The sequence below is a fragment of the Pseudoscardovia radai genome (assembly GCF_002259605.1).
Classification (GTDB): domain Bacteria; phylum Actinomycetota; class Actinomycetes; order Actinomycetales; family Bifidobacteriaceae; genus Pseudoscardovia; species Pseudoscardovia radai.
The window spans coordinates 1-57671 of the sequence record NZ_MWWR01000013.1; the positions used below are offsets into that span (position 1 = coordinate 1).

General features: G+C 63.2%; 36 protein-coding genes, 2 tRNA genes, 1 rRNA gene and 2 pseudogenes. 11 read left to right on the forward strand and 30 right to left on the reverse strand.

Annotated elements, in window-relative coordinates; all coding sequences use genetic code 11:
* The 4 genes from PSRA_RS06855 to PSRA_RS06870 all read right to left on the reverse strand — a co-directional run.
* Positions 1-521 (reverse strand): 16S ribosomal RNA (locus PSRA_RS06855); the annotation flags it as partial.
* A gap of 611 nt (positions 522-1132) precedes the next feature.
* Positions 1133-2755 carry an Ig-like domain-containing protein gene (locus PSRA_RS06860; protein WP_094661167.1) on the reverse strand — a complete coding sequence of 541 codons (1623 nt, stop codon included), beginning with the start codon at positions 2753-2755 and terminating at the stop codon, positions 1133-1135.
* Positions 2756-2847: 92 nt separating this feature from the next.
* Positions 2848-6366, reverse strand: a complete 3519-nt coding sequence (locus PSRA_RS06865) for an alpha/beta fold hydrolase (protein ID WP_094661168.1) — start codon at positions 6364-6366, stop codon at positions 2848-2850.
* A 938-nt stretch (positions 6367-7304) separates the two neighbouring features.
* Positions 7305-7898 (reverse strand): helix-turn-helix domain-containing protein, encoded by a 594-nt coding sequence (locus PSRA_RS06870; RefSeq protein WP_094661169.1) that lies wholly within the window; start codon positions 7896-7898, stop codon positions 7305-7307.
* Positions 7899-8153: 255 nt separating this feature from the next.
* Here PSRA_RS06870 and PSRA_RS09815 point away from each other — a divergent pair, with 255 nt between their 5' ends.
* From PSRA_RS09815 to PSRA_RS06880, 3 genes are read left to right on the forward strand one after another with little or no spacing between them, the layout of a single operon-like run.
* Positions 8154-8888 carry a DUF4417 domain-containing protein gene (locus tag PSRA_RS09815; protein WP_094661170.1) on the forward strand — a complete coding sequence of 245 codons (735 nt, stop codon included), beginning with the start codon at positions 8154-8156 and terminating at the stop codon, positions 8886-8888.
* The gene (locus PSRA_RS09225; RefSeq protein ID WP_143516388.1) at positions 8848-9402 is read left to right on the forward strand and encodes a hypothetical protein; all 555 of its coding nucleotides are present in this window, start codon (positions 8848-8850) and stop codon (positions 9400-9402) included. The genes PSRA_RS09815 and PSRA_RS09225 overlap by 41 nt, the downstream gene beginning before the upstream one ends.
* Positions 9399-9929 (forward strand): hypothetical protein, encoded by a 531-nt coding sequence (locus tag PSRA_RS06880; protein ID WP_094661171.1) that lies wholly within the window; start codon positions 9399-9401, stop codon positions 9927-9929. The genes PSRA_RS09225 and PSRA_RS06880 overlap by 4 nt, the downstream gene beginning before the upstream one ends.
* A gap of 914 nt (positions 9930-10843) precedes the next feature.
* On the opposite strand, the gene PSRA_RS06885 is transcribed toward PSRA_RS06880, so the two are convergent.
* Together PSRA_RS06885 and PSRA_RS06890 are read right to left on the reverse strand one after the other, a co-directional pair.
* A tRNA-Ala gene (locus PSRA_RS06885) sits at positions 10844-10916 on the reverse strand.
* Positions 10917-10938: 22 nt separating this feature from the next.
* Positions 10939-11012: transfer RNA gene (locus PSRA_RS06890), tRNA-Ile, on the reverse strand.
* 203 nt (positions 11013-11215) lie between these two features.
* On the opposite strand from PSRA_RS06890, the gene PSRA_RS06895 reads away from it, so the two are divergent.
* A complete protein-coding gene (locus PSRA_RS06895) occupies positions 11216-11923 on the forward strand; it encodes a M48 family metallopeptidase (protein ID WP_094661172.1) in 708 nt (235 codons plus the stop codon).
* Positions 11924-12097: 174 nt separating this feature from the next.
* Here PSRA_RS06895 and PSRA_RS06900 read toward each other — a convergent pair whose 3' ends face one another.
* The 4 genes from PSRA_RS06900 to PSRA_RS06915 form a co-directional block, all read right to left on the reverse strand.
* Positions 12098-13048 (reverse strand): SPFH domain-containing protein, encoded by a 951-nt coding sequence (locus tag PSRA_RS06900; protein WP_094661173.1) that lies wholly within the window; start codon positions 13046-13048, stop codon positions 12098-12100.
* Positions 13049-13302: 254 nt separating this feature from the next.
* Positions 13303-14706 carry a hemolysin family protein gene (locus tag PSRA_RS06905; protein WP_094661174.1) on the reverse strand — a complete coding sequence of 468 codons (1404 nt, stop codon included), beginning with the start codon at positions 14704-14706 and terminating at the stop codon, positions 13303-13305.
* 65 nt (positions 14707-14771) lie between these two features.
* Entirely contained in the window at positions 14772-15377 is a 606-nt protein-coding gene (locus tag PSRA_RS06910; protein ID WP_169712487.1) for a carbonic anhydrase, read from the reverse strand.
* A gap of 115 nt (positions 15378-15492) precedes the next feature.
* On the reverse strand, positions 15493-18276 hold the full coding sequence (locus PSRA_RS06915) for a phosphoenolpyruvate carboxylase (RefSeq protein ID WP_094661175.1): 2784 nt from the start codon (positions 18274-18276) through the stop codon (positions 15493-15495).
* Positions 18277-19150: 874 nt separating this feature from the next.
* Here PSRA_RS06915 and PSRA_RS06920 point away from each other — a divergent pair.
* Entirely contained in the window at positions 19151-20965 is a 1815-nt protein-coding gene (locus PSRA_RS06920) for a threonine/serine exporter family protein (protein ID WP_169712488.1), read from the forward strand.
* A gap of 174 nt (positions 20966-21139) precedes the next feature.
* Here the strand turns inward: PSRA_RS06920 and PSRA_RS09230 are convergent, their stop codons facing one another.
* The 8 genes and pseudogenes from PSRA_RS09230 to PSRA_RS06955 form a co-directional block, all read right to left on the reverse strand.
* Positions 21140-22498, reverse strand: a complete 1359-nt coding sequence (locus tag PSRA_RS09230; RefSeq protein ID WP_143516389.1) for a hypothetical protein — start codon at positions 22496-22498, stop codon at positions 21140-21142.
* Complete coding sequence (locus PSRA_RS06925; protein ID WP_143516391.1) at positions 22488-24065, reverse strand: hypothetical protein; 1578 nt, start codon at positions 24063-24065, stop codon at positions 22488-22490. The genes PSRA_RS09230 and PSRA_RS06925 overlap by 11 nt, the downstream gene beginning before the upstream one ends.
* A gap of 434 nt (positions 24066-24499) precedes the next feature.
* A complete protein-coding gene (locus PSRA_RS06930; protein ID WP_094661177.1) occupies positions 24500-29176 on the reverse strand; it encodes a VWA domain-containing protein in 4677 nt (1558 codons plus the stop codon).
* Positions 29173-29886, reverse strand: a complete 714-nt coding sequence (locus PSRA_RS06935) for a hypothetical protein (RefSeq protein ID WP_094661178.1) — start codon at positions 29884-29886, stop codon at positions 29173-29175. Before PSRA_RS06935 ends, PSRA_RS06930 begins: the two co-directional genes overlap by 4 nt.
* A 245-nt stretch (positions 29887-30131) precedes the next feature.
* Positions 30132-31535 (reverse strand): hypothetical protein, encoded by a 1404-nt coding sequence (locus PSRA_RS09235; RefSeq protein WP_143516393.1) that lies wholly within the window; start codon positions 31533-31535, stop codon positions 30132-30134.
* Positions 31536-31705: 170 nt separating this feature from the next.
* Positions 31706-32731 (reverse strand): hypothetical protein, encoded by a 1026-nt coding sequence (locus PSRA_RS06945; protein ID WP_094661180.1) that lies wholly within the window; start codon positions 32729-32731, stop codon positions 31706-31708.
* 16 nt (positions 32732-32747) lie between these two features.
* The gene (locus PSRA_RS06950) at positions 32748-33152 is read right to left on the reverse strand and encodes a hypothetical protein (RefSeq protein WP_094661181.1); all 405 of its coding nucleotides are present in this window, start codon (positions 33150-33152) and stop codon (positions 32748-32750) included.
* 334 nt (positions 33153-33486) lie between these two features.
* Positions 33487-33822, reverse strand: a pseudogene (locus PSRA_RS06955) (DUF3073 domain-containing protein); the annotation flags it as partial.
* Positions 33823-34159: 337 nt separating this feature from the next.
* Here PSRA_RS06955 and trpS point away from each other — a divergent pair.
* Complete coding sequence (gene trpS, locus PSRA_RS06960) at positions 34160-35251, forward strand: tryptophan--tRNA ligase (RefSeq protein WP_094661183.1); 1092 nt, start codon at positions 34160-34162, stop codon at positions 35249-35251.
* 48 nt (positions 35252-35299) lie between these two features.
* Here the strand turns inward: trpS and PSRA_RS06965 are convergent, their stop codons facing one another.
* Positions 35300-35734 (reverse strand): sterol carrier family protein, encoded by a 435-nt coding sequence (locus tag PSRA_RS06965; RefSeq protein ID WP_094661184.1) that lies wholly within the window; start codon positions 35732-35734, stop codon positions 35300-35302.
* A gap of 283 nt (positions 35735-36017) precedes the next feature.
* Between PSRA_RS06965 and PSRA_RS06970 the strand changes: the two genes are divergently transcribed.
* Positions 36018-38483, forward strand: a complete 2466-nt coding sequence (locus tag PSRA_RS06970) for a glycogen/starch/alpha-glucan phosphorylase (protein ID WP_094661185.1) — start codon at positions 36018-36020, stop codon at positions 38481-38483.
* A gap of 1257 nt (positions 38484-39740) precedes the next feature.
* Here PSRA_RS06970 and PSRA_RS06975 read toward each other — a convergent pair.
* Both PSRA_RS06975 and PSRA_RS06980 read right to left on the reverse strand, forming a co-directional pair.
* Positions 39741-41678 (reverse strand): hypothetical protein, encoded by a 1938-nt coding sequence (locus PSRA_RS06975; protein WP_143516395.1) that lies wholly within the window; start codon positions 41676-41678, stop codon positions 39741-39743.
* Between the two features lie 148 nt (positions 41679-41826).
* Positions 41827-42606: a rhomboid family intramembrane serine protease gene (locus PSRA_RS06980; RefSeq protein WP_094661187.1), complete on the reverse strand. Its 780-nt coding sequence runs from the start codon at positions 42604-42606 to the stop codon at positions 41827-41829.
* 188 nt (positions 42607-42794) lie between these two features.
* Between PSRA_RS06980 and PSRA_RS06985 the strand changes: the two genes are divergently transcribed.
* On the forward strand, positions 42795-43016 hold the full coding sequence (locus tag PSRA_RS06985) for a hypothetical protein (protein ID WP_094661188.1): 222 nt from the start codon (positions 42795-42797) through the stop codon (positions 43014-43016).
* Between the two features lie 202 nt (positions 43017-43218).
* On the opposite strand, the gene crgA is transcribed toward PSRA_RS06985, so the two are convergent.
* Positions 43219-43725 carry a cell division protein CrgA gene (crgA, locus tag PSRA_RS06990; protein WP_094661189.1) on the reverse strand — a complete coding sequence of 169 codons (507 nt, stop codon included), beginning with the start codon at positions 43723-43725 and terminating at the stop codon, positions 43219-43221.
* Between the two features lie 157 nt (positions 43726-43882).
* Here crgA and PSRA_RS06995 point away from each other — a divergent pair, with 157 nt between their 5' ends.
* From PSRA_RS06995 to PSRA_RS07005, 3 genes are all read left to right on the forward strand, one after another.
* Positions 43883-44824 carry a DUF881 domain-containing protein gene (locus tag PSRA_RS06995; protein ID WP_158216362.1) on the forward strand — a complete coding sequence of 314 codons (942 nt, stop codon included), beginning with the start codon at positions 43883-43885 and terminating at the stop codon, positions 44822-44824.
* Between the two features lie 2 nt (positions 44825-44826).
* Positions 44827-46116, forward strand: coding sequence for a class E sortase (locus tag PSRA_RS07000; RefSeq protein WP_094661191.1), 1290 nt, complete (start codon positions 44827-44829; stop codon positions 46114-46116).
* Positions 46117-46181: 65 nt separating this feature from the next.
* Entirely contained in the window at positions 46182-46832 is a 651-nt protein-coding gene (locus tag PSRA_RS07005; protein ID WP_094661192.1) for an anthranilate synthase component II, read from the forward strand.
* Positions 46833-46925: 93 nt separating this feature from the next.
* Here the strand turns inward: PSRA_RS07005 and pknB are convergent, their stop codons facing one another.
* The 8 genes and pseudogenes from pknB to PSRA_RS07045 all read right to left on the reverse strand — a co-directional run bounded on the left by pknB (position 46926) and on the right by PSRA_RS07045 (position 57559).
* Complete coding sequence (gene pknB, locus PSRA_RS07010; protein WP_094661193.1) at positions 46926-49037, reverse strand: Stk1 family PASTA domain-containing Ser/Thr kinase; 2112 nt, start codon at positions 49035-49037, stop codon at positions 46926-46928.
* Between the two features lie 599 nt (positions 49038-49636).
* Positions 49637-50542 (reverse strand): annotated as a pseudogene (locus PSRA_RS07015) (serine/threonine-protein kinase); the annotation flags it as partial.
* On the reverse strand, positions 50539-51996 hold the full coding sequence (locus PSRA_RS07020; protein WP_094661194.1) for a peptidoglycan D,D-transpeptidase FtsI family protein: 1458 nt from the start codon (positions 51994-51996) through the stop codon (positions 50539-50541). The pseudogene PSRA_RS07015 and the gene PSRA_RS07020, both read right to left, overlap by 4 nt.
* Complete coding sequence (locus PSRA_RS07025) at positions 51993-53735, reverse strand: FtsW/RodA/SpoVE family cell cycle protein (protein ID WP_245834940.1); 1743 nt, start codon at positions 53733-53735, stop codon at positions 51993-51995. Before PSRA_RS07025 ends, PSRA_RS07020 begins: the two co-directional genes overlap by 4 nt.
* The gene (locus PSRA_RS07030) at positions 53732-55516 is read right to left on the reverse strand and encodes a PP2C family protein-serine/threonine phosphatase (RefSeq protein ID WP_094661195.1); all 1785 of its coding nucleotides are present in this window, start codon (positions 55514-55516) and stop codon (positions 53732-53734) included. The genes PSRA_RS07025 and PSRA_RS07030 overlap by 4 nt, the downstream gene beginning before the upstream one ends.
* Positions 55517-55525: 9 nt before the next feature.
* Complete coding sequence (locus PSRA_RS07035) at positions 55526-56059, reverse strand: FHA domain-containing protein FhaB/FipA (RefSeq protein ID WP_094661196.1); 534 nt, start codon at positions 56057-56059, stop codon at positions 55526-55528.
* Positions 56060-56097: 38 nt separating this feature from the next.
* Entirely contained in the window at positions 56098-56817 is a 720-nt protein-coding gene (locus PSRA_RS07040; protein ID WP_094661197.1) for an FhaA domain-containing protein, read from the reverse strand.
* Positions 56818-56977: 160 nt separating this feature from the next.
* The gene (locus tag PSRA_RS07045) at positions 56978-57559 is read right to left on the reverse strand and encodes an NUDIX hydrolase (protein ID WP_094661198.1); all 582 of its coding nucleotides are present in this window, start codon (positions 57557-57559) and stop codon (positions 56978-56980) included.
* Positions 57560-57671 lie beyond the last annotated feature (112 nt).

The following is a 57671-nucleotide window of genomic DNA, read 5'->3' on the forward strand; positions in this document are numbered from 1 at the left end:
CCTACGTATTACCGCGGCTGCTGGCACGTAGTTAGCCGGTGCTTATTCGAAAGGTACACTCACCCGAAGGCTTGCTCCCAAACAAAAGCGGTTCACGACCCGAAGGCCTCCATCCCGCACGCGGCGTCGCTGCATCAGGGTTCCCCCCNTTGTGCAATATTCCCCACTGCTGCCTCCCGTAGGAGTCTGGGCCGTATCTCAGTCCCAATGTGGCCGGTCGCCCTCTCAGGCCGGCTACCCGTCGAAGCCTTGGTGGGCCGCTGCCCCGCCAACAAGCTGATAGGACGCGACCCCATCCCATCCCGCGAAAGCTTTCCCACGACCCCATGCGGGGACGCGGAGCATCCGGCATTACCACCCGTTTCCAGGAGCTATACCGGGGGACAGGGCAGGTTGGTCACGCATTACTCACCCGTTCGCCACTCTCACCCGCAAGCAAAGCCCGCGGGATCCCGTTCGACTTGCATGTGTTAAGCACGCCGCCAGCGTTCGTCCTGAGCCAGAATCGAACCCTCCACGAAAAAAAAACGCGAAAGGAAACCAAACGGCTCCCAAAATCAAACAAAAGAAAGAAATGACAGGCAACACGGACGCCCCGAAGGACACCCATGCCGCACTACCACATCACAGGGCGACCTCACGGCCTCCCGGCACCCACGCGCCCAACGCGCAAGGGCGTCGCCCCGCTGGCAATCAAATGACTTGTAAAGTAGCACAAAACACGCTCTTGAGTTCTCAAACCACCACCACACCCGCGAGAAAACCCGCCGGAACCCTCCGGCCGGCCGCCCCGCGAGGCAGCAAGGAAGAAACATACACGAACCCAGCCAACAACGCAAACCCACCCCCAACCAACACCCCCAAACCCCTACAAAACACTAACCACCACCGGCGTGTCGCAAACCACCCAAAACACCAACCAAAACCAACCCAAAACCCAAAAACACCACCCAGACACCCAAAAACAACCCAACACCCGGCGTGTCACAACACCCAAACCGTCAAAGAACTCCGTCATCCGCTACCCAGATCCTCCATCCTCGGGGGAAATCGTTCATCGTGGAAAAGGGGCCTAGCCGCGCACCGGCACGGTCGGCACCGCAACATACAGCCGCCGACCTCAGCCTCCACCTCAGCTGGCGACGACGGTGACGGAGGCTGTGACGAGGAGTCCGGCGACGGCGCCGCTCACCGTGAAGGTACCGGGCTGCGCGTAGGTGGAGTCCGCGAGCGCCGATCCGCTGTTCCATGTCACGCGCTCAACGGTGCGGTCTCCGTTGCTCCAGGAGATGGTCGCCGTCGCGGGCAGCTCCGGTGCGGTGCCGGCGACGGTCGTCAGGTCCACCGCATTCACCATGCCCGTTCCCGAACCGATCGCGCCCGCACCGATCGCGCCCGCGCCCGCACCACTCGCACCCGCACCGTCACCACTCGCAGCCCCATCAAACGACGCCGATACCGCCACGGCCTGCCGCACAATCACCGTCACGGCGAACGACCGCCCGCTCTCACGCCCCGTGCCGCGCATCACGAATGACGTATCGCGGTCGAGCAGGCCGTGGTAGTCGCGCGGATCGACGGCATCCCAGTCCACCGTGTCGGTTTCCCAGTCGCCGGAATCGCTCCACAGCACCTGGCCGCCGACCGGCAGCGTGGGAGCCACGCCCGCGTCGGTGCTGACCGACGTCGGATTACTTGCCACGATCACGTACCGGCTCGTCATGCGCACGGAGGCCGACACAGCGAATCCGAGCACGGTGCCGTCAGCGGTGAAGGAGCCGGCGATGCCGGTCAGGGAGCGGCTGAAAGGGAGCCCGCCGTTCCATGTGATGCGCTCGGCGCTCGTATCTCCGTTGCTCCAGGTCACGATGGCCGTGGCGGGCAGGTATTCGAAGGGGTTGCCGTCGACGGGCACGCTGACCGAGGCGGCATCGAGACGCGCGCCGACGGGGGTGGCGCCGGTGACGGTGACGTAGCACACGGCGCGCAGGTCGTATGTCTGCCCGTACACCACGAAGGTGCTCGAGCCGCCGTGCGCCCCGTGGTACTGCGCCTCATTGATGGAGGAGACATCCCAAATCACCGGTTCGTCGGTTGTGTCGCCGTTGCTCCAGATGACGGGGACGGTGGCCGGCAGGGTCGGGGCGGTGCCGGCGGCGGTGGTGCTGCGCGTCAGCGCTGCGGAGACGGGGGTGGCGGACGGGGCGGCGGATGACGCGCCGGAGGCTTCAGGCGTGTCGCCTTCCGCGAGCGCGGACGCGGCTACGGCATCCGTGCCGGCGGCTGCGGCTGCCGTGCGAGTTTCCACGATTTCCATGCCGCGTGATTCCGCGGCGGAATCGCCAGACGATGGCGCCTGCGCCTCGTCCGACGCCGCCCCGTCCACCAGCGCCCCGTCCGACGCCGCCTCGTCCGACGCCGGCGCCGACATCGCTGCCCCGGACGCATCCGCCCTGGCGGATATGCCCGTTCCCACGGCGAGGCCAGCGCAGACGAGCATCATGGCTGCGCACAGCACGCCGATGCCACGACGGGCGCAAAACGCCGCTGTCCGACGCTTTGCGGCGGCACGCGGGTATCCGAGGCGTGTCGCGCCGACGGGCGCATACGGGGCGGTTTCCGGCCCCATAGCGCCCCATTCCGCGTCGTGCGCCGCCCCGTCATGCGCCACCGCTCCATCATGACGCGCCACCGCATCAGCATGCACCGTCATATCGCGCATCGCCCTATCGTGCATCATTGCATCGTCCGCCATTGCCAAGCCTCCTTCGCGCATCTTGTCTTGCCGCCGCGCCGAAGCGCCGCATCGTCGCGCCGTCGCCACGCCGCGCCGCCTTACCGCCCGCATCATGACGCGAGCGCGTACCAGGCCACGCCTTCGTCGTTCCACCCGATCCGTATCAGCTCGGAGCGCTCGGCGGCGTCGGTGGTGTAGTGGTGCGCGCCGCCATTCGGGTTGTAGACGCGCCACACGGCCGTTCCGGTGCTTGCCGGCGCCGAATACCAGCCGACGCCCTCCTTGCGCCATCCCTGGGATACGAGCGTGTCGGCCTCATGGCGCGACATGGTGTAGTGGTGCCCGCCCGCAACGGGGTTGTAGAGGCGGTACACGGCGTCGCCCGAAACCGGCGCGACCCACGCGCGCCCCTCGTCGCGCCAGCCGACGGCTGCCAGGTTCGCGCGCTCCGTGAGGTCGGCGGTGTAGAAATGCTCGCCCGTGTTCGGGTTGTACAGGCGGTACATGGTTTTCCCTGCGTCCGCGTCGCCGCCCGTCGTGGCGTCCACGATGGTGATCGCCTGCCAGCCGTAGAGCCAGTCGTTCTCGCGATACACCGCGATTTTCGCGGCGCCGAGGGCTGCGTCGGCGGGAATCGTCAGGTCGAGGTAATACCCGCCGCCGCCCGATGTCGCGGCGACCGCCTCGCCCAACTGCACCGCCGCGCCCGCGCCAGCGCCACCCGCCGCGCCCGCACCGTCACTCGCGCCAGACGCGCCGCCAGACGCCGAATACAGATACGCCCGATACGTGCACCCGGCGTTCGCCGCCGTGCAATCGACGTCGATATCGTTGAGGAAAACGCGCACGGCACTGCCGCCCGTCACGCGGTCGGTTTCCGCGGAATCCGCCGTCGCGTCGGGGCGCTTCACCGTGATGTACGTGCCCTCCGCGGTGGCGTCGGTTTTCCCGTCCGCCGACGTGCCGCCGAGCTCCACATTGCGCTTGTTGCCGCTTGTTCCGTCGGTCAGGGAATCGTATGACGTCGCGACGCTTTCCGTGTGGCGGAACGACACGAGCTGGCATTCGCTGCCCGTGATGACGTTCGAAAACACGTCCTTCGTGGTTACGTTCGAGGACCCCGCGTACACGGTGCCGCTGCCGAAGGTGCCGGCGTCCACCTTGGACTGGAAGGCGTCGGGGCCGGCGAGGTATTCGTTCGCAATGCCCGTGGCCGCGCGGTTGTAGCCGTATTCGCAATGCCGCGCGGCCGCCACGATGAGCAGCGTGCCGCGCAGGGCGCGCGCGTTGACCACGCCGTTGACGTACGGCGTGGCGGGGTCGTAGGTGGTGGAGATGACGAGCACGTTCGGCAGCGTCGACATCTCGTAGCCGGGGTTCGACAGCAGGTTGCCGCCGCTGGTGAAGAAGAACTGCATGCCGATGCCGGTGCTCAGGCCGCGCGCCACGCCCGATTCGTCGGCGCCGGGATCGGCGAACGGGGCGGCCGCGTAGTACGCCTTCATGCGCCTGGCGCGCTGCGCGCTTGTGTACGCCGACGACGATTCGCCCTGCGAGACCTGCTTGCCGTCCTGAGTCTGGATCACGTACAGCGCGGCGTTGCGGTTGGCGTAGCCGGAGCGCGTGCCCCATGCACCCGTGGCGGGGTCGTAATGCGCGATGCCCGAACTGCGCTCGTTATAGGTGTCGGCGAGGTACATCATCCAGGAACCGTTGCCGTTCTTGGCATTGCGCAGGCCGATGTTGAAGGCCTTCCATCGCGTGCTCGAGTACATGGCCTCGCAGGTGGCGGTGGTGAAGTCCTGGAAGGAGAGCGCGCGCCCGTCCGAAAGCCCCGCATCTTTGCCGCCCCAGTACTGCCGCGCGATCTGCTGGTACGCGGCCTCGGCGGCGTCGATCTGCGCGTCGGCGGGCGTGCCGTCCACGTGGTCGCCGACGGCGCAGGCGCTGCCTCCGGTCAGGTTCGACGACGTCAGGCACCAGGAGAGGAATTGGCGGAAGGTGGCCTCGAAGCTCGCCATCTGCGCATTTTCGGCGCCGGCATACGATGGCGCCGTCAGTTGGAGCTCGGGCCCGGAGGTGGCGACGGCGTCCGTTCCTGCGGCGGACGCATCGTCTGCCCCTGCCGCGGCCGGCGAACTCGCCGCGCCCGCCGCTGCATCGGAAGCGCCTTCCGCGCTCGCCGCGCTCGTCGACGTCACCGAACGCAGGTTCGTGTAATACCCGCTGTAGCGCCCCTTGTCGAGCGAGCTATTCCAGGCGCTTTCGAATTCGAAAACGTTCATGTTGCCGTCGAGCACCATCGCGTGGACGGAGCGCGGGAACTGCATGGCGTAGTAGTAACCGATGCGCGTGCCGTAGCTGTAGCCGAGGTACGACGCCTTCTCGCAGCCGAGGGCCGAACGCAGCACATCCATGTCGCGCGCCACCGTGTCGGTGCTCACCGTCGGGATGAAATCGTCGCCGGTGATGCCCTCGTAGGAGGTGGCCGTGTTGGCGTAGCACTGCTGCGCGTTGTACTGGTCGATGGCATCGTATTGCTCGTTCGTTAGGCCGTCGCCGCCCTCGCGCTGCGCGTCCTGCGCGGCGTCGGACTGGCAGCGGATCTGCGGCAGCGAATTGCCCACGCCGCGCGGGTCGAAGCCGACGATGTCATAGTGACTCCACGCCGTGGCGTTGCCCACCGCGTTCGAGAGCATGCCCGGCAGGTGGGTGGCGATGGACATGCCGCTGCTGCCGGGGCCGCCGGGGTTGACGAAGAGCACGCCGTAGCATTCCACGGAGGGGTCGTGCGGGTACATGTAGACGCCGATCTGCACGCTGCGGCCGTCGAGGTCGCTGTAGTCGAGCGGGACGGAGACGTAGGCGCAGCGGGATGCGCGGGTGGCGGTGTCATAGGGAGTGGTCAGGCCGAAGGCCGCGCATGTGGTCAGGTTCCAGTCGATGCCCTGCGAGTAGTACGATTCGAGGCCCGCGGGCACGGAGCCGGTGGCTGTGCCGCCGGGGCGGGGGCCGGTCAGGGTGACCGTTCCGTTCGAGACGAACGAGTAGTCGTAGGCGGCCTGGGGTAGGTCGCGCAGGGGGTCGTCGGCGGCGAGGGAGGCGAAATCGGTGGGGTCGGGGGTGGTCGACGATTCTCCCGCCGTCTCGTTCTGCGCGGCCTGGGATGCCACCTGTTCCACCGCGGCATCGGCCTGGTCGGATTCGGCCAGCGCCGGATCCGAGGACGGAGCGTCGATCTGCAGGGCGTCGTCCGATGAATCGTTGTGCGCGTCTTGTGCGGAGGCCGCAAGCATCATGCTCGCGTGGCTCGCATTCGCCGCCGCCAGGCCCTCGGCCACGTCATCCGTCGCCGACGGGGAATCGGATGACGCGAGCGCCGCCGCATCCTGGTCGGTCGACGCATCGGATGCGGAAGTCGTTGCGCCGCCCGACGCCACCGCGGAGATCGTTGAAGTCGTCGGAATCGTGGACGCCGCGGATGTCGCCGCCAACAGCTGGGCGGACACCTCCTCAAGCTGTGACTGCGCCGCCGCATCCTCGGCATATGCGGTCGCCGTCAGGGGCAGCGACATCGCCATCGTCGCGACCACGCAGGTCGCAATGCTCAGGATCCGCCTCATCGTCATCGTGTCCAGGCTCCAATCACGCTGTTCCTGTCAGTCCCGCCGGCTTCTTCGCGCGCGTTCCGTGCACATTCTATCGAGAAAACACGATTCTCCCGGCCGTCATCCCGCCCGCCGGAGCGTTCTGGCGAGAGGCGGGGCCCGGGCGAGGCGAGGCGGGACGTTCAGTGCACACGATCGCTCACACCGAACGGCCTTGACCCCCGAAAAAGCGCCCCAAACCGGACTCAAGCACCTTCAGTGCACACAATCGCTCACACCGAACGCCCCCGACCCCCACCGAGACCACCCAAACGAGGGGTCGACGCCCTTCACCGCACACGACCGCTCACACCGAACATCGATTTCCCTACTTGCCGTCGGCCATCATTCTCCAAACCGCTCCTCATGGCGAACTTTCCTCACCGCGAGCACCCAATCCGACGGCCGACGCAGGAAAAATCGTCGAAACCGCTCCTCATGGCGAACATCCTTCGCCACGAGCACCAAAACCGGCGGCCGGACCGCCACCAGGCAAGGAAAACCGCCTTCATGGCGAAGAATCCTCGCCACGAGCACCCAATCCGGCGCCCAGACCACCACCAGGCAAGGAAAACCGCCTTCATGGCGAAGAATCCTCGCCACGAGCACCCAATCCACCGGCCGACACAGGAAAAATCGTCAAAACCACCCCTCATGGCGAACTTTCCTCACCACGAACCACGATTTCCCCGGCCGGGCACAGCAAACGCCACCGAAACACCCTTCGCAGCGAACTTCCTTCGCCACGAACACCCAATCCGGCGCCCAGACCACCGCCAGGCAGGGAAAACCGCCTTCGTGGCGAAGAATCCTCGCCATGAGCGCCCGATCCGGCGGCCGACACTGGGAAAATCGTCAAAACCACCCCTCATGGCGAACTTTCCTCTGAGCCAATTCCGGACGCGCACATTTCTCTCCCCTCACTCTTCCTCACGATCTTCGATGAATTCGTCCCAATGCTGATTGATAATTGACGCGGTGGATTGCAACGTATCTCGGAGATATCGGTTCGGATCAGGGTATGTGTCACGTCGCTTGGGGAATTCGTTCAGAAAATCCAGCAATGCGATGAGATCCTTCTGAAAACCATTAAGCGCGACAACGTACACAGATTGCCCGCCGTAGTACTGCTCCTGAAACGCTTCTCTTGCTGCGGCTGGATCCAACAATCCAGCCATATCAATTATTTCGGTTCGCCAAAGGGTAAGCACAGCATTCGCAATATCCTTACCGGGATATGGACCAACCACATCGCCGGGAATATCGATAGCCTCACCTTCGCATAGAGAATCAAGCGTAGTTCCGAGAGCTCGGGCAATGCTGGCAAGAGACTCCAGACTGGGGAGCTTCTTCCCGTTTTCGTATTGACTGATAACCGATTGAGCAACATGAGCAGCATCCGACAACTCTATTTGTGTCATCTGTTTCGCAATACGGGCCTTCTTGATGTTATTGCCGATCACAGATTTATCCATATTGTCAGCTTCCAGACTTTCATCATCGCTTATTATCATTCGCGATTTTTCGAATATTGCTAAATAGACTATCACTGCGATGATTTCTATTTTTGATTAACTTTGGACATATTGCCTATACCTTACAGGTATTTTTCCGAGACGAGATAGGAATGAGATAGCATCGTCAATTTCTGAATATGCATTGCGACGACTCATTTTTGCAAGATTCGACATGCATATGCGCCCGATCTGAACTTATGCCAGCATCTATGTAATTCGTTGACTGCTTACTCAAAGAACCACGAGGCTAGAATGACCAGCAGATATCCAGACCGTTTAGATCCCGAGCACAATGACAAGTATTTGCTTCGAGGCGCGACCTTATGCGGCTGTCTTGACATACCGAAGATTGAACCGCCGGCTTGGCTCCCGCCCAATCCGGTTTTCGTGCCTTTTTCCCAACGCGAGCGTCGCGTGGAAAAAGATACTGTGGTTTGCTTCAATGAGGCCGACTTCATCTTTCGAGACGTAATAGAGCATCCAGACGGGTACATCGATGATTTGGCGCGCTTTGGAGCCATCGTCTCTCCGGATTGCTCCATGTACCGCGATGCTCCCCTAGCTAGACAGGTCGCGAATCTATACCTGAATCGTCGCACAGGAAGCTTCTTACAAAGACACGGACTCACCGTCATTCCCCAAATTCGATGGGGATCTCGGTCTACGTTTACGCTAGATGTTTTCCCTCAACGCATCGCATCTTTAGGCGTCGAGCCAAGAACGGACGTTGCGATTGGAAGCTACGGCTGCTTCCAATCGCACGAAGATAAACAAGTATTTCTTGAAGGTTTCGACGCAATGATTGAAAATCTATCTCCTCGTCGCGTATTTGTGTACGGAGGCGGAGCTTCCTTCTTCGAAACTCTCTCCGTCGCAGAACGGGGAACGTCGATTGTCAATTGCCCTGATTGGATAACGCGTCTGCACAGAAAGGATAACGACAAAAATGGGAAGCGGAGCTCTAGGCTATTCACCCGGTTCCAGTGAATCTCAACCCTATGCAAAAAGCTATGCGGCGTGTCCCGACATGTTGGCAGAAGACAAAAAAGACCCCGAAATATATGCCCCAGAATCAGGTTACTTCCTAAATCCATCGGCATTCGAGGTCTCAGCTGAATCTGCTGTGGAACAGCGCTTTTATTGCGAAAACGCTAAAGGACGCCGTGTGATACTCAATGGAAAAATCCCATATGTACTTGACATCTCCGGGAAATTGATTGCTGGAATTCGGAATAATCCGAACAATCCCAGCAAGCGCTCTCCACACCCAACTTTGGTTGGCGGTCTAGCGCCTCGGGTCCAATGCGCAGGAATGCTTACTTTCCGCGAAGGTAAAATCGTCAGCGCCAATCTTGACAGCGGGCACTTCCGACCGGCAAGAAAGTCATTGGCTAAGGTTGAATCCTACTTGGCCAAGCTGTACGAAACGCACCCCGGACTCTTCGACGAACGATCACAGTGGGCGAAGAGCAATGGGGCGAGTGGAGGAAACGAACGATGAGAGAGAACTTTCACAAAGAACAACAGAATGGCACGACCGATAACAGCAACGGACTCAAAGAAATCGCGCAGTTCCTTTTCGGCTTCCGCTACACGGGTGAAATTGGCACACCCGAACCAGGCGAGGATCGCAAGAACACCGCGGCGAAGGAAATCGAAACACATCCCTGGAAGGACGTATTCGACTCCTGGTATCGATTCCTCCGTGAGGATTGTCCGACCCCTGATGATGTATGGAGCTGGGAACGACTGTTCTGGATCTACGGTGGACAGGATTTTCCCCTTCGGAATCCTTATCCATTTCTTGGCTATTTGCTTTACCGCACCGCCCTTCCGGGCAGGCCAATAGAGGATCCAACAGATCAGGGGCTTTTCGACAGCATCGCCATGGAATTTCTCACTCGCATCGGAGATGTGACGCTGGATACCATGGACGACTTTGGGGCGGACACAGACCCAAGAATCATCGCTCAAGCCGATGTCTGGCGCAATCGGCTTGGCCCCGCACACGGAATAGAGCGCGAATAAATGGCGAAGAATCCTCGCCACGAACCACGATTCCCCCGGCCGGGCACGGCAAACGACGCCGAAACGGCCTTCGCGGCGAACTTCCTTCGCCACGAACACCCAATCCGGCGCCCAGACCACCACCAGGCAGGGAAAACCGCCTTCATGGCGAAGAATCCTCGCCATGAGTGCCCAATCCGGCGGCCAACACAGGAAAAATCGTCAAAACCACCCCTCATGGCGAACTTTCCTCGCCACGAACCACGATTTCACCAGCCAAGCACGGCAAACGCCGCCGAAACGGCTTTCGTGGCGAACTTCCTTCGCCACGAAAGCCGTGGGACGTGCGATAGGGGCTGCGAAGGTCGGACGGGCGGGCGCAATATGGCTCCGCACCGGAAAGCATTCGCATAGGGGCGGATCAGAGTCCAACATGGTCAGCATCCGGCGCAACAACACAGCATCGCGAAGCAATCAATCGTTCACAAGAGCACACATATCACAATCGTTGTTCGTTCACAAACAAACACATTCCGCTCAATATCGCTCATTACGTCAAATACGAACAGAAATCGTGCTCTAACGAACGTTTAACAAACGTCAGCCGAACAAATCAGCTCATACAACGTACGCGAAACGCAAACCAACGCACCCAGAACGCCGTGAACCCGACAAAATCCGAACACATGTCAATCGTATTTCACACAGAAACAAACGCCGCACGCACAAAACACCCCGCACAACACTCACAACAGCACAAAACCTGTTCGATTATCGCCCACAACGCACAGCACCAACCAGCGCACGGCACCAACCGCGCATTATCTCAAGGGTTTCGCGTTGCGAACACGCCGGACGCATCGGTCAGAGCGCATTGAATCGGAACGCATTGGGAATCCAGGCAAAAAGAAAACCCCGAAAAATCGGGGCGCTTGTGGAGCTAGCCGGGTTCGAACCGGCGACCCTCTGCTTGCAAAGCAGATGCGCTACCAGCTGCGCCATAGCCCCGAGTGCATTGAGATATGCAAAGTGGGCCCGGGAGGACTTGAACCTCCGACCTCATCCTTATCAGGGATGCGCTCTAACCACCTGAGCTACGGGCCCTTGTGCTTTCACACAAGTGGATATCTTACACCCAATCGCCTATCCGTCAATTCGAGAGAGGCGCCATCGGCGTGTCGCGCGCCACGGCGCGGTTTTCCACGATTACCCCATCCCATTCACGCGCCCCGACCGCCACGCACATGCGCCTCCGCCCCGCGCAACCACTCCCACGCCCGACGCCGCATCCGTGATTGAATGGAGACATGACACGCAGCGAATCCCAATCCCCGCAACCCCACCGCGCATCACCTCCCACCTCGATCCCCGCCTCGACCCCCGCCTCGACCCCGGCCACCACCACGCTGGTCGTCGGCTCCGAAACGGTGCTGGTCACGCGTAAAAGCATCAAGAACATGTACCTGCGCATCCGTCCGGACGACGGCACCATCACCGTCTCCGCGCCGCGCCGCACAACGAATGCCGCGATCCGCGACTTCGTGTGCGCGCACGAGTCGTGGATCGGCTCGACGCGCAAACGCATGACGCAGCTGCATCGCGAGAACGAGGTGGCGGCATTCGGCCACGAAACGGATGAGACGCTCACACCGCGCGAACTGTTCCGCCGCAAATGGACGCCCGAACGCCTGCAGGCGGCCAGGGGCTACCTGCAGGCGCGCGTTCCCGAGATGATCAAGCGCTGGGGCCGCGTGCTCGGGCGCACGCCGACGTCGGTCACGTACCGCGCCATGACGTCGCGCTGGGGCTCGTGTACGCCGGCGACCGGGCGCATGCGGCTCAACCTCGAGCTCGCGGAAATGCCGGAGGCGCTGATCGAATACGTGGTCGTGCACGAAATGGTGCATCTGTGGGAGCCCAAGCACGGTGCCGGCTTCCACAACCGCATGTCGGCCGTGATGCCGGACTGGCGCGAGCGCGCCCGCACGCTGAATTCGCTGTGGCGCTACGCGTGACAGCTGCAGCTGCGGAAACACGATGACGCCGGCGGTTCGTGACGATGGCACGACGCCACCCGCGGCACCGGCGCACAAACAGCAGCGGCGGGACCCGGAATCCGGATCCCGCCGCCGCTGTCTGAAAATCGTGCGGAAATCGTGCGCAACAGCGCGCGCCAATCTCAGCCGGCCTCAGCCGTTGATCGTGTTATGCGGGTTGCGCAGCACCTCGTTGTCGGAGTCATAGCGGTTCTGCGACTCGTTGACGTCGCTCACCGACATGGCCTGCACGATCTGGGTGAACAGCTCGCTGTAGCCGCCGGGCGTCGAGGCCGGCAGCACCACGGTTTTCGCGTTGCGCGACTCGGAGAGCGCGCGCATGACGTCGAGGTACTGGTTGAACAGCACGACGTTGTTCACGTCGTCGATGCTCATGCCGACGGCCTGCAGGCTCTTGATCTGGTCGACGATACCGCTGGCGATCTCGCGGCGGTAGTTCGCCTGGCCCTCGCCCTGGAGGCGCGTCTTCTCGGCATCCGCCTGCGCCTGCGTCTCGATCTCGATGCGGTTGGCCTCGGCGCGTTCGCGCGTGGCTTCCTTCTCGCGCTGCGCGGCGTTGATGGAGTCCATGGCGTGCTTGACCTGGTCGGACGGATCGATGGAGGTGATGAGCGTCTTGACCACGGCGAAACCGAAGCGGCTCATCTCGGCGCCGACCGTGTGCTGCACGTCGGAGGCCACGTCATCCTTGCGGGCGAAGGCGTCGTCAAGCGTCAGCATAGGGATGGCGGAGCGCAGGGCGTCCTCCATGTAGCTGCGCAGCTGCGCGCTCGGGTCCTGCAGCTCGTAGTACGCGGTGGCGACCTGCTGCGGATCGACGCGGAACTGCGTGGACGCGATGACGGTCACGAACACGTTGTCGAGGGTCTTGGTTTCGAGCCTGACGTCGAGCTGCAGCACGCGCAGGTTGGTTTTCTGCGAGATGCGGTCAAAGAACGGGATCTTGGCGTGAAGGCCTGCGAAAGTCACCGATTGGAACTTGCCAAGTCGTTCGATGACGTATGCCTGCTGCTGCGGCACCACATACAGTGACGACGCGATGAGCAGCAGCACGATGACGGCTACGACGATGGGTACTGCCATATTATGTTCCCTCCGTTCCGCGGCGAGTACGGTGCCGCGGCTGTTTGATGAGTCGGATGTGCGGTTGTGTGGTTTCCAACTCCATGTATGGGACCACGCCCGAAGGCGCCGATCGCCGCCCTGCCACGGTGCGCCGCCCCGCGCGGGCTTCACCGCCCGCGAGCGCGCCGTTCCTTGATAGGCTGCGACTTCCTCCATTATCACACACTGGGAGCATTATGACGGGAAGGCAGGTCTACGATTTTCGACACGCCTCAGGTTCGAGGCGTGTCGCGATGCTCAGCCCCGTCGCCGTCGCCAGCGCCAGCATCATCGCCCGCACCAGCGCCCGCCCCGGCGCCGTCACCCGCGCCGTCGCCAGCCGCATCGCCATCCTCGCGCTTGCGCACGCGAATCGTCTGGATGCGCCGGCCGTCGACCGCCGTCACCACCATGTCGTAGGAGAACTCGGTCTGCACCGTCATGCCCACGTAGCCCAGCTCGCCCGAATGCGCGAGCATATAGCCGGCGAGCGTCTCGTAGGGGCCGTCCTCGAGCTCGATGCCGGTCAGATCGTGGAAGTCCTCGAGCGTCATGCCGCCGTCCACATCGATGTACCCGTTACGGAAGGTGTTGTCGGTTTTGTTCGACGCAGGCTCGGGCAAATCGTATTCGTCGCGGATATCCCCCACGAGCTCCTCGGTCATGTCTTCGAGCGTCACGATGCCGTCGGTGCCGCCGTATTCGTCGATGACCACGGCCAGGTGGATGCCGCTTTTGCGCAGCAGCGACAGGCTCGGCAGAAGGCGCGACGTACCCGGCAGCTTGATGCCCTGGCGCGTCACGTCGGCCACGTAGTGCGCCTCGGGGTCGCGCACGTCGAGCAGATCGCGCACATGCACGAAGCCGAGCACATCGTCGAAATCCTTGCCGATCACGGGGTAGCGCGAATACGGCATGTCGCGCACGAAGGCCGCCGCCTTCTCGATGGTGTCGTCGCCGTCGAGGAACACCACGTCGGCGCGCGGGCGCATAACCTCCGACACGCTGGTTTCCGCGGCGCCGAACACATCCTCGAGAATGACGCGCTCGTCCTTCGACAGGTTGGTGTTCGTGCTGACGAGCACGCGCAGCTCGTCGTCGCTCACCTCGCTCTGCGTCTCGTTGGGGTCGAGCCCCATAAGGCGCACGAGCAGGTTCGTGTTCTTGCCGATAAGCCAGATAAGCGGCTTGCAGATGGTGGCGAAGACGTCGATGGCGGGCACCACGGCGCGCGCGATTTTCTCCGCGCGCTGCAAGGCGATGCGCTTCGGGGTGAGTTCGGAGATGACGATGGAGAAATACGAGATGATAAGCGTCAGCACGATGGTGACGATGGTGCCCGCCACCGACGGCGAGCAGCCCAGGCTCACCACCCACGGCGTGAAAGACGGCGCGAGGGACGATGCGCCGAATGACGCGGAGAGGAAGCCCGAGAGCGTCACGCCGATCTGCACGGCGGACAGGAAGCGGTTCGGGTCACGCGCGACGCGGGCCACGCGGGCGCCGCGCGCATCCTCCTGCTCCATCTGCTCGATCTGTGAGCCACGCAGCGAGACAAGCGCCATCTCGGAGCACGAGAACACGCCTCCCAGAAGCATGAAGACGAAAATGAGCACGATGTTCAGCCAAAGCGACATACCACAAATCTAACGCCGCGCACTGACGCACGCGCCCGGTTCCGTCAGGATCCGTCCGGCTCCGCTCAGAAGCTGAGCACCTCCACCAGGCCGGTGCTCATCGCATAGCGCGCGCCGGCGATGTAGAGGCGGTCGTCGGCCACAGCGCGGCGGATCACGTCGGACTGGTCCACAAGCCGCTCGATGACGCGCGCCGCGTGGATGCGCTCCACATCGGCCGGATCGTCGAGCTCCGCGTCCTTCGCGCATTCGACGGCGTCGCCAAGCTCGCGCATCAGATGCGGCAGCTCGTCATCGTGGCCGCCTTCCATCGCGGCCTGGATGGCGCCGCAGTTCTCATGCGTCATCACCACGATCACCTTCACGCCGAGCTTCCTGACGGCGTATTCCAACGATTCCACGACGGCGGAATCGAGGATGCTGCCGGCGCTGCGCACGCAGAAGAGGTCGCCGATGCCCTGGTCGAAGATCATCTCGGGCGTCACGCGCGAATCGGCGCATGACAGCACCGCCGCCTTGGGATGCTGCGCGTCGACGAGGCCCTTGCGGGTGTCGACGTCCTGGCGGGCGTGTTCCTGCTTGCCCTCGGCGAAGCGACGGTTGCCCTCGAGCATGTCATGCCAGATGAGGTTCGCGCTGTCGTCGTCGATGGTGGAAAGTTTCGAAGTCATGCCTACCATCTTACGATTCCTCCGTCGTTCCCCTCCGCGCGGAATCGTGCGCACATATGAAAAAGCCCGGCGGCCGGGGCACGAGGCCCCGACGCCGGGCATGGAGAACCGGGGATCAGCCGGTGTTCTGGAGGCCGGCAGCGACACCGGACACGGTGCAGAGGATCACGTAGATGAACCCTGCGGTCTGGGATTCGCTGATTTCCTTCTTGTCGCTGAGCTCGCGAACCTCGCGCAGCATGCGCACCTGGGTGATCGACAGCGCGTCCACGTACGGCGAACGCACGCGGATGGCCTGGCCGAGCACGTGGCGGTGCTGCAGCGGGTAATCGTCACCGACGATGTCGAGCACCCACTTGCGCGTCAGGCGCATCTCGTCGAGAACCTTCTTGTTGAGGTCCTCGCGGTCGCCCAGCGCCAGGTACATGCGGGCGATGCGCTCATCGGTCTTGGACAGCGACATCTCGATGTTGTCGATGAACGTCGAGAACAGCGGCCACTCCTCGTACGCCTTGCGCAGCGTCTTGAGGTCGCCGAACTTCTCGCACGCCGTGCCCAGGCCGTACCACGCAGCCAGGTTGATGCGGGCCTCGGACCAGGAGAACACCCACGGGATGGTGCGCAGGTCGTCGAGCGACTTGGCGCCCAGGCCACGCTTCGCCGGACGCGAACCGATCGGCAGGAGGCCGACCTCGGTCAGCGGGGTGACGGTCGAGAACCACGCCGCGAAGTCCGGCGTGTGGAGCAGATCGAGGAAGTGCTGATGCGAAGCCTCGTTGAGCTTATCCGCCATCGGCTTGTACTTCTCGGTCATGTCGGTGTTGAGCTTGCTGATGCTCGGGGCGGACTGCAGAAGCGTCGCCGCCGCGACGGACTCGATGTGGCGCAGGCCAAGCACCGGGTTGCCGTAGCGGGCGAAGATGACCTCGCCCTGCTCGGTGAGCTTGAAGCGGCAGTTCACGGAGCCGACCGGCTGCGCGAGCACGGCGCGGTTGGCAGGGCCACCGCCACGGCCGACAGCGCCGCCACGGCCGTGGAACAGCGTCAGGTCGATGTTGTGCTTCTTGGCCCACGCGGCGACTCGCACTTCCGTTTCGTGAAGCGCGAGGATCGAGGTGGTCGGGCCGGCGTCCTTGGAGGAATCCGAGTAGCCGAGCATGACCTCCATCTTGCCGCCGGTCTCCTTGAGGCGCTGCTGCACCTCCGGGATCTTGATGATCTCATCAAGCACGTCCACGGAGTTCTCGAGGTCCTCGAGCTGCTCGAACAGCGGGATGACGTCGAGGGTCGGGGCGTCCTCGGGGTGGGCGAAGGCGAGGCGGTTGAGCTCGTACACGTCGCGCACGTTCTGCGCGGACTTGGTGAACGAGATGATGTAGCGGCCGGCGGCCTTCTTGCCGTTGCGCTTCTGGATGGCGCCGAGGGCGCGGAAGGTGTCGAGCACCTCGCGGGTCATCGGCTGCAGCTCGCCGCGTTCGCCGTGCAGGCCGTGCTCGCGGATGTCGTCGAGCGCGCGCTTGTGCACCACGGAGTGCTGGCGGAACTCCATCTGCACCATGTGGAAGCCGAAGGTCTCGACCTGCCAGATGAGGTTCTGGAGCGGGCCGTAGGCGGAGCGCAGGGCGCCCGCCTTGGCGAGCGAGTCCTGCACGATGCGCAGGTCCGCCACGAAGTCCTCGGCGGTCTTGTACATGAGGTCGGCGTTGCGGTCGCGGGTAGCGGCCAGGCGGTCGGCGATCACGATCATGACGGCGCGGTGCGGTTCCTTGCTGGAGATGAACTCGGCCTTGTTGGTCAGGGTCTCGCTCATTTCCTTCTGGTGGCTCCACAGGTTCAGCAGCTCGGGGCTCGCCGGAGTGGTTTCGTTCTCCATGGTGAGGTTGCGGCCCACGGTGCGGGTGGCTTCCTCGAGCTTCTCGAGCATGTGGTTGTAGAACTTGCGCGCAACGGTGCGGCTGACCTTGGCGGTCACGTTCGGGTTGCCGTCTCGGTCGGAGCCGATCCAGCTGCCGGGGTGCACGAACGCCGGGCAGATCGGCTTGGCCTTGCCGGCCTTGTCGCCGAGGAGCCAATCGTCGAAACGGCGATAGACGGCGGGAATCGTGTCAAAAAGCGTGTTATCGAAGATATCGATGATGGTGTCGGCCTCTTCGACCGGCGTCGGCTTCTTCAGCGCGATCGGGGACGTGCGGAACAGCGCGTCGATCTCGTTGTAGAGCTTGCGGTCGCACTCGCGCAGATCGCTTCCGCCCAGCTGGCGGCGCACGGCGAGCAGCTCCGCCACGCGGCGAATCTTGCCCTCGACTGCCTTGCGTCGGGCCTCGGTCGGATGAGCGGTGAACACGGGGTGGAACTCGAGCTTGTTGAGAAGCTCGATGGCCTTGTCGTAGCCGACCTCGCGGGTCAGCTGCTGGAATGCCATCGTCAGTTCGTTGACCGGATCGGTATCGGCGTTCTTCGGGACGCCGGACTCGCGCTTGCGCAGGGAATGCACACGATAGTTCTCCTCGCTCAGATTGACGAGGTGGAAATACGTGGTGAACGCGCGGGCGAGCATCTCCTTCTGATGGAGATCAGAATCGTCGATGAGTTCGACGGCGGCCTCGAGGCTCTTCGCTGCGGGGGAGTCGGTCGAAATCTTGTCGGCGCTCACCCAATGCTCGCGGCTTGCCACGACCACATCGTCAAGAAGCTCATCGAACTTCTTGAGAAGGTTTTCGTCATACTCGCCGATCACATTGCGAAGAATCTTCAGGCACAGATCCATGTCGGACTGCAGACCCTCCGGGAGCGCGTGCTCCTCGGGGCCCTTCGTTCCGGTACCCGATGAGATGAGGGTGGAATCGGCCGGGGTGACCGGCGCCTCCACGCCTCGCGATTCTTTGATTTTGTCTATCATCTAACCTCCTTGCGGACCCCAAACGGTTGTTCGTCTATCAGCCTTCCTCGGCTCCTCCGAGGTTCTGTGAGGTTGATCGTTCCGAACCCAAAGCCGCGCGAGAGTCCGCGGGTAATGGACGTGCACGATTATAGACGGGGTTGTTTCGGGGAGTTTACGACGTTCGCATCATGAACCGGAGGGCTTGGGGTGGGGCGGCAAATCGTGGAGGCGGCCTCCTTGCGGCCAGGATTCGTTTACAATCCACGATTTTCCCGAGCGGATTCGCAGATTCGGAGCGGATCTGGGCGGCGGACGGCACGGAGTGGGCGCGGAGGTCGTTCAGCGCACACGATCGCTCACGCTGAAGGGCCTCGACCCCGGAAAACCCAACCCAAACACGGGTCAAAGGCGTTCAGTGCACACATCCGCTCACACCGAACGGCCCCGACCCCACTCCAAGCGGCCCAAACCCACCTCAACCCCCTTCAGTGCACACGAACACTCACAGTGAACGCCCCGACGCCCACACAATCGGCCGGCCGATGAAAACCGACCTTGATGGCGAAAAATCCTCACCACGAACTGCCGTTCCCGGCACCAACCCCGCCACCAACGGGAAAATCGTGGCTCATGGCGAAGAAACCTCACCACGAACACCCGCCAGGCCACCAAACCACCCACCAAACCCCCCAAACCACCCTCACGGCGAAAACCTTCGCCACGAACAACAAAAACACGCCCCACAACCCCAAGCCGACACCACCATCCCCCTCATGGCGAAGAAACCTCGCCACGAACACCCGCACCCACCACGGCCCGCCTCGTCCCGCGGGCATGTCGCGCGATGCGGCACAATGGGAGTGCAAACGAACGTCGGCAAGGAGACGGCAGCATGGCATTCTGGCGGTCACACAGGAACGGACCCGAACGCACCTCCGCACGTAAAAAGGCCGCGCACGACCGCAAGGTCCGGGAGGCGGCGGTTTCCGTCGGAGACCAGCACCGCCATTCCATCCCGCTCGACATGCGCGATATCCGCGAGGACCTCGACACACCTCTGATCGACGCGAGCCTCCCCGCCAAAACCAGCGTGATCGTGCGGGCCGGCGCGCTCGACCTGTCGGGCGGCACGGGCAGCTTCCGCGTGCGCGAGCTCATGGGTCGCATGGCCATGTCGATGGGCTGCTATGTGCGCGCGGACGTGAAGCTCACCGACATCGAGGCCGAGTGTTCGAACGGCGAGGACCGCATGGCCGAGGTGGTCGACTTGCCGACGACGGGCGTGAACACCGAGCGCATTTGGTATATGGAGCATTTCGCCGACTGGCTTTCCGTGAACCTCGGCCAGAAGGGCACGTATCACCCGACCGACGAGGACCTGTCGGCAAAACTCGTGGAGCGCCTGCCGCGCGGGCGGCGGCATCGTACGCCCGCGCCGGCGGCAGCCGCGAGCGCTTCCCCCACCGCGTCATCCACGATTTCCCCGGCCTCGCCTCAACCGACCGCCTCCCAACCGACCTCGCCCCGCCCCGCGTCATCCGGCCGCACCGTGCGCCGCATGACGCCGCCGCGCGAATCGTCGGTGGACGACAACGGCACCCCGCTCGACAAAGCGGGGCATATCGCCCACCGCATGCTCCCAGGCGGCACGGACTCCGTCGATTCGGGCGACTACGGACACGACGCGCGCGAGAAGCATCTGCACACCGGCGCGTATCACGGCGTCACGGTGCGCCAGGTGCACGAGCGCCTGGACGCCATCGAGTACAAGAAACCGCTGTATTCCCCGGCTTTCGCGGCACTGGCCGCGGCCGTCGCGTGCGCATCCTTCGTCTTCCTGCTCGGCGGCGGCCTATATGACATGCTCGCCGCGTTCATCGGAGCCGGCATCGGCCAGTTCCTGCGCGCCACCATGCTGCGCCGGCATATCAACCAGTTCTTCGTGGTCATGGTGTCGGTCGCCCTCGCCGCATTTGTGTCGATCGGCTTCCTGCGGGCGCTGGCGTTCTTCGACCCCACGGCGTTGCACCACGACACCGCGTATATCGGCGCGATCCTGTTCGTGATCCCCGGTTTTCCGCTGATCACGGGCGGTCTTGACATCTTCAAGATGGACATCCAGTCCGGCATCCAGCGCATGACGTATTTCATGGCGATCGTAATCGTGGCCACGCTGTCGGCGTGGGCGGTGGCGCGATGCGTGAGCCTCGACCCGCAGGGCTTCGACACGCCCCAGATGAGCGTGTGGGTGCGCACCCTCCTGTGGCTTCTGACGGCGTTCGGCGGAGTGTGGGGCTTCTCCGTGCTGTTCAATTCCCCGCAGAAGATGGCGTGCGTGGCGGGCATCATCGGCGCAATCGCCGATACGCTGCGCCTGGAGCTCGTCAACGCGAATATGCCGATGGAGGCCGCGGCGTTCATCGGCGCCCTGACGGCCGGTCTGCTGGCGACGTGCTGGCGCTCGTCGGTGCGCCGCGGATGGCTGCCCCCGCAGCTGGGATTCCCGCGCATCTGCCTGACGGTGCCGTCCATCGTGATCATGGTGCCCGGCCTGTATATGTACCGCGCCGTGTTCTACCTCGGCGAGCTCGACACCCAGGCCACGGTGCAGTGGGCGTTCGAGGCGATGCTGGTAATCCTCATGCTGCCGATCGGCCTGGCGGTGGCGCGAGTGCTGACCGACCGCGGTTGGCGCTACGACGTCTAGGCGCGCCCCGCAGCGCGTCGGGCATTCGGCCGAGTATTTACGATTCCCCCGGCCTCGCATCGCGTCACGACGCCGGTTCAACGAATGCGGCGCCGCAGCGCATTCGCGACACGCCGTGACACGCCGCCGGTTTGCGGCGTGTCGCCACACAGAACACACTCACGCGCCACACCCTTACCCGCGCGGCTCCACCACACACAGGCCATCCCACGCACGCCACAGCGCCACGGAATCACCCACGCGCACAGCAGGACGACGCAAAGCATTCTCATCTTCCCCCAAATACGAATCAGCACGACCCGGATCACAAAACGCCCACTCACGCCTCACCGACCCCATACGAGAAAAACGCACCAACGCCATATACCCAAAACCACACCAAAACCGACGATTAAACAACGGAACAACCACCACATCCTCAACAACACCCGCGAAAGGTTCGAAACGCCGTTCCGGAGAATTCTCGATGGCACCGATTCGATGGCTGGGATGCCCCACAGTACAGTCAAAGCAGGGGAACTTGACCTTCCGACCTTTTCCGGCAGCCCGAACAACACCGCCCCAACTCTCGCCAAGTCGGGCATAGCGCAGTTCGGTCATCGAGGAATATGCGGCGCGCCATTCCAGAGAACGGATGGGACCCCACTCTCCTTCAATCATCGTTCGCGCAGACTCGCTCACGAACCACCGCGGATGGTACATCTGCACGGCGTGTTCGGCGGGATCAGCGGCGTATCGGGAATCCGCGATGTCATGAATGACAATCCGCTGCGAACCGTCGGAGCATGATCGCTCATACCAGTAGACCGTCACGCAATCACCGATGCCGAAATCCATCCACATGGCATCCGACCAGACGCATCGGCCACCGTTCGGCGCATCAGCGAATCGGATTTCGTAATAGTTGGCCGTGAAAGCATTCGTCACCGGGTTATCCGTGCCATCAAGGAAAAAGGACCGAACGTGCGCAGGGAGGCGCAGCACCCGCACGATTGTGGCACGCGAACAACACAACGGCCCGGCTCCCGCAATCCGCCAAGCGGCAGACCGACGGCACGATCCGCCCGGCTTGCCGACCGCCAGCGGGGTCGCAACCCCCATGCGCAAATCAGCCCGCTCCGCAGACCTCCCTCGCATCGTTGGAGCATCGGCGTCTCCCGCCCTGCACGAACGCCCAGCCATTGCCACCGCTGCGGCGACACTCCCGACGATTATTACGGCAAGGAGAAACAGCACCGCTTTGGAAGCGATTGCCGCGAGCGCATGCACGCGTTCTCCGTTTTCCCGCATCAAGGCGTCAGCGCATGCAATCGCCGCCACGGGCAGCATGCAGCACATGACGATGCCGAGAATCCGCCTGAAGCAGGACTGCCACGAACACCATCCGGATTCGACGGCGGCGGCGTCCAGGGTACCGTCCAAACGAGGGCGTCCCGATGATTCATAAGGATAGATCTGGGCGATGGGAACTTCGGAGAATCCCCGGGTCGTTCCGTCGTGGCGTGAATCGTCTTCTTTTCCTTCAGGCTTCACGATTGCCCTCCCCGGGATCGACGAATGAATACTCGGATGCAGACCATACGGTGACGACCATTCCCTCCACGACCGGAGCGGCAGCATCGTCGATGTTCCACCCCAGGTATGAAGATGCACGTTCGGGATCTCCGAATGCCCAGGACCTTTCGCCGGCGAACTCAACCAATGCCATGTACCCGTAACCGCAGAAACGGAAGCGATTGAACAGGGGTATGATGCGCACCTCGCGCACCACAGCCTTGTGCCGGTGCATGACGACGGAAGGGAATTCCCACCCCGGCTCACACAGCCCCGGTAGCAACGATGGCGTGGGAGCATGGTACTCGCGCCCTACGCCGGCAAGCGATCGGTCCTCGAACCATTCGCTTGCACCGACTGCCGCGGGGTGCCCGTCGTCCTGATAGCCGATGTTCGCCACAGCCTTCTGGTATGCATCGCGCCATTGGCCTCGCCCGAAGCCTGCAGAAGAGGCGTCTCCCTCCGTTTCCACGATTTCGGCCAGCTCAAGGGAATGCACCGCAACCATATGCGATTCGACCGACGCTGGATAGGAGACATCCGCGACATCGTGCACAATGGCGCGCACGCCATGCTCCGTGTCCGCAAGGTAGTAATAGACATTCACTCGCGCACCCGCAAGGAACCCGCAACCGATGGGGCCGGACCACACATTACGCTCCGTGCCGCCCGAATCCCTGAACCGCACACGCACGAATCCGAGCTGACGTGTCTCCGGCGTCCTTCGAAGAACACGAAGGCGCGAACACCGCTGCAACGTGACAATGACGGATACGGAATCGACAACCACACCTTCGCCGACATGCAATCCGCCTGCTGTGGGAACGGACCAGATACGAGCGGAGCCACGCCCGCCTCTCGGTCTAGCGGGAGGCAAGGCACAGCCTTCGCACGACCTGATGCGGTGCACCATCTCCTCCTCGGTCAGTTCCCTAATGCCGAGACCCGAGACGGCCTTAGCCGGCTTGCGCCGATGCATGGCAAAAACCGCATGGTTTCCGCCATGATCTGCAACCCCATCGGGGTTCCGCCACCTGGAATGCGCCCTGCGCCACGATGCAGCGCACAATTGAATCGCGATGGCGCTGATGATTCCGTAGACGATAATGCGCACGTCGGCTCCATCCATGGCGGCGCCGATTCCCCAGAACCTCTTCACGCACACGCACGCCACACCACACAAGGCGAGAACAAGCACAACGACCATGCATATCCGTTCGACGAGCGAGGGAATGCGGCAGCGCCATCGCCTAAGCGACGCGCGGGTGAGATGCGGAATGAATTGCGAATCAATGAACGCCCGATCCCGGGAGAAGCCAGTGGCGAGACCACTCACACCGACCATCGCGCACGCCACGACACAGGCCTGGCATAGACGCCGGGCGGCATCTTCCACCGCCGATACACCTTGCCGAACCAGGAGAAAGGAAACGACAATGCAGAGAATCAGACATACCACGAGGACGACACGCATGACACCGGCCAGAAAGCCACTGCGAGCGCATGAGGCATTGCCGTTGGCCGACGAATCGCGTGAGGAATGCATCCGTCCCGCGCCGCAATCCGGGTTCTTCCAGAAGCACACATACGGGCGCGGGCCATCCGAAGGCCCAGCAGCCCCAAGACCCGGAATAGGGCGGGGGCGCGTTCCGCTCTCCGGAACACCTCCTCCCGATTCGACACCCATATCCACTCTCCCAATCCTTGCCTTGATCAAACTGTCACGATTGCCACGTCCTCATCGCAACCGACATGTATCGTCATCGATCCGCTCCGTAAACTCTATCAGTCCGCGGGAGTTCATCAGGAACAGCACATGATCAGGGATATGTGTTCCGACAAACGTCGCAGCACCATGGTTTCGGAAGGAACCGGAATATGAATACGAGTTCGACGAGGCCTGGCACAGGAGGCCGCGGACGCGCCGTGACACGCCGCCGGTTTACGGCGTGTCGCGGTTGTATCCATCTTTGTCGCAGGTCAACTGACATATCTGACCCACAGTTCCCCGGTGCCGCTCAGACCACCGCTATTTGTCACCGTATATGGAACACGGCTGGTCACGCCACCGGCAAACCCGGATTCAGGCGTGAACGTGGCCTCGAGCAGGCCGTTTTCCGCATCCCAGCCAATCGTCCACGTACCCTCGCCAGGCACGGCAATCGTGTCGGAGCCGTTGGAGAACACCACCGACGCGAATTCCTCGCCCGGATCGTTGAGCACATCCAAGCGCACCGGCGACACGCCAGACGCGGACCTGCTCACGACCTTATGCGCGTTGTACATGTACGGCGCCTGATGCGCGCCCACGGTCAGCTGGTAAACGGTGCTGCCCACAAGCCCGGACTGCGTCACGGCCTTGACGATCACGGAATACGTACCGTCAGCCGCGTATGCGGTGGAGGCCGTCGCGCCGGGAGCAGTCGTCATGGTCTGCCCGTTGCCGAAATCCCACTCGTAAGACACAACCGGGTCGTTCTCCTGATGCGTCACCGCCGTGGCGGTGAAATCGGCCTGGTCGCCCGTATACACGGAGTGGCCAAGCTCGACATTCACGTCAGGCCTCTTGACAGCGTCCACGACCGTTTCGGTCAGACGATTGACAAAATCGTCACGCGTGTACTCCACAAAGTGACCGCCGGTCGCCTCGGAAAGCTCCGTGGCGAACTTCGTCCAGTCATAGCCCCAGTCGTTCACGGCCTGGGCGCCATAGGAGCCATCAGCGGAAGCAGCGCCGTCCACCACGGTCAGGGCCTCGGCGGCGTCACCGGCATCAAGGGCCACGTCGCCGCCCGAGGCAGCCTGCGCGGCAGCCAGCGCGAACGCAAGCGGGTTCTCGGAGCCCGCGGCATGGACAGCGGAGAACGCCACGGTGTCATCCGACGCCGTGCGGTCCGCCACGGTGCCGGCAGAAGCGACGCCAGACGAAGAAACGGTAGAGTAATGCGATACCTCACCCGTTGCATAGACCTGGATGTCCTTGGACTTGAGCTTGGCCACCGTGGTGTCGAACGTCAGCCCATTGGGCTCGGGATCGGTCGCCGGCTCATCGCCCACCAGTATGATGGACTTCTTCACGTTCTGGCGCCAGTCCATGTCGGCCGCCTGCGACAGGCCCGAGTACACGGCCTCAGCACCGCCGCCATCGAACGGCGCGTTCTTGATGCCGTCGACTACGGTGTCTGTCTCCGTGGTGAACGGCACCACCAGACGCACGCCGCTATTGGCGTAATAGCAATCGCTGTACGTCAGGTATGCGATGCGCGTCGTCGGCGAATCGGCGTGAATCGTATTCGTCAGTGCCTCGATGTTGTTCTTCACATCGGCGATCTCATCCCACATGGACCCGGTCGTGTCGATGACGAAGACGATGTCGGCGTCCGTCGTCCCGTCGATGACCTCCGTGGCGGGATCCGTGTAGTACGGCTCCACAACAAGCGAATCATCGGGCACCTGGAAGGAGTGTCCGTTCGCCACACTGTAATCCATCAGCGTGGTGTGCACGGTAACGCCCTTCATACCGGCAAGCGACCCGGCCGTGATGCCCATCTGCGCAGCAACCGCTTCCTGGCTCACAGTGAAGAAATCGCCCTTGGCAAGCTGACCGGTTTTCGAAGCACCGGTTTTCGAGTCCCGCCATGTGACCTTCACCATGCCATCGCCCAGAACGGAGCCGGAACCCGACGAAGGGGTTGACGAGGTTGCGGATTCATCTACTTCTGCCACCAGACCTTTACAAGCCGCAGAATCACTAATCACTGCTTTACTTATTGGATAACTAACTTTCGCCAAGGTCAGTTCCGGCGTCGCTGAAATCTCCTCACCAACGATGGGTATTGTAAATTTCAGTTGAACGTTGAAAGCGACGTCCAATGAACTGGCGACTGTCGTTGTCCCAGCAGATTGGGTGAATACAGAGACCAAGAAGAGTTGCACGGTCCCGCTTATTCCAAGACTCTCATAGAGGAAAAACGACGGCGTAATCTCCGGGCCTGCTGAGAAAGACAAGGACTTTCCTATTCCTGAGACAGTACAACCATCATTGGCCGAGATATCAGCAGCAGCAGCGTTTGAATAAGATTGCCCCAGCATGAAGCCAACCTGAACTCTACCGGCTTTAAGAGTCGCGAACTGATACGACACCGCTCCTTCGAGTTCAAAAGACATCGCCAATTCACTACCGGCAGTAATCACCACCGGGACAACACCAACAAAAATGGTAACGCTCTTTTTGAGAACTGTCAGCGGGACACGAGTCTCGAACTTTGCCGCAGCCGCTATCGAAGCATCAAATGAATATTCAAATTCAAGTCCAATTCGGAAATAATCCAATCGTGCTCGCGGAATGAAACCTACCCATTCAGCCCGGACATCAATGCCTGCAATCAAATTTTCATCGATTGAAGCATTCAAAGCTATTTTCGCTGTTCCCTCAGCTCTCACATATGTGGTTTGAGCATGCTTCGCCTGGCTACAATCGCCGCCGCAAGCTTTAAAGTCGATAGACGGTGAATGTTTTCCAAGGTAAATCCTGGCATCACGATCAGTGTCTTCAACCCAATCAGTCGTTTGTGAAACGGGTGCGGTTTGCGGACGAGCACCCACCGCATTATTGACTTCGGCAGTCTGAGTTGAAAAATGCGTCATCCGGTCATCAATTCCAAGTTGCCTATCTGCAATCTCCTGATTCCCATTCGCATCTGACAAGTTCGAGACATTGCCACCAGTCACCGAGATATCTGATGACTCAACTACCTCCTTTCCTTGTAGAGATTCGGAAGTAGGCACATTTACTGTGGATTCATTCGGCGCATCATCTGGATTGACACCAATGCCACTACCGTTGACCGAGTTCCCGTCGATTTTCACCTGGTAGAATTCGTCCGTCAAACTAGCTTGATGCGTGCCGATAACCCACAGGTCGCCGACGCGATCGATGGAATCGACCCAGCGCAGAAGGCCCTGCGGCGCGTTCGGCGCGATGTCACTGACGATGATGTCGCCAACATGGAAAGTGGGCTCGCTGTTCACAGTGACCGACGAATCATCCAAGGCGACAATCGGGCTGTTCTCGCCAGCCGGCAGCACCACGTCCTTGCCGTTCGTCACGGTGTCGGAGGAGTCGGGAAGCTCCACCGTCACCGACACGGACGCTTTCGCGCTCGCCCCGTCACGGCTCGTGGCAACAACCGAATACGTCACCTCGCCGCCGTACTGCGCGCCGCTGAAGAAAGACCATTCGGCACTTCCATCGGACGCATAGTCCACAGCGGCATTGCCGATCTTCTGCCCATCGCCGTACACCTCGACGGCGGAGATGGACGCATCGGATGCCACCTCTCCTGAGAAGGTCGTACCGGCATGTTCGCTGAAATCAAGCATGTCGCCGTCCTTGACGGAGGAGAAAGACACCGTCACATCCCCCGAATCGGCAGGTGCCGCGCCAATCAGGTCTCCCAGAAGCGCCACATTCGCAGTAACCGGAGCGCCCAGATTCGAAACCGTTACATCCTGCGCGCCGCCTTCCACGATTTCCATCTGCGGCAAGGCGCCGGACTCGGCATCGACGACGGCACCGTGGGAACGACCAGCGAGCGGCGTCCCGACTTCGACGAACGACCTGGACGTTCCGCCGCCTGTCGCCCCGACGAGAGCGATGCCCGCCGACGCGTCAGACGCACGCTGCATCGACACGCTGCCGGTAGTGGCCTCACTGGTCGACGCATCATTCCACACGACGCCATTGCGCGAAGGAAGATAACTGCCGTCGACATTCGCCGCCGACAGGTTCTCCCCGGTTCCCACAACGTATCCGCGCTCGTCAAGCCGCAGGGATCCCGCCGCACCATCCGTCATGACCTGGATATTCCCATCGGAATCCGGCACGACGATGGTCGACACGATGCTTTGCCCTGCCGGCAAGGCTAGGGATTGGCCGCCGACCACGACTTCACAGGCCCGGTCGAGCGTGACATCGAGCGTGACGTATGCGGCCCGTACTCCGTCTGCGGGCACACCGCCCCTGCCGACCAGACCCACGCTCATGGGGTCCGCGGACAGCGAGGCACCCGCCAGTCCGACGGACGTATCCGCTCGCGTCACCGGGGTGGGCAGGGCGACGGTGGATCCGGGCGTCGTGGAATCCGCACCGAAAGACGCGAGTACTTCAACCGTCGCATCCACGGCGGCGGAAGCGCCGATGCCCACCGTCCCGTCGGCGGCAAGAGGCGCCAGAACCGCGGTGGAAACATCATGGCCGGCGGTTGCGTGGAGCACCGGCAGTCCGCCGACCGTGACATCGGCATCGACGGCGGCCTGGAACACGGATACTCGCAAAAGCACCGCCGCGCTGCCTGAAGCGGCGTTCACCGCCACGGAACGCTCGCCATCGGACGGCAGGGTTCCCCTGCCAAGCACCGTATCAACAGCGGGAACACGATACGAGGCATCCCAAGTTATAGCGGACGGCACATCGGTAATCGGCGCTTCGTCGGCATACGCGGCACTGATACCGATGCCCGCGCCCATGGCGAGTGCGACCACAGAGGCAACGAAGCCCTTGAAGCCGGAAGCGGCCGCCGAACGCTTGCGTCCGGATTCCGACCGACCGGAGTCATTGAACCGATTGGTTTTGTTATTCAACGCCACGATCTTCATCGCACACCCCCTTCCTCTGCCGCATCATTCATGACATCCGCATCCGCTTCATCCTCTTCCGCAACCGCATACGCACGATGGCGGCCGACGGCCAGAACGACCAAAGCCAACGCAAGGAACGCCACGGCGAGCATAGCGACGAACGCAACATGCGAGCCCGTGCTGGACAAATCCGAGGGCTGCGCCTGCGTGCCATCGTCCGCAGACGCACCCGAGGCAGGTTCCAGGGCAACGGCATCAACCGTCTGCCCGTCGGATCCATTGAAACTTACCGGCATACGCGCTTCCGCAATCACCACGTCTCCCCCGCCCACGCAGGTGATGGCGACGGATGCGTCAAAAGCCCTGTCGGATTCGAGGCTGAACTCCGCCTGCCGCCCCCACAGAGTCGAATCAACCGGCACAATCGCCGTCATACCCGTGGCCGAACGCCGAAAATCAAGTTCCATCCCGAGCGATGTTCCCGACAGATCGGCAGACTGGACCGCATCTCCCTCGACATCAACCCACATCTGAACCGTGTTCTGCGGAATAGCGGAGGAACCGCCGTCACCGGCATACGCCCGTGCGATCGGTGTCAGAACAACCATCGCCAGGCAGGCAAGCAGCAACGCGAAACACGCCACACCACCCACCGTCTTGCCAACGAACCGCCGCAACCGCATGAACGGCCGGCATTGCGACGCATAGTACGCCCCATTCTCTTCCATATCGTTCTCCTTTTACACGCCCATCCGCCAACAACACGCGGCACGAAAAACCTCTCCCTGGTCTTTCGCGGACGTCGCTCCCTTTACGGCGACATCACAGGCTTTGCCAGCATATCAGAACATCACCGGAATCATTTCCTCCCGACACTACACGAACGCAAGATGGGCGCTGAATCCTTCCCAGACCCATCCGACAATACGGCGACACGCCTCACACCCGCGGCGTGTCGCCACACAAAACACCCTTACCCGCGCGGCTCCACCACACACAGGCCATCCCACGCACGCCACAACGTCACCCGATCGCCCACACCCACCGGAACCACACGAAGCCGCGCCGCATCATCACCCAAATACGAATCGGCACGCCCCGGATCACAAAACGCCCACTCACGCCCCACACGCCCACGCCGCACAAAACGCACCAACGCCATATACCCAAAACCACACCAAAACCGACGATTAAACAACGGAACAACCACCACATCCTCAACAACACCTTCACCTCTTCCCAATTCGATGCCAACCCGCCCTTCCGTCTGCGGAAAAGCAAGTTTTTCTCCGCCAACCGCGAAATCGGATACGCGGGTGGGGAGAATCCGGGAATCCCGCTGCTCGGATTCCCCACAATTGACTTCTCGATTCTCGGAATACCCGATTTGACACACCCGGGTACGCCAAAGACGACCCCATGGCTGGGCATACGCCCACGCACCATAGGAACCAGGCCCCTGCGGATTTCCCACACTACCTTCCGTACACTTGAACAGAGCCATGGAGAACACCACGACCTGATGTTCCTCCGCGCACATCGGATATCGCGCATCGGACACATCGTGTATACGGATGAACGGACTGCCGAGAGGACGCAGCACCGCATAATAATAGATGATGACGTTCTGCCCGGGCGCAAACCTCGACGGTGTCGCATCCGTCCACATCCTCCGCAGCTTGCCACACGCATCGCGGAACTCCACCTCGTAAACACACACCACAGCCCCATCACCGGAATAACCGTCATACCGTCGCACCGTCTTGACAATCGGAAGACTCAACGAAGATATGACAACCCCGCCAGCCACACGCAGACCAGAAGCCCCCGGGATTTTCCAAGCCGTCCCAACGGGGTGCGCAAATTCGGCCACAGGAGACGATTCCCTCACGAGCGGGAAGGCAAAACCGGCGCCTTGAAACTCCCGATCCCTTATCTCATCTACGGACGGAACAACATATCCCTCGCCGCCTTCGCATCCTCGTGCCGGCGCGTCTGTGTCTTGCGTATTGGACGAGAGGGGCCGCACGCCCCCATCGCCTTCCGAGGCACCCCGCCCTCCCCTGACTTTGCCACGCTGTGCCATCACGACAAACACCACTATCTCAACGGTAGGAACAATCGACATCAGAACAAATCCCACGGCATCAATCCATGACATCGGCTTCCCCCGGGAAATCAACACCATGGCGCAACCGATGACGAAAGGAACCACCACCGCCACCGCTCTCAACCCAAACTGCGTACCAGTAACCTGCACCATATCCGGTGCAACCAGAGGTCGCCATTCAGCCTCATACGGGTACACCGGAACCGCGGGACCCGATTCACTATCACGGGGCTGCGCAACACCGGCATCATTCCCCGAAACAACCATGCCGCCACCTCTCCTCAACTCGCGACCGACGCCGCCTGCGCCCACGACTCACCAACGAACGAAGCGCCACTCCATCATCTCATACACCGAACACGACCCGTCAAACAATACGGCGACACGCCTCACATCCGCGGCGTGTCGCCACACAGAACACACTCACACGCCGAACCTCACGCCATCGGATCGACCACGCACAGACCATCGCCCGAGCGCCACAGCGCCACGGAATCACCCACGCGCACAGCAGGACGACGCAAAGCATTCTCATCGGCCCCCAGATACGAGTCATCACGCCCCGGATCGCAGAACGCCCAGACCGCCTCCTCCTTCCCGCGCCGTTCAAACCGCACCAACGCCATGTACCCATACCCGCACCAGAACCTGCGGTTGAACAATGGCACCACCACAACATCCTCCACCACACCGGGGAACCGGCGGAACCGCCTTAACTCAGAAAATTCCGTGACGTTCCCATCGCCGATGCGCAAATCGTCACGCGGAAACGGCTTCGATGCCGTGGCCCGTCCATCAGCGCCCAACACGCCCTTGGCATACCCCGTGCGGTCAGACCAATATCCCACCGCCGTCACGTTCTCATGCCACGTCCGACCATACGGCCGCCCGTTCACGGCCAGACCATAGGAATCGCTGCGCGATGCGCCAATAGCACCGCCAGTCCCCGCGTCATCCGCCGTCCTTGAGCGCCAATCCTCCAGCTGAGAGGAGAACACAACGGCCTGGTGGTCCTCCACATTGACGGGCTGGGACGCATCCGCCAGATCATGAACGCGCAAGAACGGCCGCCTGCCATCGGGCGCGAAACGGTACAGATACGCAGTGACCTTCTGCCCGGGGGCAAAATCCCCCAACAGTGCGTTCGACCAGCATCGCACCGTCCCGCCGTCCGCCCAGGAGCATTCCACGAACGCGAAATACACACGGAAATCCCGCCTGTTAGCCACGCCGGACCCCACGGCATACGTTGCATCAAGGGCAAGGGTATCGACGATTCTCCCAGAAACCGCCCGCAGCGGACCGGCATCGGGAATGCGCCATGCGGGGGTTACTGCGGATGCAACATCGATCCGCCCACTTGTCAACGGAAACGCGTCGCCGATGCACCGCGCCGACCGCAAGTCGATCAGGGAACGCTCAGGAAGCACCGTGGTCGCATCGCCGTCAGGCACCGCTTTCACGCGGCCGCGTTCCCTCTTATCGGAGGCGGAGAGCTTCGACGACTGTTTTTTTCATCATGATCACCATGAGCACGGCGAACACAACAACGATCACGTCATTAGAAAGATGCGTCAGCCCCTGCCCTGAAACATCCCGTTGCGCAGCTTGCGCGTCGCTGACGATGCTGATCACAAACCGAACGACGCACACAACGATGGCGGTCACGAACGCGCCGAGCACAAGCCATCCGCTGATCCTCGACCGGCGCGCGGACACAGCGGCGCGTCCGCCCATATGCCAATGCCAATTCGCCTCATAAGGAAACACATCGGAATTCAGGCGTGTCGCACGCGCACGAGCATGCACGTCGCCGTACTCCGCGAATCCCGAAGAGTCCGCATACTCCGCGTGCCTCGGCGCCGCGCCTCCGTCATCACCCATGGCCTCTCCTTTGCATGTACGCAGCATGTACGCAACCTCGCATCGGGTTCCGGACGGAATTGCAAACAAAACGATGGCTCTGCCCCTGGTGCTGCCTTTGTCCGAGACCCGATGCAACAAGCGCGAAAGAAAACAAAGCCGGGCGGATGGCGACCACCACCCGCCCGGCCAGGCATGAGACGTTATCGAGACGTTATATATGGCCTCGCAGCGCCATGCGCCGCACGCCTCTCAGCCAAAATCACTTCGCCGAATCGTCGGTCTCCGCCGCAGCGGACTCCGCGGATTTCTTCGACGCCGCGCCGCCCGGCTTACCCGGCTTGCTCGGGGCTGTTTTCATGGAGAAGGCTCCGGGCTTGGGCATGGGGAACGGCTTGTGGGGCGCCAACGGCTTCACGGCCTTCGGCTGCTCCTCCGCCTTCCTCGCGGCCTCTTCCGCCCACTTCGCGTATTCGTCGAGCTCATCGGACGACGCCGTATCTGCGACGGACGACTCCTCGCCCTCGGATTCAGAATCGACGATGTCTGCGAACGGATCCGCAGCCGACGGCTGCTCCTCATCCTGGTGAGCGAGCTCCTCGGCGAGTTTGTCGTAATCCGTATCAGTAGTCAGATATTTGAGCTTACGTGCGATCTTGGTCTGCTTAGCCTTCTGACGTCCGCGGCCCATCCGACCCCCTTTACGTCAGTCTAGATGCCTTAAGGCACAGTTGTTTGCTAAATCATCATTCAGTAGGTTACCACCTAAAATAGGTTGTCGGCTTTCGCTTTTACCATGAGAACAAAATTCTTCCCCTCGGATGCGTCACAGATGCGCCACGGATGCGCCACGGATGCGTCGGACACGCGATTCGGATGCGAGTCCGATGGCCCGACGCGCCCGGCATGCCCGTGGGCACCCCGGCGGGCGCCCGGGACCTTACGGAAGCCCCGCATGCCGCAGGCCCCATCGTGACCCATCGTGATGTATCCGCCAGCCGGGCAGAAGCCGATCCAAGGAGACTCACATGGCCGAAGAACAGGCGGTAACCGCAGCAGGAAACGAAATCAGCGACACGTTCCTCGCCGAGAAGAAGCGCTCGGACGAGGTGCTCGGGAAACTGCACGCGAACCCGGGCGCCTACACGATGCTCACCGGCGACCGCCCGACCGGACGCCTCCACCTGGGCCACTACTTCGGCTCCATCAAGGAGCGCGTGGCCATGCAGAACCTCGGCGTGAACACGAATATCATCATCGCCGACTACCAGGTCATCACCGACCGCGACACCACCGAGCACATCGGCGACAACGTCATGGGCCTCGTGATGGACTACCTCGCGGCGGGCATCGACCCGAACAAGACCATGATCTACACGCATTCCGCGGTGCCGGCCGAGAACCAGCTCATGCTGCCGTTCCTCTCGCTCGTCTCCGAGGCCGAGCTCGAGCGCAACCCCACGGTGAAAAGCGAGATGGAGGCCTCCGGCCATGCGCTGACCGGCCTGCTGCTCACCTACCCCGTGCACCAAGCGTGCGACATCCTGTTCTGCAAGGCCAACGTGGTGCCGATCGGCAAGGACAACCTGCCGCATGTGCAGATCACGCGCACCATCGCGCGCCGTTTCAACAAGCGCTACGCCAAGAAACACCCCGTGTTCCCGGAGCCGGCGGCCATCCTCTCCGACGCGCCCGAGATTCCGGGCCTCGACGGACGCAAGATGAGCAAATCGTATGGCAACTCGATCATGCTCGGCGCCACCGCGGAGGAAACCGCGAAGCTCATCAAGAAGAGCCCGACGGATTCCGAGCGCCGCATCACCTTCGACCCGGTGAACCGCCCGCAGGTCTCCGCGCTGCTCACCACCGCCGGCCTGTGCACCGGCCGCAAGCCCGAGGACATCGCCGAGGAAATCGGCGAGGCGGGCGCCGGCGCGCTCAAGCAGTACGTGACGAAGGTGGTCAACGATTTCCTCGCCCCGCACCGCGAGCGCCGCGCGCAGCTCGAGAAGGACCCCGACTACGTGCGCGACGTGCTGCACGACGGCAACAAGCGCGCCAACGAAATCGCGAACCAGACGCTGGACGAGGTGCGCGAGGCCATGGGCATGAAGTACTGAGCGCCCGGGCCCGCTTGATTCACGGGCCCGCTTGATCCACGGGCCCGTTCAATCCACGAGGGGAAGGAAGCGGCTCAGGTCGTCGCGTTCGCCGACGGCCGCTATATGCCCCGCCTCCTTCTCCTCCGCCCACGTCGTGATGCCGCAGACCATGCGCAGCCACACTGCGGGCTCCAGCTCGATCACATCGGGTGGCGTCAGGTTATGGGGATCCGACGCCGGCCCTTCGAGAACCTTCACCGCCGCATACGGCGCCACGCGCACCTCGACGCCCGGACCGGGCGCGATTTTCTCCAGCGCATACAGCGAATAGCGCACGGCCATCGCCATCGTGCGGCGCGGCAGACGGGGCGACACGCCCATCCGCGCCGACGCGGGCGCCTGCGCTCCCCCGCATTGCGCGAGCGCCTCGCGCGCCGCATCGTTCCATCGTGCCAGGCTTTCCTTGCCCTCGAGCACATCCCTGTCGTGAATCACTGCCATACCGCCGATTGTGCCACGATGCCGCGGCGATGGGAGCGTTTTCGCCGCGTGCACAGGCCGGCGCAGCGGGAACGGAATCGAAACATCGTGTAAAAACATGACCAAAAACACGATGGGACCATAAAAAACGCCGCGAATGCGCCGATACCCCGCTTTTCTGAGTAGGGCTTGCATTACTATGGGAAAGCGTGCAATTTCAGTTATCGCTGAGGCGAGTCATGAGGCGCGCAAAATCCGGCGAATAACGTGCATGAAATTGAAATTACCAAGAAAGAGGGCCTGTATGGCAGCATCTACTGCACCCCACAACCCCATGTCCGCCGCGGACTTCGCCAACGAGATCCGCTACGAGCTCAAGTACACCCAGGGCGTGACCCCGAAGGAAGCTACCGTTGACGACGTGTATGTCGCTGCTGCGACCGCCGTCCGCAAGCATCTCGTGGATTCCTGGGAGACCACCAAGCAGGATATGGTCAACGGCAACACGAAGGCCGTCGGCTACCTCAGCGCCGAGTTCCTCATGGGCCGCCAGCTGCAGAACGCCCTGCTGAACTCCGGTCTGACCGAGCAGTTCGACGAGGCCGTCAAGGAGTTCGGCTTCGAGGCCAAGGACGTCATCGACGCCGAGTACGAGCCGGGCCTCGGCAACGGCGGCCTGGGCCGTCTCGCCGCCTGCTTCATCGATTCCCTCGCGTCCCTCGGCGTGCCGGCGTTCGGCTACGGCATCCAGTACCAGTACGGCATCTTCAAGCAGAAGTTCGATGAGAACGGCAAGCAGATCGAGACGCCGGACTACTGGCTGCTCAAGGAGAACCCGTGGGGCCACACCGACTACAACCGCCAGGTGCACGTGTCCTTCGGCGGCGAGGTCAAGGACGGCAAGTGGGCCCCGGCGTGGTCCGTGCGCGCCATCCCGGTCGACTACATGGTTCCGGGCTACGCCTCCGGCCGTGTGAACACGCTCCGTCTGTGGACGGCCAAGGCCGAGAACGAGCTCGACCTGCTCACCTTCAACAAGTCCGAGTACACCGAGGCCGTGGCCGAGCAGATCAAGGCCGAGACCATCACCAAGATCCTGTACCCGGAGGATTCCACCAAGGTCGGCAAGCAGCTGCGCCTCGAGCAGCAGTACTTCTTCGTCGCCGCCTCCATCCAGGACGCCATCCGCACGTTCTACCCGGGCCAGGACAAGCCGGATCTCACCACCTTCCCGCAGAAGATCTGCTTCCAGCTCAACGACACCCACCCGGTGATCGGCATCGCCGAGCTCATGCGCGTGCTGCTCGACGACTACGGCTACGACTGGAACACCGCGTGGGACATCACCTCCCACACCTTCAACTACACCTGCCACACGCTGCTGCCGGAAGCCCTCGAGCAGTGGCCGGTCGAGCTCATCTCCGAGCTGCTGCCGCGCCATATGCAGATCATCGAGGAGATCGACCGCCACTTCGTGGAGGAGCTCAAGGGCCTGACCACGGACCAGGAGAAGATCGACCGCATGCGCATCATCTCCACCGATGACGAGCCGAAGGTGCGCATGGCTTACCTCGCCACCGCCGCCGGCCAGCACGTCAACGGCGTGGCCGAGCTGCACTCCGAGCTGCTCAAGGACGTCACCCTCAAGGACTTCTCCGACCTGTACCCGCAGAAGTTCACGAACGTGACCAACGGCGTGACGCCGCGTCGCTTCGTCAAGATCGCCAACCCGCGCATGTCCGACCTCATCACCGAGGGCCTCGGCACCGACGCGTGGATCTCCGACCTCGAGATGCTCAAGGGCCTCGTGCCGCTGGCCGACGACCCGGAGTTCGTGAAGAAGTTCGCCGAGGTCAAGAAGGCCAACAAGCGTGACTTCGCCGCGTTCGCCAAGCGCAAGTACGGCTTCGACGTGGATCCGAACACGATGTTCAACTCCATGATCAAGCGTCTGCACGAGTACAAGCGCCAGGCCCTGAAGATCCTTTCCGTGATCTCCACCTACGCGAACATCAAGTCCGGCAAGATCAACCCCGACGACCTCGTGCCGCGCACCGTGTTCTTCGGCGCCAAGGCCGCCCCGGGCTACTACCTGGCCAAGCAGACCATCCAGCTCATCAACAACGTCTCCCGCGTCGTCAACAACGACCCGGCCGTCAAGGGCAAGCTGGCCGTCTACTTCCCGTGGAACTACAACATCGAGCTCGCCGAGAACCTCATCCCGGCCACCGATCTCGATGAGCAGATTTCCCAGGCCGGCAAGGAAGCCTCCGGCACCGGCAACATGAAGTTCGCCCTCAACGGCGCCCTCACCGTCGGCACGCTCGACGGCGCGAACGTCGAGATCCGCAACCTCGTGGGCGCGGAGAACTTCTTCCTCTTCGGCATGGATGTCAACGAGGTCACCGACCTGTACGCCAAGGGCTACGACACCAAGGGCCTGTCCCGCGGCTACTACGAGTCCGATCCGGACCTCAAGCAGGCGATCGACATGGTTGCCGACGGCACCTTCTCCAACGGCGACAAGGACACCTACAAGGATCTGGTCAACGACTGGCTGACGAAGGATTACTTCATGACGCTGGCCGATTTCCGCTCCTACATGGATATCCAGTCCAAGATCGAGGAGACCTACCGCGACGAGCAGAAGTGGGCCCGCATGGCCGTGCTCAACGTGGCCAACTCCGGCTACTTCAGCTCCGACCGCTCCATCAAGGACTACCTCGACCGCGTGTGGATGACCGGCGCCATGCCGGCCCACGAGGCGTAAGAGGCGTTTCGGCGCGTGTTCGGCGCGGGCGCGTGAGCGCCTGACCGCGCGCGTCTTCCTTTGAGCGCCAGGCGTCCCTCCGCAAGGAGGGACGCCTTTTGTTATGCCTGCGCATGGCGTCCGCGTTGTCCAGAGTTATAGGACACATCGTGTGTCTGGTCCTGTCCGGGACCGTCTGTTGTTTCCGGGCGTGGCGGCACCCGCTTTAGACGATTTGGGGTCGGTTTTGCCTTGGCTGGGCGTCTGAATGGGCTTAGGCGGGTGCGACGGCACCCGCTTTACGGGATTTCGGCTGGATTCTCGGCGGTTTCCCCGCCGAGATGGCGTTGGGCGGGTGCGACGACACCCACTTTACGGGATTTTGGCCGGATTCTCGGCGGTTTTCCCGCCGAGATGGGCTTAGGCGGGTGCGACGGCACCCACTTTAGGCAATTTCGGGTTGTTGGGGGTTGCAGGACAAATCGTGTGTCTGATCCTGTTTGGGACCGTCTCCTGTTTCCAGGCGCGCCCCTGGCCTTGCGCGAGCGCGTCCGAACGGAGTTATCCACAATCGTCGTGTCGCTTCTCTGTTCGCGAACGTTCATTTAACGCACATTATCCACTTTTCCACACTGTTATCCACCATGGTTCACAACTTACACTTGTGTGTTTTGATAACTATCCCCAGCTTCCCACCATCAAAGTGAACAATAGTGGACAAACCTGTGGATAAACCCCGTGAGCCCAACGTTTGCAACGGCTCGGACTGTGGACGAATCGTGTATCGAAAATATCGAACACCCCGCGAACCGCACGTCGCCGCGGATAACACGGAATCGCACGCACCGAACGCGCGGAAAAACTATCCACACTATCCACCGACTTATCCACACCTTTGTGCACCCCTTGTCCACACGCACCCGCGGTGTCCCCACCAGGCGTCCACGGCGTGCATGCGCGCAATCGTAAACCTCCGAGCGCTGCACACCCCTCGGTCATCTCATCGCAACCGCCCGGAAACCGCCTGTTTTCAAGGCTTTCCGGCACTCCGTCACCCGGTCGGCTGACCAAGCACAACGCAGGGCGCGTCGCCGCGCCGGCAATCCGACGACAGCCGGCCTCGCTCCGCGCACATCGTCGGAACAACAACGCACAAACGCACATGTGCACTCACACGAGGCACACATGAGACGCACGAGGGGAAAAACCGGAAACAATAAGAGGAGGGAAGGAACGGGAATGGGGAACGGAGAGAGGAGACGCGCCCACCCCGCCCCGTCACGCCTCCGCGACGGCATCGCGCAACATGCCGCGGGAGCCGAGCATCTGCGCAACAAAGGCCATCGCACACATCGCACACATCGCGAACAGCGCCACGTTCCCCAGAGAGTAAAAATTCACAATGCCCTGCACGAACGGATGCGTGATGTACTGGGAGAACCACGCCACGGAGAAGCTGTACGCCGCGGCGATCCCGACCATACCGAGCATCACCACCCAGGCGAGCACCGCCATGCCAGGAATATGCCGCCTCCTGGCGCACCGCACAATCATGGCGACCAGCCCCAGCAGCGCCACCGCCGCCACCAGAATCATCAGCGCGAGATTCACCGCGCGGTAGACGGTGAAAATCGCGGTCGCAATCGAATTCATCCGAATCCTGTGCTCGGTCATTGCGGACGTGTCCTTGGTGCCATCCACATACGGCAGCAGCGTCATCACGGCGGCGGCATTCGCCACCTTCAGCTGGCCGGGATCGGTGTTGTCAGCCATCGACGCCTGTGCGCCCGGCGCGTAGTCGCGCAGCCGGATATTGCCGAAGCAGGTGGCCCGGAATATCTCGAGGAAATCCGCATCGAGCTCACTGGGGTATAAGCCGCCCACGCCGTCGGTGATCATGATGCGGTCGGTTTTCTTCAGCGTGCCGTTGGCGAATGCCGCGTCCAGCTCGGCGTTGACGTCATGGAACAGCGCCTCGGACTGCGCCTCCGACTCCCACGTGCCGCTGGCGATCATGGCCCATTTGATGCTCCATGCCAGAAGGTCGCCGTGCACGGACGTCCCGTCCGGATCCGCAGACGGCTCCTCCCACGGCGAGTGCAGCAGATCGTTGCACAGCTCCGGATACTTGCGCAGCGTGGGGGAAGCGTCGATCGCCTGGTGAATGGCATCGTTGGGGGCCCAGATCTCGTCCGTCCGCCACGGCGAATCGATGACGTACAGGCGGTTGAGGAATCCGCCGGCCTCGCCCGCGGTGCGAGTGTTAATCTGCGCCACGCCGAAGAAGCGCTTGTTGACGGCCTTGTATGCGGCGGTTGCGGCGACGAGCGTGGCGAAGGGGATGCAGACCGCGAGAAGCGCGGCGACGAGCCGGGTGACGGCCACGGCGGTGCCGCGGTTCCCGGCATTTTCCGCATTCCCCACGACCTTGCGGCGCCGGAAGTTGCGGATGGCGAAAATCACGGCCAGAACCGCGGCGACGGCCAGCGAATAGGTGATCCAGCTTCCGTTGTCGGCGATGTAATACGTGAAAGACAGCGCGAGCCCCAGCAGCACGGATACGACGATGACGGTGGCGTTCCGCGCGGTGTTGCCGAAGATCATGGCGAGCAGCATGATGGCAAGCGAGAAAACGAGGGCATACGACGGCGCCAGGATGGCATTGCGGTAGATTCTCGTGCCGCACCACGATTCGAAAGCCGACGGGCAGAACAGCACGTAGACATAGACGAATCCGGCGACCCATGCATTGCCGTTCGTCAGCAGCCAGGCCGCGCCATATGCCGCGAGCGCCGCCGCCACCCACAGCAGCGAGATCCCTACGGCGAGGTTGATGTGGAGCTCGTGGCATAGGTCGATGAACCACGGGAAAGACATCGCCTTCGACAGCGAATAGACGTCGGGCGTCGTGTAATGCGACGGCAGGGAGTAGTTCATGAGCAGCGCGTCGTCATAAAACTGGTTCGCGATGAACCACAGCCCCATGGCGTTGCCGAAGATGACGCGGACGATTCCCATCACGATGATGACATACGTCGCCGGGGCGCGCAGCACGCGCAGATACCACGGGGTCACGGAGGATGAAGGGGATGGGGAGGCGGAGGCGGAGGCAGCGGAGGCCGGAGCCGCGGAATCGGGGCGGGCCGGCGCGGCATGACGCGCGCCGTGACGCGCCCTCCCGCTATACGTTTCCGATTCTCGTCGCCATGAAGCCATCGTCTTCCCGATCTCTTAATGCTTCCCGCGGCCTCCCGAGCCCCCGAAAAGCCGGGGACGATGCCGCACATCATGCCGTGGTCAGTCTAACGGAGGGAGGGGAGATGGGCTAGCCCGCGTCATCGCCCCGACGCCCGCACCATCGTTTTTACAGCATCGCGAGGAAGGAGGAATACGCGCTCGTATGCATGCATACCAGCACCACGGCCGCCAGCACCGCCAGCACCACAACCGCCGACATGATGGTGCGCTGCAGGAAGTTCATCGCACGGCGCATGGCCGGCGTGCCGACCATCAGCGCGGTCATGCCGGAGCCACTGACAAGGCCGCCCACATGCGCCTGCCATGCCACGTTCGGCACGAAGAACGGAAGCGCCAGGTTCAGAAGCACGATTGCAATCATCGGACGCATATCCACCTTCGCGCGGCTGAACACCACAAGCAGCGCTCCGAACAGGCCGAAGATGGCGCCGGACGCGCCGTACGACGGGGTAATCCAGGCGGACGGGTCGTCGATGGCGCGTGCGTAGAGCATGTCGCCGGCGCCGCCGCCGATGCCGCCGATCAGATACAGCGCGAGGAACTGCCAGTGCCCGAGCATGCGCTCAAGCGGCTGCGCCACATACCACAGGGAGATCATATTGCACAGGATGTGCCAGATATCGAGGCCGGGCGCGTGCATGAACATCGACGTGAGGAACATCCACGGCTTCGATGCCACGAGGGCGGGCACGAACGACGCGTCGTACACCATCGAGAAAAACGCGAGGTGCTGTGAGTTGGCGTAATAGACGATTTCCTCGACGATCCACACGACCACGCAGATTGCGATGATCGCCTTCGTCACGACGGGGCCGCCGTGCTTCCATTCGTAGCGCAGACGGCGCATGGATCGCGACGGCGAGAAGTTTCGGATTCCTGAGCTCATGAGTCAACTGTATCCGCCTGCCCCGCCAGGCAGCGTGACACGCCGACCGACGACGCGCCTCAAGACACGCGACACGCCTCAATTTTCAGGAGTTTTGCGCTCTTTCCCCAAAGTGCACAATCGACGGAATAGAATGGGGAGAAACGGCTTGAAAGAGCAAGCCTGCGCTTTCGTGAAAGGAGCCTTCAATGGAGAACAAGTCTGGAAACGGCTGGAGGTTTTTCGCCATCCTCTTCGGAGCTTTGCTCGCGGGTGCGATCGGGTTCTACGTCTACAAGCAGAGGAATCCCGAGTACGATCCGTGGGAGGAGCCGTGGGAGAACAGCTCGTCGCCGGTCGATCTCGGTCTTGATGATGACGATGACGACGACACCCCGGCGGTCGAGACCGCCGAAGGCGAAGCCGCCTGAGTCGCGAATTCACTGACTTCCGTGCCGCGGCCAAGCCCCGCCATTCGGCGTTGCAGCCGGTAGCGTCGCCATTGGTTCTGCGGCACCACGATTTTCCGTACGATAATCATCCGTACGAAAACGTACAAGACTCTGTGGGGCGCATGACATCCGTCATGCGCCCCACAGTCATACGCGCTCACGCGCATCAGAAATCAAGAGATCAGTTCCACCACATGCTCATAACGAAGCCGACGAGCATAATGCCGAAGCCGATGAGGAGGTTCCAGTTGCCGATGCTCGGAATCGGCCAGGCGGCGGCGGTCGCGTAGTAGACAACGATCCACAGCAGGCCGAGGATCATGAGGCCGCACATCAGGGGCACGAACCACTTCGGGTTCGTCTTGGTGTCCTCGATGGTCTTCTCGACGCGGCGGCTTTCTTCCTTCTCACGGTCCAGGAGGCGGCGCATCTGCGGCGTCATGTTCTTACGATTGTCCTCGTCGAGAAGGGCGTCGACGGTTTTGACGTACTCGTCCTCTTCCTTGGCGTCGTCGGAGGCGTCGTCATCGTCGTCGGAGTCGGAGTCCTTGGTGTCCTTGGAATCCTCGGCATCGGCGGACTCGGCGGCCTTGTCGTCCTCGACTTCGGTAGCCTCATCGGTGGTCTTGACGTCTTCCTTCACATCGTCATCGGCGGCGGTTGCGAGGTTATCGTCCTTATCGGCCATGGGAAAGTCTCCTTCGGTTTAAGCTACTAGAACATAGTAGTGATTACAGTGGATTTATGGAAATGACGGCGCCCGCTGCGCACGCCCGCGCAGGCGCATGCCGCGCACGTCCGCAGCCACTGCGCCGCACACCCCGCCGGGGGAGGATGGAGGTGACATGACCACGCACAGGCACCGCCATCGCGCAACCCACGGCGGCAACGGCCATCACCTGCTCACCACCATCGCCGTCGTGGTCGTGACGGCCTTCGCCGGCTACATGCTCGTCGCGAACATCGACCTCAACCGAGACACCGTCGCCACCACGAACACGCGCGAGCTCATCGAGAAGCGCCAGGACCGCGCCAATGCGCTGACATCCGAAATCCACGACCTCTCGGTCAAACTCGACGCGGCGCGCGAACTCAACGGGAACATCACGGACTGGAACGTGCCGCCGACCGTGCAGGACACCGGCTCCGACACGATGCTCCCGAAGGTGGAGGGCCCAGGCATCTCCGTGCAGCTCAACGATTCCCAGTACTCGCTGGCGGCGATGGCCAATTCCGACGGTTCGGCCGACGCAAACGACTACGTGGTGCACCAACAGGATATCGAGGCCGTGGTCGACGCGCTGTGGCACGGGGGAGCGGAGGCGATGACGATCCAGGGCGTGCGTGTGGAGAACACGACGGCCGTGCGCTGCGTAGGCAACGTGCTGCTGCTCAACGGCCACACGTATTCGCCGCCGTACACGGTGCAGGCGATCGGCTCCTACGATGGCATGAAGGCGGCTCTCGACAGCTCCCCGACCATCCAGCTGTACCTCGAATATGTGAAGCAGGACGGCCTCGGGTGGAAGGTATCGCAGGAGGATACGCTTGTTTTCGACGAGACGCCGAGTTCGCTGCAGACGCTGAATTACGCGAAGCCCACGGACGAAAACGCGCTGGGCAACGATTCCTCCGCCGATGCATCGTCCGCCGACCCGCCGGGCACATCGGCCTCCGGCGCATCGTCCGACGCATCGGCCTCCGTGGGCGTCAACCCCAGCGCCGCAAACCCCAGCGTCGCCTCACCGACCACGACCGCCTCACCGACCACAACACAAAGCGAGTGACCATGGACAACACCACACCACGCAACACGCCGCAGACTTCAGGCGTGTCGCACGCTTCGCGCCATGGAGCGCCCCGGCGACACGCCGGAGTCACGCCCGGGCGTGTCGTGGATATCGTGGCGGGAACCCTCGGCGAACTCCTGCTTCTCATCGCCATCGTATGCGGCCTGTACATCGCGTGGCAGCTGTGGTGGACGGGCGAGGAATCCGAGCAGACGCAGACCCAGACCCTCACCGACGCCGCATGGAGCGCGCCCCGCACGAACTCGGACGGCTCCTACGCCATCGCGCCCGCCCAGTCCGCCGACACCGCGCCCGCGCTCACCACGCAGCCCGCAGCCGACTCACTGATCGGCCAGATCTTCATCCCGCGTTTCGGCTCGACGTGGAACCGCACCATCATCCAGGGAACGGAGCTCAGGCAACTCAATACGGGCGGCCTGGGCCACTACGCCACCAGCGGCATGCCCGGCGCGGTCGGCAACTTCGCCGTGGCCGGCCACCGCGCCGGATACGGCAACCCGCTGGGAGACGTCGACAAGCTCCAGGAAGGCGACGCCATCGTCATCCGCACGGCCGACTACTGGTACGTGTACACGGTTACGTCGCACGAGATCGTGCTGCCCACGCAAAGCGACGTCATCGACCCCGTCCCGCACGAGCCGAACGCCACGCCCACGCAACGCCTTATCACGCTCACCACATGCCATCCGCGCCTGCAGAACCCCACGCACCGTTGGATCGTATACGGGCAGCTCGCGTCGTGGTCGCGCGTCAGCGACGGCGTGCCGCAGGAAATCACCACCGCCGCCGACCAATCGAGCGGCACGCTGTTCACGCGCACGCAGACGCGCGTGCTTGGCGTCATCCCCGCGTCGACGGTGCGGGACCTGTCGGTTACCTGCCGTGCGCTGCTGCTCGCGTACCTCGTGGTCTGGCTCGCCGCCGCCATCGCCTGGCGCTGGCCCGCCCTGAGGCGCCACGGAAAAAGCGGCGCATACGATGGCGCAGGCTCCGGCGCAGGCGCGGGCTTCGGCGGCGCGGGCGGCGGAGGTTTCGGCGCAGACGGCGCAGACGCCCCCACCGCAACCTCCACAACCTCCGCCCGGCGCCCCACCGGCCTTTTCGTCTGGCTCGTGCGCCTGCAACCCGGCGTGCTGCCCATACGCATCGTGCTCGTCGTCATCCTTGTGCTGGCCGCGGTCGCGGCGCTGTTCCAATGGGTGTTCCCGTGGGCCGCGTCCACCATCCCGTACCTGCGCCTCGCCTCGAACTATGTGCCGCTTGAGTGACGCGCACCGCATATAATTCCGCTCAGAAACGGCGATGGCTGCGGCCGCATACCTAAGGAGGATGCATGGAATCCGCCCGCATCTTGGTGATCGACAACTACGATTCGTTCGTCTACACAATCGTGGGGTACCTGCAGACGCTCGGCGCCACCACGACGGTGGCGCGCAACGACGCCGTGGACGCGACAACGCTCGACCTGTCGCAGTACGACGGCGTGCTCATCTCCCCTGGCCCCGGCCAGCCGTCCGAGGCGGGCGCGAGCGAGGATGTGATCCGCGCCTGCGCCGAGACGGAAACGCCTATGTTCGGCGTGTGCCTGGGCCTGCAGGCGCTGGCCGAGGTGTTCGGCGCCGCCATCACGCACGCCCCGACCATCCGCCACGGCAAGACGAGCCCCATCGACCACGCGGATGACGAGATCTTCGCCGGCGTGCCGAACCCGATGACGGCGACGCGCTACCACTCGCTGTGCATCGATCCGGCCACGCTGCCCGACACGCTCGAGGTGACGGCGAAGGCCGAGGACGACGGCACCATCCAGGCCGTGCGCGTCAAGGGCAAGCCGATGTACGCCGTGCAGTTCCACCCCGAATCCGTGATGACCGACGGCGGCTACCGCCTGCTGGCGAACTGGCTGGCGTCCTGCGGCCAGACGAACGCCGTGGAGAAATCCGCGGGCCTCGAGCCCAAGGTGAGCGCGCATATCGACGATTAGCCCGCGCGCGGCGGCGCAGAAACGACAAGGCGGCGACCGGAATCCCGGCCGCCGCCTTTCCTATGCGCCTTTCCTATGCGCGCGAACGCTGCGCTACTGCCCGCTGCTCTCCGACGATGCGGACCCGGAGGGCGAGGCGGACCCCGACGGCGAGGCGGACCCCGACGACGACGCATCGCTGCCGCTGCTGCCGCCGCTGCCGCCGCCGGTCATCACCAGCGTCACGGTGGTGCCTTCCGGCACCGAGGCGCCTGCGGACACGGTTTCGCCGTTGACGGTCATGGAGCCGACCACGGAGCCCGACCCCGAGGAGCCGGATTTCGCGGCGACGAGGCCCATCGACTTCAGCGTGGCCGCGGCGTTGTCATACGTCATGCCGATCACGGACGGCACCGTGACGGTGGAAGGGCCGGTCGACACGTAGATCGTGATCTGCGCGCCCTGTTCCACATGCTCGCCACTGGACGGCGACGTGCGCGTCACCAGGCCCTCCGACACGCTGTCGGAGCTCTCCTGCTGCACCACCACGCTGAAGCCGGACTTGCTCAGCGTGGACTGCGCGTCGGACTGGCTGGAGCCCACGAGGTCGTCGGGCACCGTCGTCATGCCGTTGGAGATGTACAGGTCGACCGTCGTGCCCTCCTTGGCGCTTTCGCCATCGGCCGGGTCGGTGCGCGTCACCTTGTCTTTCGCCACGGTGGCGCTGTCTTCGGTGTAGATATTGCCCACCTTGAAGCCGGCCTTCTCAAGCGCCTGCTGCGCCTGCGCCTGCGTCTGGCCCGACACGTCGGGCACGGCCACGGACGACGGGCCGTCGGAGAACCAGCACGTCACGGTGCTGCCCTTCGCGGCCTGGGTGCCGCCGGCCGGATCCTGCTTCGTGAAGGTGCCGTCGGGCTCGGTGGAATCCGAGTCGACCTGCTCCTTGTATACGAAGCCGGCGGCCTCGATGGCGCTTTTCGCGCGGTCGCGCGAATAGGTGGAGTCGATCGTCGGCACCGTGACCATCTCAGGGTTCGCGCTGCTGTTGCGGCTGGTGAAATACCACACGCCGGCGGCGACGAGAAGGAGCACAACCACCACGGACGCCACGATGGCGGCGGTGCGGTGCTTCTTCTTCCTCTGCTTCTCGAGCTCCTCGGCGCGCGTGGGCTGCATGGTGCCCGTGGTTGCGGCCGGCGGCATGTAGCCGGTGTTCGTCGGCTGGTCGTAGGCCGCGTAGCCGTTGCCCTGGGCGTAGGAGTTCTGCGGCGTCGGCTGGACGGGCGGGATGTTGTAATCCGGCGTGTCCTGCAGCTTCTCGGTGGCGATGGGGGAGACGACGCCTGCGGCGAGCGGCGTGCCGCCGTTCATAAGGCGCACGATGTCGTCGCGGAACTCGCCGGCCGTGGCGTAGCGGTTCGTGCGGTTCTTCGCCATGGCCTTGGCCACGATGGCGTCCCATTCCTTGGGAAGGCCGGGCACGATGGCGCTCGGCGGCGTGGCCGTCTCGCTGACATGCTGGTAGGCGATGGCGACCGCGGAATCGCCGACGAACGGCGGGCGGCCGGTAAGCATCTCATAGAGCACGCAACCGGCGGAGTAGAGGTCGGATCGGCTGTCCACCTGCTCGCCGCGCGCCTGCTCGGGGCTGAGGTACTGCGCGGTTCCCACCACGCCCTGCGACTGCGTCATCGTGGTCTGCGAATCGTCGAGGGCCCGGGCGATGCCGAAGTCCATGACCTTCACGATGCCCTCGTCGGAGATCATGATGTTGCCGGGCTTGATGTCGCGGTGGATGATGCCCTCGCGGTGCGAGTACTCGAGCGCCGACAGCACGCCGATCATGACCTGGCCGGTGTCGTGCTCGCTGAGCGGGCCGTTCACCTTGAGGATGTCGCGCAGGGTCTGGCCCTTGATGTACTCCATCACGATGTACGGGACGCGCACGATCTGCCCGCGCTCGTCCGCGAACTCCTCGTCGCCCGAATCGTAGATAGCCACGATGTTCGGGTTGTTGAGCTTCGCGACGGCCAGCGCCTCGCGGTGGAAGCGCCGCAGGAAGATCTGGTCGGTGGCCAGGTCGGAGCGCATGATCTTGATGGCGACGGTACGCCCCAGGCGGGTGTCGGTGCCGATATGCACCTCCGCCATGCCGCCATGCCCGACGAGGTCGCCGACGGAGTACCTTCCGTTCGCGAGCGTCTGGGGAATGTACATGCTCATTGCGCACCATCCTTAGGTTGCTGCGTGTGCTGCTCGTGTGCTGTATTCGATGTTGATGTTGTGGATGCCGACGTGTCGCGACTCGCCTCGGATTCGAGGCGTGTTGCGTATTGCGTGCCGGTCGCCGCATGCGCCGGGGTCTCCGCCGCCACGCCGCCCGAGGCCGCCACATCGGCGATCGGGGGCAGGTGCACGGCCAGTCCGGTCTGCGGAGGGATCGCGGCCACGTTCCGCGCGCCGTGACGGGGCACGGGCGTTGCCACCGATGATACCGGTGTTACCGGAGGCATCGTGGAGCCCGTGGCGTAGGACACGCCTGACGCGCCGCCGCTTCCCGCCACATAGACGATGTCGGAGGACGAGGGCCCCGTGACCATGCCCTTCGGCTCGAAGGACTCGGGCATGGCGGGCATGGCGCCCGATTCCGCCGCCGAGGCCGAGGCGAAGGTGGAGGCCGCGGATTTGGCCGCCGCCGCAGCCGCCGCGTCGATGACGGGACTCGGGGCCGCGTCGAAATGCACGTCGATGACCCTGTCCGCCTCGCGGCTGCGCTTGATGGCGGCGCGGTCGGTGAGGTCGACCATCCATGCCGGCGGCTCGTGAGGGGCGCTGTAGACGGTGCGTCCGACGGGCCTCTGGCGCGCCACGCGCACGGGCGGGATATTCGCGGTCTGCTCGTCCCACAGATGGTCGAGGATCACCTGGAGGTTGCGGGACACCTCGAGGGCGTCGCGCGGCCTGTCCTTCGGATCCTTGGCAAGCATGCCCATGACGTATTCGCGCAGGCGCCAGTCGATGGAATCGGGCAGCGGGGGAACGGGCTCGTTCACATGCGCCGCCGCGATGTCGACGGAGGTTTTTCCTGTGAACGGACGATGCCCGCACAGGCCCTCGTAGGCCACCACGCCGAGCGAGTAGATGTCGGACTGCGGCGTGGCCTGCTCGCCCTGAGCCTGCTCGGGGGAGATGTACTGGGCGGTGCCCACCACCATGCCGTCCTGCGTGATCTGCGCCTGGTTCGTGGAATAGCTCACGCCGAAATCGGTGATTTTCACCTCGCCGTCCTGCGAGACCATGATGTTCGCAGGCTTGACGTCGCGGTGGATCACGCCATGCGAATGCGCCACGTACAGGCCGCGCGCCACCTGGATGAGAATCGGCAGGAGGTCGACGGCCGGAAGCGGCGCGCGCTCCTTGTAGATCTGCGCCAGCGACGGGCTGTCCACGTATTCCATCACAAGGAAGCCGACGCCGTCGTTCTCGTAGTAGTCGAACAGCGCGGCGATATTCGGGTGCGCGAGGTTCGCGGAGTTATGGGCCTCCGCGCGCAGACGGCGCAGCTTGTTGTTGTCGGGGTCCTCGAGGTCGCTGCGCAGCGCCTTGATGGCCACGGGGCGGTCGAGCTCGATGTCGACGCCGCGCCACACCTCTCCCATGCCGCCCTGCGCGAGGCGTTCCTCGAGGCGGTAGCGGTGGTGCATGATCTGTCCGGGAATCAACTTCATTGCGAAATCGCCTCCTGGAGCACGGCCTTCATGATCGGGCCCGCGATCTTGAGTCCGTAATCGTCGACGTTGTGCACCACCACGGCGATGGCGATCTGCGGGTCGTCCGCCGGCGCGAAGCCGGTGATCCACGCATCGATCTTGCCCTCGCCGTTCTGCGCGGTGCCGGTTTTCGCGGCCACCTGCACATTGCCGAAGTTCAGGGAGGGGAAGTCCTTGGTCACCATGCCGGTCATCAGCTGCGTCAGGCCCTGGGCGGTGCTCTGGCTGAACGGCGTGTTCAGCGTCGTGACCTTGGTCGAGGAAATCGTGGTGAGGTCGGGGCCGAGCACGCTGTCGACGAGAATCGGCTGGCGCTCCACGCCGCCGTTCGCCACGGTGGCGGAGATCATGCAGGCCTGCAGCGCGGTGGACGTCGTGTCGCCCTGGCCGATGGACTGCAGCGCGAGCTTGTCGTCGGTCACGTCGGTGGGGAACTGCGAGGCCACGGCCTTCATCGGGGTGTCGTCGGAGCCATCGTCAACCGTGACGGACGTGCCGTAGCCGAGCGCCTGCGCCATCGAGCCCACCTTGTCGGCGCCGAGCGAGACGCCCAGCTGCGCGAAGGCCGTGTTCGACGAGTAGGCGAAGGCGTCGGACAGCGAGATCTGCCCGTTCGTGCCGTTGCCCGGTGACTGCGCGTTCGTCAGCTGCGTGTCGGTGCCGGGAAGCGTATACGATGCGCCCGCCGGAATCTGGCTATCGACGGTGTACTGGCCGGATTCGAGCGCTGCCGCCGACACCACGATCTTGAACGTGGACCCGGGCGGGTACGTCTCGGACACCGCCTTGTTGAGCATCGGGTTGCCGCTTTGCGCGACAAGCGACTGGTAGGCGGTGTTGACGGCGGTTGTGTCATGCGAGGCGAGCAGGTTCGGGTCGTAGCTCGGCGTGCTCACCATCGCGAGGATCTTGCCGGTTTTGGGATCCATCGCCACGACGGCGCCCTCGTAGCCCTGCATCGCGTCATACGCGGTCTGCTGGAGCGCCGGGGAAATCGTGGTGCGAATCGTGGCGCCCGCGTTCTCCTGGCCGGTGAACAGGTTCTTGGCCTTGCTCCACCACAGCATGTTGGACTGTCCCGACAGCAGCGAGTTGCGCGACGATTCGATGCCGCGGTCCGCATTGACGGTGATGGAATAGAAGCCGGTGACGGGCGCATACACCGCGCCGTTGGTGTAGACGCGCTGGTAGCTGAAGGGGTCGTTCACGGCGTCGGAGCGCGCGATGACGGTGCCGTCGCTGGCGAGGATGGAGCCGCGCGGCACGCTGAACTGCGCGTACAGCGAGCGGCTGTTGCGCGGGTCGGCGTCGAGTTTGGTGGCGAAAACCGCTTGGATCATCGACGAGCTGAGTCCCAGGAGGACGAAGAGAACGACGATGACGTAGAAAAGATGGCGCAACGATTTATTCATCGGGATTCGTCTCCTTTCTTCGCCGATGGGAATGATGCGGGCTGGCTGGATGCCGCGGACGCGGCGGACGATGCGGCCGACGCGGCCGCATGCCGCGGCGCGGAGGACGGGGCGGGCGCCGGATTGTCATACGTGCTGTAGTCGAAGCCGAGGTCGAGAAGCGCCGGATCCTCTCCCTGGTAGGCGTTGGGATCGCGGTAGCCCTCGGTCAGCGGCATATTCGCCGTGCGCACGATGGCGGGCTCGGTATCGTATTCCGGCTCGCCCTCCGGGCGCGACGAAGGCGCAGGCACGGCGGCCGTCGTATTCGCCGCCCTCTGCTGGCGCCGCGCCGCCTGGCCGCGCTCGGCCGCGGCGGCCGCCTCCTTCTGGGCGTTGCGGATAACCTCGAGCGCCTCCTGCTGGAATTGCGAGTCGGAGGCGTCGACCTGCGGCGCGTTCGCGCCGTTCGACACAATGATGACGATGGTGACGAGCAGCAGGTTCGCCACCATGCTGGAACCGCCCGCCGCCATATACGGCAGCGTCAGGCCGGTCAGCGGGATGAGCAGCGTCACGCCGCCCACCACGGTGAACACCTGGAAGGCCATGGAGAACATGAGGCCGGCGGACAGCAGCTTGCCGAAGCCGTCCTTGATCTTCAGCGCCACGACGATGCCGAAGGAGACGAGCACGAGGTACAGGCACAGGATGGCTATGACGCCCATAAGGCCGAGCTCCTCGCCCAGCGAGGCGTAGATGAAGTCGGAGTTGCCCAGCGGCGTCAAGCCGGGCATGCCCTGGCCCAGGCCGGTGCCGAACAGGCCTCCGGACGACTGCCCGAACACACCGGTGACGAGCTGCTGCGAGCCGCCGTCGGCCCAGTACACGTCATTGTCGAAGGGGTGCAGCCACGCGGTGACGCGGCTGGCCACATGCGTGAACATCCTCGATGCCACGTACGCGCTGCCCGCGAAGAACACGACGCCGATGACGAGCCAGCTTTTCTGGCCGGTGGCCAGGTACAGCATGCACACGAACATAGCGAAGAACATCAGGCCGGTGCCCAGATCATGCTGCACGACGAGCACGGCCATCGACACGCCCCAGACCACGAGGATGGGGCCGAGGTCCTTGAGACGCGGGAAGCGGATGCCGAGCATCTTCCGGCCGCCCACGGCGAGGCGGTCGCGGTGGTCGAAGAGGTAGGAGGCGAAGAAAATGGCCAGGAACAGCTTGGCGAATTCGGCGGGCTGCAGCGTATGAGAGCCGAAGTGGATCCAGATGCGCGCACCGTTCACGGTCATGCCCAGATGCGGCACCATGGGGGAGAGCAACAGGAGCAGGCCGATGACCATCGACACATACGAGAACCGGCGGAAGCGGCGGTAGTCCTGCACGAGCACGAGGACCACCGCGCACAGGCCCAGGCCGAGCAGGAACCAGATGAACTGCCTCTGGCCGACGGCGGACGCCTCGCCGCTGGCGATCTCCTCCTCGTCGATGCGCGTGATCATGGTGATACCGATCAGGGCGAGAAGCACCACGATGGACAGCGGCGTGAGGTTGGCGTGCGGCTGGAACCGGATGGCCACGATGACGAAAACGAGAAGAATGACGACGAGAGCCGCGAAAAGCATGATGAACTCGCGCGGCACGTTTCCGCTGACGCGCATGAACATCTGGAACATCGCCAGGAATCCGAGCCCCACGGCAAAGACGAGGAGCAGGATCTGGCGGATGCGGGAGGCGGTTTTCACTGCGTGGCCCCCTGACCCGAGGCGGAGGCCGAGGAATCGGAGGTTGCGGAATCAGAGGCCGCGGAAGACGCGGCGGAGGGGTCAAGCGACGTGCCGACGGGCGCCGACACGGTAACCGACTCGGAGGCCGACGGCGTTGCGGAGGACGATGACTGCGACGGCACGCTGCCGGTGGAGCGTTGGCCTTCGGTGATGAAAACGTTGAGAAGCGCCTCGGCCTCGCTCTTGGAGCCGGCCGTCACGCCCTGCTGCAGGCGCTGCTGGGAGTTCTCGGACAGCCCGTCCACGCGGATATGCGACTGCTCCTCCACATGCGAGAGGTTGTAGCCGAAGACGTCGGTGTTCACACCTTGGTAGATAACCACGTAGCCGTTGGATTCGCCGACGTAGTACTGCGACTGCGACCACCGCCACGCGGCGAACAGGCCGCCGGCGATGACGAGCACGACGGCCGCGACGATGGCGGCGACGACACCGCGCCTGACGTGGCGGCGCTTGATGTCCTGCTTGGTCTGCTGCACCTTCTGGCGCTGGATGGCGTGCACGACGGCCGGATCATGCGGGTCGGTGCTTTCGGTGCCGTCCTGCTTCGTGACGACGGGGATCTCGCTTGTATCGGGCATGGGGTCTTCGGCCGCGTTGGGCATCAAAGACACCGGGCTCGCGATATTCGGGGTGTCCCCAGTCTCGGCATCGGACGACGACACGCCTGAATCTTCAGGCGTGTCGGCAGAGCGCACCTCGCGGTGCCCATCGTCTGCCACAAAAGCGCCGCCGTAGGATCCGACGGAATCGCCATCCTCGCCCTGCGGCGCGTCCGCGGCCTGGGCGTCGGCGGGATCCGCGGCATCCTCCTGGGCGGCGGCCATGAGTTCGGCCGCCTTCTGCGCGGGGGACTTGGCGTATTCGTCGCGCAGGCGCGGGGCCTGCGCCACCGTCGTGCCGAGGATCTCGGCAAGCGGCGGCAGGTCGGCGCTTACGGCGCCTCCCACCAGCGGAATCTGGTGACGGTGGCCCTGTTCCTCGGGGCTCAGCGGAATATTCGCATCTGCGATGACGGCCGTGCAATTATCGGTGCTGCCGGCTTTCAGCGCCATGCCGACGAGCTGCTGTGCGCAGTCCTGCGGATTCGTCACGGTTTCGAGCGTTTCGCGAATCGTGGAGTCGGATAGCACGCCGCACACGCCGTCGGAGCACAGCATCCAGCGGTCGCCGGGCTGCGCCTTGCGCACGGAGATGTCGGGGCGCGGATCGATGTCGAAATCGCCCAGCACGCGCATAACCACGTTGCGCTGCGGATGGTTTTTCGCCTCCGCGGGCGTGATGCGGCCCGAGTCGATCAGATGCTGGACGTAGGAATGGTCCTTGGTGGCGTGGATGATGCGGCCGTTGCGCAGAAGGTAGGCGCGGGAGTCGCCGATATGCGCCAGCACCCAGTGGTCCTCCACGAGGGTGACGGCGGTGACGGTCGTTCCCATGCCCGACAGCTTGCGCTCACGCTTCGCCTTGCCCACGATGGCGTCATGCGCGGCGATGACGGAGGTCTCCATCAGCGCGGCCACCTCGCCGACGCTCTGGGGCTCCGCGGGCTCGCGTTCGATATGCGCGAGGGAGCGCACGGCGATCGTCGACGCCGTGTCGCCGCCTGCGTGGCCTCCCATGCCATCGCAGATGGCGATGAGACGCTCACCGGCGAAGGAGGAATCCTGGTTGTTGCTGCGCACGTACCCGGTGTCTGACACCGTGGTCGAATACAGAAGAAGCGTGTTGCGGGTAGTCATGCGGCCCCATCACCTCAATTCGAAGGTCGTGGCGCCTATTCGCACGGGCACGCCAGTCGGAAGCATCACGGCGCCGTGGATTCTCTGGCCGTTGACCACGGTTCCGTTCGTACTGTTCATGTCTTCGACGGCCCAGTTGCCGGACGAGGGATCGTAGAACACCCGGGCATGATGAGCCGACACGAACTCATCATCAAGAATAATCGCATTGTCGGGGGCACGGCCCAGCGTGATGGGTCGCGAGGACAGGCTGACGGTGGTCCCGGCCAGAGGTCCGTCGATGACGACGAGCACTGTCGCGGCGGACTGGGAACGAACGGCGGAGGACCGGCGGGATTCGACGGAACCGGTGCTTCTCGGCTGCGGAGCCGGCGGAGCGGCCACGGTCTGCTGGGCCTGGTTGGTGCGCTGACGCCGCTTGCGCGACGAGCGCGGGCTGAAAACGCCCACGTCGCGCCCAAGCGATTTGACGACGAAAAATACGAAAACCCATAGCAAGATGAGGAATGCGTATTTCAGAATCGTGAATGTCAGGTCAGTCATAGCAGCAAGCCTTCTCCTGTCTCTCCTCCGGTCGAAGGCTACGCCTGCGTCTCGGACGAGGCCCAGTACAGGATGCGGGTCCTGCCGATCGTGATTGTGTTTCCGTCGAGCAGCGTGGCGGCGGGCACGCGGTGGCCCTCCACGTAGGTGCCGTTCACCGGCGGTTGCCCTTTGGAATTGAGCACTTCCTTCATGATCACGCCCTGCGGGGTGATCGAGATGGTCAGGTGGTGGCGGGAGACGCCGGGGTCGTCGATGATGATGTCGCAGTCGGAGCCGCGGCCGACGAGCGTCACGGGCGCCGTAAGCATGTACTGGCGGTTGTTGATTTCGAGGACGGGGCAGTCCTTCGTCTCGTTCTTCGCGGTGACGGGGGCCGCGTTGCCCTGCACGGATTCGCTCGTCAGGCGGAACTGGGAGCGCGGAAGGTCGTAGTCCTCTTCGAACACCACCACGACGGGGCCGACGAAGGCGTAGTTCTGGGTCTTGGCGTATTTCGTCAGGTTGGCGGCGAGCTCGTTGGCAAGCGTTTCGGCGCCCCACTTCTCGATGCGGTCGAAGTCGGGGGTCGACAGGGCGAAGCGATACTCGTTGGGTGCTACGGTGCGGTCTCGGCCCACGGACATGGCCTGGGCGTCGATCTCCTTCTCCAAGGCGCTGGAAAGATCAACAGGCTGGAGATCCTTGGAGCCGAACTTGTTGAAAACACCGTTGACGGCGCTTTCGACCCCTTTCTCAAACTTGTCGAGAACGCTCATAGTTACCTTTCTCCGTCTGGAAGCATGCGAACAATCCCATTATTCGCGCGGACGTGCCGTATGGGAGGGCATGGGCGTATGCTTTCACGGAACTTGCTAGTTCCTTGTCATTATATAAAGCATCCCTCCCATTCGTTTCCGGACGGACCTTTCGCCCGCCTTACGCGCGCCCCATGCGCATGCGGCGGATGAGCTCGCACTGGATGGCGATGAAGGAATGAGCCTCGCGCACGCCGCAGGAGACCAGCTCGTCCCAATCCACCCAGCGGTATTCCACGTATTCGTCGGCGTCAAGGTCCTGGCTGCCCGAATGCCAGCGGTTGAGGTCGATCACGTAGGTGTAGGCGAGCTCGTTGGTCATGCCCTCGGAGGAGTAGCAGCGTGCGGCCTCGATCACCTCGTATTCGTCGGGGATGACGGCCGTCTCCTCGCGCAGTTCGCGCAGCATGGCCACGCGCGGGTCCTCATGCGGCTCGATCATGCCGGCGGGCAGGCCCATCACGTAGGCGTTGCGCCCCACGCGGTACTCGCGCTCCACAAGGTACAGGTCGCGCTCCACGTCATGCGGCAGCATGATGACGGCCGGCGCGTGGTCGATGAGCTGGCGGCGGATCACCGCCTCGCTTCCGTCCGTCGCGCGCAGGGCGATGTGCTGGTCCCTGATGGTGAAGATCGGCCCGTGGTACACATCCGTGCTCTCGACGATCCGGGGTTCGACCGACATATCGAGTTTCTTGTTCATTGCGTCCTCCGTTTATCGCGTCCTGCGTCATGGCGCGCCGTCCGCGGCGCCATCGTCTCGCCTTCGTCCCTTTCATCGTATGCCACGGGCCTCCCGCCGCGCCCCGCATGCC

Coding starts and splice junctions, on each gene's coding strand:
- PSRA_RS06860 (WP_094661167.1), bottom strand. CDS start 2,755: ATGGCGGACGATGCAATGATGCACGATAGGGCGATGCGCGATATGACG.
- PSRA_RS06865 (WP_094661168.1), bottom strand. CDS start 6,366: ATGACGATGAGGCGGATCCTGAGCATTGCGACCTGCGTGGTCGCGACG.
- PSRA_RS06870 (WP_094661169.1), bottom strand. CDS start 7,898: ATGATAATAAGCGATGATGAAAGTCTGGAAGCTGACAATATGGATAAA.
- PSRA_RS09815 (WP_094661170.1), top strand. CDS start 8,154: ATGACCAGCAGATATCCAGACCGTTTAGATCCCGAGCACAATGACAAG.
- PSRA_RS09225 (WP_143516388.1), top strand. CDS start 8,848: ATGGGAAGCGGAGCTCTAGGCTATTCACCCGGTTCCAGTGAATCTCAA.
- PSRA_RS06880 (WP_094661171.1), top strand. CDS start 9,399: ATGAGAGAGAACTTTCACAAAGAACAACAGAATGGCACGACCGATAAC.
- PSRA_RS06895 (WP_094661172.1), top strand. CDS start 11,216: ATGACACGCAGCGAATCCCAATCCCCGCAACCCCACCGCGCATCACCT.
- PSRA_RS06900 (WP_094661173.1), bottom strand. CDS start 13,048: ATGGCAGTACCCATCGTCGTAGCCGTCATCGTGCTGCTGCTCATCGCG.
- PSRA_RS06905 (WP_094661174.1), bottom strand. CDS start 14,706: ATGTCGCTTTGGCTGAACATCGTGCTCATTTTCGTCTTCATGCTTCTG.
- PSRA_RS06910 (WP_169712487.1), bottom strand. CDS start 15,377: ATGACTTCGAAACTTTCCACCATCGACGACGACAGCGCGAACCTCATC.
- PSRA_RS06915 (WP_094661175.1), bottom strand. CDS start 18,276: ATGATAGACAAAATCAAAGAATCGCGAGGCGTGGAGGCGCCGGTCACC.
- PSRA_RS06920 (WP_169712488.1), top strand. CDS start 19,151: ATGGCATTCTGGCGGTCACACAGGAACGGACCCGAACGCACCTCCGCA.
- PSRA_RS06925 (WP_143516391.1), bottom strand. CDS start 24,065: ATGCATTCCTCACGCGATTCGTCGGCCAACGGCAATGCCTCATGCGCT.
- PSRA_RS06930 (WP_094661177.1), bottom strand. CDS start 29,176: ATGAAGATCGTGGCGTTGAATAACAAAACCAATCGGTTCAATGACTCC.
- PSRA_RS06935 (WP_094661178.1), bottom strand. CDS start 29,886: ATGGAAGAGAATGGGGCGTACTATGCGTCGCAATGCCGGCCGTTCATG.
- PSRA_RS09235 (WP_143516393.1), bottom strand. CDS start 31,535: ATGGTTGTTTCGGGGAATGATGCCGGTGTTGCGCAGCCCCGTGATAGT.
- PSRA_RS06950 (WP_094661181.1), bottom strand. CDS start 33,152: ATGGGTGATGACGGAGGCGCGGCGCCGAGGCACGCGGAGTATGCGGAC.
- trpS (WP_094661183.1), top strand. CDS start 34,160: ATGGCCGAAGAACAGGCGGTAACCGCAGCAGGAAACGAAATCAGCGAC.
- PSRA_RS06965 (WP_094661184.1), bottom strand. CDS start 35,734: ATGGCAGTGATTCACGACAGGGATGTGCTCGAGGGCAAGGAAAGCCTG.
- PSRA_RS06970 (WP_094661185.1), top strand. CDS start 36,018: ATGGCAGCATCTACTGCACCCCACAACCCCATGTCCGCCGCGGACTTC.
- PSRA_RS06975 (WP_143516395.1), bottom strand. CDS start 41,678: ATGGCTTCATGGCGACGAGAATCGGAAACGTATAGCGGGAGGGCGCGT.
- PSRA_RS06980 (WP_094661187.1), bottom strand. CDS start 42,606: ATGAGCTCAGGAATCCGAAACTTCTCGCCGTCGCGATCCATGCGCCGT.
- PSRA_RS06985 (WP_094661188.1), top strand. CDS start 42,795: ATGGAGAACAAGTCTGGAAACGGCTGGAGGTTTTTCGCCATCCTCTTC.
- crgA (WP_094661189.1), bottom strand. CDS start 43,725: ATGGCCGATAAGGACGATAACCTCGCAACCGCCGCCGATGACGATGTG.
- PSRA_RS06995 (WP_158216362.1), top strand. CDS start 43,883: ATGACCACGCACAGGCACCGCCATCGCGCAACCCACGGCGGCAACGGC.
- PSRA_RS07000 (WP_094661191.1), top strand. CDS start 44,827: ATGGACAACACCACACCACGCAACACGCCGCAGACTTCAGGCGTGTCG.
- PSRA_RS07005 (WP_094661192.1), top strand. CDS start 46,182: ATGGAATCCGCCCGCATCTTGGTGATCGACAACTACGATTCGTTCGTC.
- pknB (WP_094661193.1), bottom strand. CDS start 49,037: ATGAGCATGTACATTCCCCAGACGCTCGCGAACGGAAGGTACTCCGTC.
- PSRA_RS07020 (WP_094661194.1), bottom strand. CDS start 51,996: ATGAATAAATCGTTGCGCCATCTTTTCTACGTCATCGTCGTTCTCTTC.
- PSRA_RS07030 (WP_094661195.1), bottom strand. CDS start 55,516: ATGACTACCCGCAACACGCTTCTTCTGTATTCGACCACGGTGTCAGAC.
- PSRA_RS07035 (WP_094661196.1), bottom strand. CDS start 56,059: ATGACTGACCTGACATTCACGATTCTGAAATACGCATTCCTCATCTTG.
- PSRA_RS07040 (WP_094661197.1), bottom strand. CDS start 56,817: ATGAGCGTTCTCGACAAGTTTGAGAAAGGGGTCGAAAGCGCCGTCAAC.
- PSRA_RS07045 (WP_094661198.1), bottom strand. CDS start 57,559: ATGAACAAGAAACTCGATATGTCGGTCGAACCCCGGATCGTCGAGAGC.